This is a genomic window from Caulobacter sp. GW821-FHT09A05 (genome assembly GCF_059418465.1).
The window spans coordinates 1-43,490 of sequence record NZ_JBWKPX010000039.1 but is presented as its reverse complement, the minus strand read 5'-3'; the positions used below and the strand labels follow the sequence as shown (position 1 = coordinate 43,490).

Below are 43,490 nucleotides of genomic sequence, written 5' to 3'. Positions count from 1 at the left end.
GGGCCAAATCTGCTTCCACAGCGGCGACGAAGCCGACTTCATCGCCCGCCGGGAGACTTCTTCAACGGCCTGCTAGGGCAAGCCGCGCGATACGGGAATCGCGACCTTTGCGGAAAGCCGGCGTCCACTTTCTCGCACGCGCCCAAGCCAGGAGGTTTCCGGGATCCAGAAAGACTGGGCGGCCGCCCCGGCCTGGACAAGCGCTACGCGCTTTCCGGAACGACAAAGATTAGTGGATCCCCGCCCCTTCAGCCGGCGCAACGCCTGTCCCGGCGTGGAACATCCGCCCCTTCTCGGTGATCAGCACGGCCAGCAGGCCCGCGACGCCGAACCCCGCGAAGCCCAGGGTCAGGGGCACGGTCGTGCCGTCGAACAGCTGGCCGATCCAGAAGCCGAACAGCGCCCCGCCGATGGTGGTGATAAAGCCCTGCACCGAGGCCGCCGTGCCGGCCAGGTGGCCCAGCGGCTCCATGGCGATCGAGCCGAAGTTCGACATCACCAGGCCGAAGCAGAACATCATCCCGGCCTGCAGCAGCGAGAAGGTCCACAGGGTCTCATGACCGCTCAGGGCCACCAGGGCGTGAACCACCGCGAAGGCGATGTAGCCGAACAGCGCGACGTGCGAGACCAGCCGCATGCCCAGGCGCCCGACGATGCGGGAATTGAGCAACGACGAGACCGCGATCCCGCCGGCGATCCCGGCGAAGATCAGGGGGAACGACCGCCCCGCCCCGAGGACGTCGACGAACACCTGCTGGGCCGAGTTGAGAAAGCCGAACAGCCCGCCCAGAACCAGGGTGGCGGCCAGGGTGTAGCCGACCGCGATCCGGTTGGTCAGGCACTCCTTGAACGCCGCCAGCACCGGCGTGACCTCCAGGGGCACGCGGTCTTCCGGATGCAGGGTCTCAGGCAGCTTGATCCACGACCAGGCGATCACCGCCAGGCCGAAGATCGACAGGACCCCGAACACCCAGGGCCAGGGCGCGACCAGCAGGATGGCCTGGCCCACGGACGGGGCGATGATCGGCACGCCCAGGAAGACGATGAACGACAGCGACATCACCCGCGCCATCTGCCGGCCGCTGTAGCAGTCACGGACGATCGACACCGACAGCACCCGGGTGGCGGCGGCCCCGACCCCGCACAGGGCGCGGGCGACCAGCAGCATCTCGAACGAGGTGGCGAAGGCGCAGGCGGCGGCGAAGACCACGTAGAGCGACAGCCCCGCCAGCAGCACCGGTTTTCGGCCGTAGCGGTCCGCCAGCGGGCCGTAGGCGATCTGGGCCACGCCGAAGCCCAGCAGGTAGGCGGTCAGGATCCACTGGCGCTCGTTGGCGCTGGCCACGTTCAGGGCCTCGCCGATCTGCGGCATGGCCGGCAGCATCGAGTCGATGGCCAGGGCGTTGGTGGCCATCATCGCCGCGATCAGGGCGACGAACTGGCCAAAGCCCATGCCGGGATGGGGCCGAGCGGGGGCGGTGACGGAACTGGACGACATGGCGCTCTTCTTCACGGACCGGAACGCCGAAGCGCCGGCGGGCGCGAGACGCGTGGGCCGCGATATAGGGCAGGCTGGCCCGTCCACCAAACGAACCCTGACAGGCGGACCGTCAGGGCGCCATTTGGAACTGAATGCTCACCGTCTGGTCATCGCCGACCTTCGAAGCGCCCTCCTGGGACTGACCGACGCTGGCGATCCGCAGCAGGGGTTGCGAACCCGCTTGACCGGCTGGCGCGTTGCGCAGGGCCGCGAGATCGGGCTGGGCGGCGGTCAGGGCTTGGTGGAAGACCGCGGCTCGCTGCAGGGCCAGACTGGCCGCGCGCTGGCCCTCGGCGCTGGAGACGTCGAAATTGGTCTGGCTGACAACGTTGGCCACGGCCAACTTGGGCCCGCCGGATTCGCAGTTGGCGCCAGCCGACACGCCGTAGCCCAAGCAAGGCAGACGCCGCATCAGGATCTGGGCGACGTCGCCGGCAATCCGCTGGCCGTCAGGCGAAAGCGTGGCCGTACCCGCGACGAACAACTGATCGGCCCGGAAGTTGAGCGCACCACTCGATGGATCGCCAGCGACCGGCACATGGATGTCCCGCAGGTCGGCATCCAGCGACTGCATGAGCAACTTTTGGGCATCGGCCGCCGAAGCGGTCTGGGCCGAGGCCTTGGTCGGCGGCGAATAGGCGAAACAGCGGCGCTCGCCCGCCGCGCCCTGCCCGGTCTCCGACAAGATCGCCTCGGGCACGCACAGCACTTGCGCCTTGTAGTCGATCTCGAGGTCGGCGGTCTTGGGCTGGAGGTTCGCGGCGGTCTGCAGCAGGGCCGCCGTCTCCGGATGCTTGGCGGTGGTCAGCTTGGCGGTGGTCGAGCGAAACTCGAAGGCGAAATAGCTGAGCATGATGATGAAGATGAAGATCACCCCCACCATCATGTCGGTCATCGAGACGTAGTAGCTTTCACCCTCTTCGACATCGACCGTACGGCCACGCTTGCGTCGCATCAAGCCACGCCCCCGGGCGCCGCGACCTTGCCCGCCAGGACCGCTTCGATACGGCCCAGCATCGCCAGTTGCTCCAGCATTACCTTTTCCGGCGGCGCAAAGCGGACGCAAGCGTCCAACAGCGCGAAGAAGTGAGCTTCCTGGACTTCGATGAGGTGACGCCGGCGCCGCGCGGCCAAGCGCAGGATGATCGAAGCCAGGACCCCGGCGATCGAGGTCCAGAACTTGGTGGCGGCGATCGTCAGCAGGTTGATCAGGGCGCCCTGCATGGCTGCGCCGCCGCCGGTCATGGCCGAGGTCGCCTCGGTCAAGGCCGCGACAATGCCCATGAAGGTGATGACCAGGCCGATGGCGACCATGATGTTGGCCCACCATTCCAGCGTGCGGGCTGGGGTGTCGGCCAGGTCGAAGGCGTCGGCGGCGTGGACGGAGGCCGCCAGACGCCCGTCTTCAGTCGGCGTCAGCTGGCTGCGATAGTGAGCCCAGCCGAGTTCGAGCACAGGGTGGGCCACGCCGCTCAACCGCTTGTCGATCGCTTCGAAGGCTTCGGCGAACGCCTTCTGGCGGTCTCCTCGGAAGTCGTCCAGCAGGTCGGCGCGACGACGCAGGTCGTCCATCAGCGGCACGTATTCGAAATGGCCCGACTGGAAGATCAGCGCGACGGCGAAGATCAGGATGGCCGCCGCCATCATCAGCGCGGCGCCGGGCATGCCGAACACCGCGACCACGAACGACGTTATCGGATCGTGCATCTGAACCTTCGAATCAACTTTGAAGCCACAATACCTCAGGGTGAGGCGTGAATGGGGCGCGGCTTAGCCGTTGAAGGCGCGTATGGCGTCGATGATGCGCTGCTGATCGGCTTGCGGCAGATACGGATGCATCGGCAGGGCCAGCACCGTCTCGGCCTTGGCCTCGGTCACCGGCAGGCCGCCGGCGCCGCGTGGGAAGCCAGCATAAGGAGCCTGCACGTGCATCGGGACGGGATAATAGACCGCCGTCGGGATCCCTTGCGTCTTCAGGTGGGCGGCCAGGCCGTCGCGGTCCTGGTGCTCGATCACATACTGGGCCCAGACCGACACGCCGCCGTCGATGACCTTGGGCGTGGCGATCACCGCGCCCTTCAGGCCCTCGGCGTAGCGGTCGGCCACGATCTGGCGCAGGCCGATCTCTTCAGGGAAGAGGGCCAGCTTCTCGATCAGGATCGCCGCCTGGATCGTATCCAGCCGCGAATTCATGCCGATGCGGGTGTTCAGGTACTTGGTGTCATGGTCGAACGTGCGACCGACCAGGTCCGGCGCCACGGCCTTGCCGTGCACCCGGAAGCTGTCCATCAGGTCCCAAAGCTCCTGGTCGTTGGTCAGGACCGCGCCGCCGTCGCCGTAGCAGCCCAGGGGCTTGGCCGGGAAGAAGCTGGTGGTGGCCACGTCCGCCCAGTGCAGCGGATGCTTGCCGCCCAGGGTGCAGCCGAAGCCCTGGGCGCTGTCGGCGACCAGCTTCAGGCCCTCGCGGTCGCAAATGGCCTTGAGGGCCGGATAGTCGGCGGGCTGGCCGAACAGGTCAACGGCGATCACCACCTTGGGGACCAGCTTGCCATCGGCCTTCACCCCGGCGATGGCCGTTTCCAGCCTGACGGGGTCCAGGTTGAAGGTGTCGGGCAGCACGTCGACGAACACCGGCGTCGCCCCGACCCACGGCACGACTTCCGGCGTGGCCGCGAAGGTGAAGGACGGGCAGAACACCGCGTCGCCGGGGCCCACGCCCCAGGCCATCAGCGGCAGGGCGATGGCGTCGGTGCCATTGGCGCAGGACAGGGCCAGCTTGGCCTGGCCGAACGCCGCCAGCCTGGTCTCGAACTCGCGGACCTGCGGGCCCATGACATAGGCGCCGCTGTCGAGGACCGCGGCGATCGCGGCGTCGATTTTCCCGCGGATCCGACGCTGCTGCGCGGCGAGGTCGATGAAGGACATGCTCATGGACGGCGCTCTTAGAGGCGGGACGGCCCGGATTCGAGCCAATTGATGTAACCGACTGTTTCCGAACGACGAAGCGATACCGGCGGCGGAACGCGCCTGGGCATGGTTCGTTGACGGGTCTGCGTTGACGGTTCGGGGCGGGGGCGCCATCGAGAGTTCCATGCAGACCAAGCCCAGCCTGATCCCCGCCGACACGTCCCTGCCCTCCCTCGCCAACGTGAAGGCCGACGAGACCATGTTCGGCCATTTCCTAGACTGGCTGGGCAAGCTGGCGGTGAACCTGGTGGTCGCCACCCTGATCCTGGTCGTCACCTTCTGGGTGGCCGGCTGGCTGGCGGGGATGTCCCGGCGAGCCCTGGGCCGGATGCACCGCAACAATCCCGACCCGACCCTGGAGAGCTTCGTCTCGTCCCTGGTGCGCTACGCGATCGTCGCCGTCGGTCTGGTGGCGGTGCTGCAGCAGCTGGGCGTCCAGGCCACCTCGATCATCGCCGTGCTGGGCGCGGCCTCGCTGGCCATCGGCCTGGCCCTGCAGGGCGCGCTGTCGAACGTGGCCGCCGGGGTGATGATCCTGCTGTTTAGGCCCTACAAGGTGGGCGACGTGATCGAGACCTCGACCCGCAACGGCACGGTCAAGTCGCTGGACCTGCTGTTCACCGAGATCGCCACCCCCGACAACGTCAAGGTGATGATCCCCAACAGCAAGGTGTTCGGCGACGTCATCCTCAACTACTCGACCCACCGCCACCGCCGGGCGGATGTGGTGTTCAAGGTGCCGCTGAAGACCGACCTGGTGACGGTGCTGCAGAAGATGCGCGAACGGGCCGAGGGCGATCCGCGGGTGCGCAAGGACCCCGCGCCGATGATCGAGGTGGTCGACCTCAGCGAAGCCTTCGCCCAGGCCGCCATCCGCGTCTGGACCGCCAAGGAGGACTACGGCCCGGTCAAGACCGACCTGATGCTGGCCGCCCATCTGTGGGCCGAGGATCCCGCCCGCGTCCTGCCTCCGCCGCGCCCGTCGAAGGCCCCGGACCCCTCGCCAGCCATGCCCGGCGACGCCGAGCATCACCTGTTCAGGCTGCCCCACCCCCGCCTAGGGCCTCGGAAAGGTCGGCAATCAGGTCCTCGCAGTCCTCGATCCCCACCGACAGCCTGATCAAGGTGTCGGAGATGCCCAGGGCGGCGCGCTGATCGGCCGGGATCGAGGCGTGGGTCATGATGGCCGGATGCTCGATCAGGCTCTCGACCCCGCCCAGGCTTTCCGCCAGGGTGAACAGGCGCGTGCGCTCCAGCATCCGCCGGGCGGCGTTCACGTCGCCCTTGAGCTCGACCGAGATGATCCCGCCGAAGCCGCCCTGCATCTGGCGCCGAGCCAGGTCGTGCTGCGGATGGCTGGGCAAGCCGGGATAGATCACCCGGGCCACGTCCTTGCGGGTCGACAGCCACCTGGCGATGGTCAGGGCGCTGTCGCAGGCCCGCTGCATGCGCAGGGCCAGGGTCTTGACGCCGCGCAGGGCCAGGAAGCTGTCGAACGGCCCCAGCACCGCGCCGACGGCGTTCTGCAGGAACTTCAGCTTCTCGGCGATCTCGGCGTTGTCGCCGACCACCGCCACCCCCGCCACCACGTCGGAGTGGCCGTTCAGGTACTTGGTGGCCGAATGCATGACGATGTCGAAGCCCAGCTCCAGCGGCCGCTGGACGAACGGGCTGGCGAAGGTGTTGTCGGCCACCGTGATCAGGCCGCGCCTCTTGGCCAGGGCGGCGATGCCGGCCAGGTCCGCCAGCCGCAGCATCGGATTGGTCGGCGTCTCGACCCAGATCATCTTCGTGGCCGGCGTGATCGCCGCCTCGATGGCCGCCAGGTCGCCCATGTCGACGAAGCTGAAGGTCAGGCCCGCCGAGCGCTTGCGCACCTTGTCGAACAGCCGGAACGAGCCGCCGTAGAGATCGTCGCTGGCGATCACGTGGGCGCCGCTGTCGAGGATCTCCAGGATCGTCGAGGCCGCCGCCAGGCCCGAGGCGAAGGCGAAGCCGGCCGCGCCGCTCTCCAGGTCGGCGATGCAGCGCTCGAAGGCGAAGCGGGTGGGGTTGTGGCTGCGGCTGTACTCGAAGCCCTTGTGCTCGCCGGGACTGGACTGGACATAGGTCGAGGTCGCGTAGATCGGCACCATCACCGCCCCCGTCGTGGGATCGGGGAACTGGCCGCCGTGGATCGTGCGGGTGGCGAAGGCCAGGCGGTTCTTGCCGGGGATGTCGGTCATGGCGATTGGCCTTTCATGCGGTCACGGACCGTCAGGCGACGGCAGGGTGCTCAAAATTTCGGGTAGGTCCTGAGAGCCGTGCAGAATGCGCATGATCACAGGCGGCTGGTGTCGGGAATTATAGACCAGGACATAGGGAAAGCCGGACAGGGCCGCGAAGCGGTAGATCTCATGAGCGATGTCCGGGCGCGTGACGCCTGTTCGCGGGTATTCGTCCAACCGGATCAGGGCCGCCTTCAGCCGTTCTCTAAACTGATAGCTCGCCTTGCGACTGTCCCGGGCGATCCAGGACGCGGCCGCCAGCATGTCGCGGCGCGCCGTGGCGGACAGCGTGGCGGGCGGCATCTACTCGGCGGCGTGGGTTTCGGCGGCTTCGATAATGGCGTCGATATCCGCCATGACCTCGTCGAGCGTGAACACCTCGCCCCGTGCGACCTCGGCCTCCACCTCGCTCAGCATCGCCATAAAGCTTTGCTTGCGCGTTTCCTGGTCCTGCAGCAGGCGAAGACCGGAGCTCACGACCTCGCTGACGTCAGCATAGCGACCGTCAGCGACGCAGCTCTTAACAAACGTTTCCAGGCCAGGCGGCAGCTTGACTTCAAGGGTCATCCAACCTTCTCCGATCCCCGCCCTAGAATGAACTCGGCGGAACATTCCCGCAACATCTAAGCGCTCATCCGCAGGTGGTTAATCAGGTCCACCCGCGTGATCACCCCGACGAACTCGTCGCCGTCGCAGACCAGGGCCACTTCGTCGCGGTCGAACACTTCCGGCAGGGCGTCGACGCCTTGCGTCGACTGCAGCGTGTTGACCGCCCGGGTCATGGCCTTGGCCACCGGGGTCTTGAACTTCGGCCCGCGGTCGTCGTCCGCCCCTTCGACGGCGGCCAGGATGTCGCTCTCGTCGAGAATGCCGACCAGCTTGCCGTGATCGACCACCGGCAGCTGGCTGATGTCGCTGCTGCGCATCCGGTTGTAGGCGGTCAGCAGGGTGTCGTCCGGCCCGATGGCCACCACCCCGCCGTCGGCGTAGCGCTTGGCGATCAGGTCGCGCAGGTCTCCGTGCAGCTCGCGCTGGTCGAAGCCGTGGGCGGCCAGCCACATGTCGTTGAACATCTTGGTCAGGTACTTGGCGCCGGTGTCGCAGACCAGGGTCACGACCCGCTTCGGCTCGGTCTGGGCCTGGCAGTATCGCAGGGCCGCCGCCAGCAGGGTGCCCGAGGACGAACCGGCCAGGACGCCTTCCTTGCGCAGCAGCAGGCGGGCGGTGTCGACACTCTCGCGGTCGCTGATCGAATAGGCCGTCTTGACGAAGTCCATCTGGGCGTTGGCCGGGATGAAGTCCTCGCCGATGCCCTCGACGATCCACGAGCCGGCCTCGCCATAGGTTCCGGTCACCACGTAGTCGCAGAGGATCGATCCGACCGGGTCCGCCAGCACCATCTCGGTCTTCGGAGAATGCTTGGTCATGAACCGGCCGATGCCGGTCAGGGTGCCGCCCGAGCCGACGCCGACCACCACCGCATCGATGTCGCCGTCCATCTGCTCGAAGATCTCGGGCGCCGTCGTGGTCTCGTGGGCCAGCGGATTGGCCGGGTTCTCGAACTGGTTGACATAGATCGCGCCCGGGATCGACTGGGCCAGGGTCTGGGCCATGTCCTGGTAGTATTCCGGGTGGCCCTTGCCGACGTCGCTGCGGGTCAGGCGGACGTCCACGCCCATGGCCCGCAGGTGCAGGATCTTCTCGCGCGCCATCTTGTCGGGGACGACCAGGATCAGCTTGTAACCCTTCAGCGTCGCCACCTGGGCCAGGCCCAGGCCCGTATTGCCGGCGGTGGCTTCGATGATCACGCCGCCCGGCTTGAGGCTGCCGTCGGCCTCGGCCGCCTCGATCATCGAGCGGGCGACGCGGTCCTTGATCGAGCCGCCGGGGTTCTGGTTCTCCAGCTTCAGGAACAGACGGCACGGACCGGTGTCGAGGTTGCGAACCTCGATCATCGGCGTGCGGCCGATCAGATCGAGTGCGGAACCGACGACCGGAGGAAGGGCGGATTTGGGGTCGTTCATGGCGCAACTCGGCGACAGAGAGAAATGATCTCCCTATCTAGGCCCGTTTCACGAAAGCGCAAACATCGTTACGCGAGCTTGGCCGCAAGCGCTCGCGCCGCCTCAGGCCCCGCAGGCGGCGAGCCGGTCCATCCGCCATTCGCGGGCGAACTTGCGGCCTATCCCGGCGTCCTCGAACACCACCTTGCGGCGCTCGCCCTCGTGCTCCGGCGCCAGGACGGGCTCGTTGTGGATCATCACGAACGGAAAGCCGTTGCGCGACAGGAAGGCCTGGACGAATCCCGAAAAGCGCAGGGCTTCCTCGGCGGAGGCGATGCAGATCTCGACGGCGATGTCGGCGGCGTTCATGGGCGCGCTCCCGGATGGTTGCCAGGACCCTAACGCACGAACTCGCAAATGCGAACCCAGTTCGCAGCTGCACAATAAAACGACCCCGGATGAAACCGGGGCCGCGCGATAATCAGGCTGACCTGACCGATCTAGAGGATCGATTGCCCGGTTCCGGCCCAATCCTTCAGGAACTGCTCCAGGCCCTTGTCGGTCAGCGGGTGCTTGAAGAGGTCGCCGAACACGGCCGGCGGGATGGTGACCACGTCGGCGCCGACGATCGCCGCGTCCTTGACGTGGGCGACGTTGCGCACCGAGGCCGCCAGGATCTCGGTCTCGTAGCCGTAGTTGTCGTAGATCGCGCGGATGTCGCGGATCAGGTCCATGCCGTCGAAGCCATAGTCGTCCAGACGGCCGATGAACGGCGAGACGTAGGTCGCGCCGGCCTTGGCGGCCAGCAGGGCCTGGGTCGGCGAGAAGCACAGGGTGACGTTGGTCGAGATGCCCTCGCCGGCGAAGGCCGCGCAGGCGATCAGGCCGTCGCGGGTCAGCGGGATCTTGACGACCACGTTCGGCGCGATCGCCGCCAGCTTCTTGCCCTCGGCGACCATCGCCTCGTGGGTGGTGGCGGCGACCTCGGCGCTGATCGGGCCCGGAACCAGGTCGCAGATCTCGGCGATCACCTCGAGCATCGGGCGGCCGGCCTTGGCGATCAGGGTCGGGTTGGTGGTCACCCCGTCCACCAGGCCGGTGGAGGCCAGGTCGGCGATGACCTTGGTGTCGGTGCTGTCGAGGAAGATCTGCATGGGTCTGGGCTTTTTCTTTGGGGGTTCAGGCTCGTTTATCCGCCCAGGCCGCCCGCGCCAAGCCGGGAAAGTCCCCCGCCAGGCAATCCCGTCAGTCGGCGCCGGGAAACCGCGCGCCGAGGCTTTCGCGCAGGAAGGCCAGCAGGTCGCCGCCCGGGAACCGCAGCCCCTCGACGCCGGCCCGGCGCGCGGCCTCGACGTCCGAGCCCTTGTCGCCGACCAGCACGGCCTCCTCGGGCGCCAGCGACCAGTCGGCCAGGCCGCGCAGGATCATGCCCGGATTGGGCTTGCGGTCGGGATGGTCGGGATGGCGATAGCGCGGGTCGATCGCGTCTTCGTGGTGGGGCGCGACATAGAAGGCGTCGATCCGCCCGCCCACTGGAGCCAGGCCCGCCTGCAAGGCGGCGTGGAACAGGTCGACCTGGGCCTCGGTGAAGTAGCCGCGGGCCACGCCCGACTGGTTGGTGACCACCAGCACCTTGACGCCGGCGGCGTTCAGCGCCGCCACCGCCTCCCGGGCCCCCTCGATCCAGTCCAGCCGCTCGGGCTCGCAGACATAGCCGTGGTCGAGGTTCAGCACCCCGTCGCGATCGAAGAAGACGGCTTTCAGCGGCGCTTTTCCGGACATGCCCCGCCTTACGCCAGGCCTTGCGGCGCGACAAGACGGAGGCGGGCTTGGCGAACCGTGGCGGGACGGCCTAGAACGGCGAACCTCCGGAACCGCCCTTCACCGCCCCAAGGACCGCAGATGACCGACGACTTCGCCCGCCTTGTCCGCCTGCGCGACGATCTCAAGGCCTGGGCCCTGGAGCACGCCTTTCCGATCTGGTGGGACGTCGGCGCCGACAGGATCAACGGCGGCTTCTTCGAGAAGATCGCCCTGGACGGCACGCCGGTCGAGGCGCCGCGCCGGGCCCGTGTGCAGCCCCGGCAGATCTATTCCTACGCGGTGGCCGGCCTGCTGGGCTGGGACGGCCCCTGGAAGCAGGCGCTGGAGCACGGCCTGGACTTCTATCTGAGCAAGTATCGCCGCCCCGACGGCTTCATGCGCACCCTGGTGGCCAGCGACGGCTCGCCCCTGGACGACAAGGTCGACCTCTACGACCAGGCCTTCGGCCTGTTCGGCCTGGCCATGGCCAGCTCGGTCCTGCCCGAACGCGCCGACCTGCCGGCCCTGGCGACCGGCCTGCGCGATGCGCTCTACGCCACACTCAAGCACCCCGTGGCCGGCTTCGAGGAAAGCGTCCCGCGCACCCTGCCGCTGCTGTCCAACCCGCACATGCACCTGTTCGAGGCCAGCCTGGCCTGGGTCGAGACCGGCCTGGACCACGACGGCGGCTGGCGCGCCATGGCCGACGAGATCGCGCGGCTCGCCCTGGCCAAGTTCATCGATCCCAAGAGCGGCGGCCTGCGCGAATACTATGACGGCGACTGGAATCCCGCGCCCGGCGTGGACGGCCGGATCGTCGAGCCGGGGCACCAGTTCGAATGGGCCTGGCTGCTGCTGCGCTGGGGCCAGCTGGCCGGCCGCGACGATGCGACCACCGCCGCCCTGCGAATGATCGAAATCGGCCAGGGCCCCGGCGTCGACCCGGCCCGCGGCGTGGCGATCTTCGCCCTGCTGGACGACATGAGCGTGCACGACGACATCGCCCGCCTGTGGGCCCAGACCGAACAGATCAAGGCGGGCGTCCTGGCCGCCCAGGTGACCGGGGACCCCCGCTGGTGGACCACCGCCGCCAACGGCGCCGAGGCCCTGCTTAAATATTTCGACGTGCCGGTGAAGGGCCTGTGGCGCGACAAGCTGCGGGCCGACGGGACCTTCGTCGAGGAAGCCGCGCCCGCCAGCTCATTCTACCACATCGTCTGCGCGATCCTGGAGCTGGACCGGGCGGTGGCCGCCTGATCCCAGGCCTGCCGCGGGGCGGCGCCGCCAAGGGCGCCCACCGCGGCGCGTGAACGCAAGCCGGCGGGGCTCAGGCGCCTTTCAGGAGGTTCGCCCGCTCGAACTGAAGAACGCGCTCAAGCGTGTCGAACACGTTGATCCGGGGCGTCCAGCCGACTTCGCGCCGCAACTTCGAGGAGTCGCCGGCGTAGGCCGTGGGTCCGCCGGCGCGCAGGCGCTTGGCGTCCACCTCGACCTCGATCGTCGTCTGGGTCATTTCGAGCATGCGCTGGAGAAGGTCGCCGATCCGCAAGGACTTGCCGGAAGCGACATTGAACACCGAGCCCGGCTTGAGCCGCTCGCGGTTCTCCAAGATCAACATGTAGGCGTCGACGACGTCGTCGACGTCCAGGAAATCGCGCTCGTCGTCCAGGCTGCCGACCTCCATCACCGCCGGGCGGCGGCCGGCCTCGATCTCGGCGATCTGGCGCGCGAAGGCTGGAACGACGAAGGCGTTGGATTGCCCCGGGCCGATATGGTTGAACGGCCGGGCGATCAGGGTCTTGAGGCCGCTCTCGGCGCTCTGGCGCGCCAGGATGTCGCCCGCCGCCTTGCTGGCGGCATAGGCGTTTGTCGGTTGCAGCAGCGCGCGCTCATTGATCGGCTCGCCGCTGTCGAAGCTGAGCCCGTAGACCTCGGCCGTGCTGACGTGGAGAATCCAGGCGTCGGGACTGTGCGCCCGCACCGCCTCGACGATATTGAGCAGGCCGCCGAGATTGACGTCCCAGGCGCGGCGAGGGTCGCGTACGGCCGCCGTGACCGCCGAAACGCCTGCCAGGTTGACGATGATGGTCGGGCGGATTTCCGACACGACCTGCTCAACCTGCGCCGCGTCGGTCACGTCCAGGCAATAGGCTTCAGAGCCCGTCTCCCGGGGCTCGACCACGCGCCACGAAGGCTGCCGAGTCGCCAGGGCCTCGATCAGGCGACGGCCGACGAAGCCGGCCGCGCCCGTGATGAGGAGCCGCTGATGGCCGGTATCAGGCATGCTGCCCCTTGAGACGATCGATATCGGCCTCGACCATTTCAACGATCATCTGCTCCAGGGTGACTTCCGGCTCCCAGCCGAACGCCGCCTTGGCCTTGGCCGGATCGCCGAGCAGGACGTCCACCTCGGCCGGCCGGAAGAACTCCGGATCGATCACCAAGTGCTCGTTGATGTCCAGACCCACATGGCCGAAGGCGATTTCGCACATGTCGCGGACAGTGGTGGTCCGGCCGGTGGCGATCACGTAGTCGTCGGCGGTTTCCTGCTGCAGCATCAGCCACATCGCGCGCACGTAGTCGCGGGCGTGACCCCAATCGCGCTTGGCCTCGATATTGCCAAGGCGAAGTTCCTTGGTCAGACCCAGCTTGATGCCGGCGACGGTGTGGGTGACCTTGCGCGTGACGAACTCCAGTCCGCGCAGCGGGGATTCGTGATTGAACAGGATTCCCGAGCTGGCGTGGAGGTTGAAGCTCTCGCGATAGTTCACGGTGATCCAGTGGCCGTAGAGCTTGGCCACGGCATAGGGCGACCGCGGATAGAAGGGCGTCTTCTCCGACTGGATCGGATGCTGCACCAGGCCGTACATCTCGGACGACGAGGCCTGGTAGAAGCGCGCATCCGGCGCGGCCAGGCGCACGGCTTCCAGCATGTTTGTGACACCCAAGGCCGTCACTTGGCCGGTCAGCAGCGGCTGATCCCAGGACGTGCCGACGAACGATTGCGCCGCGAGGTTGTACACCTCGTCGGGCTTCACCTTCTCCACCACGCGGATGAGGCTCGAAAGGTCCAGGAGATCGGCGTCGAGAATCTTGACGTCGGTGACGCCCAGCCACTTCAGACGGCTGTCGTGGATGCCGCCGCTGCTGATGCGGCGAGCGATGGCGAAAACCTCGTAGCCCTTCTGGAGCAGCAGCTGGGCCAGATAGGCCCCATCCTGTCCGGTGATGCCGGTAATAAGCGCGCGAGGCAAAGTTCCCCCCTGGGGTTGAATTAGCTTTCAGAGAGCCCCGGAGAGCCACCCGCGCCCAATCGCCGAACACCCTGAACGGCGCATGGACGGGAGAGCTTCATTAGCGTTCCCGCGCCCTCGGTCAACATCGCTCGACCATTTCGCCTGCGCATTCCGACAAAAAGCCGCCGCCCCGGGGGCCTGCGGCCTTGACGGCCAGCAAGGAAACGGACGATTGCCATGTCGATGGAGCTCGATCGATTGTCGACAACAGGATTGGGGGAAGCCGTGGATCTTGTGGCAACAGCGCGCGCGACAAAGCGCCGAGTACAGGGCCTGTCCGCCACGATGGGCAATTTCGACGGGCTTGTCGGTCCTGGCATGGCAGGCTGGCGCGCGCGCCCGGCGGGCTCGGCAGGTCGGATCAGGCTGCACTTCGGACCGCATTTCATCGCCGGGAGCACCGCCCATACGGAACGTCAGGACGTGGCCGAGCTGGGCTCCGAACTCGGGTTCGCGATCCCCCTCAAGATCATCGAGGAAAAACTAAAGGCCCTGGACGCCCAAGGCCACAGCGAGCCCCAAGCCTTCCAGGTCTTCGCGGACGAGGACCGCCCCCTGCCCGGCCCGAAAGGCGCGATCGAACCCGCGAAGTTCATCGGCGCGGCCGCCACGGCCTGCGCGATCAATCTGCTTGGCGCCGCCTATCATCAGGAGGACGAAGCCTGATGAGGTTCGTCGAGGACATCTACGCCCCCTTTGATTCTGACTCCGCCGCCGCCGAAGTGCCGCTGATTGAGTATCAGGAATACGCCTTCCGCCGCTTCAAGCTCGACCGGCAGTTCAACACCAACGTCGACATCGATCGCTTCAAGGCCCTGACCTGGTACATCGAAGGCTACAGCGTCCTTCGCAAACCTCTGCAAACCCCGTTTTCGGCCGCCCAAGTGCGGTGGCTGTTGAACAGCAGCAGCGGCTACATGTCGGAACGGTCGCTGCCGCGGATCGTCGAGCTCTTCTGGCGGCGGTCGTTGATCAAGAGCCTCAATCCCTACGAAAGCGCCGACGCCTACGCGAAGCTGGCTTACTGGTGGTCGGCGGAAATGGTGATGACGCTGGGCCTCAAGACCATGGTGCCCGAGGCGTTCGTCATCGCCCTGCGCGCGCCGGCGGCGGGACAGACCCATGCGGTTCCGCTCTGCGAGTTCATGCAGCAGCACCTGAGCCATAGCGAAGGCGTGCCTTGGGTCGCGAGTTCTGAAGCCGAGCGCCTGGCCTGCTACATCAAGGTTCTCTCCGAGCCCGAAGGCCTGCATTATTCCTTGTTCTTCCCCGACGCCGTCATGAACCTGCTCACGCAGCTCGAGGCGCCGGAGGGCGACGTTTCAGGACTGTTCCATCTCGACCTGAAGACCATGATCCCCCGGGTGAGACGCCGGGCTGAAAAGGCGATGGCCCACCGCGCCCAGCACCGGAAGATCCGCAGCGGGAACATGGACATCTCGGCGGCCAAGCTTGAGGCCGGCTGGGAAGCGCTGGAAAGCACGCCCGCGCCGCGCGGCAAGGTCGCGCCCAAGGTCTATCCCGCGCCCGCCACCTCGATCCTACCCTTCCCCGTCCGGGTGATCGGCCCGATCAATTCCCAGTCCGGCCTCGGCCAGGCCACGCGGATGAGCATCGACGCGCTGCACAGGGTCGGCATTCGTCCCGAACTGCTCGACTTCTATCTCGACAACCCCGCGCCGCGGCGAATGTTCTGGCCCGACACGCCGATCACGGACGACAGCCCGTTCGCGATCAATATCCTGCACCTCAACGCCGAAAGCGTGCCCCTGGCGGCTGCCTACCTGAAGCCACACCTGTTCAAGAACGCGTACAATCTCGGCTATGTCTTCTGGGAATTGCCTCAGCCGGCCCGCTGCCACGAACTGGCGATGAAGACGTTGGACGAGATCTGGACGTCATCGGAGTTCAACCGCGACACCTATTCTGCGGTCACGGCCAAGCCGGTCACCAAGGTCGGCATGGCGGTCGAAGCCTTGCCCGAACTCGGGCGCGCCGACCGCGCCGCCGTGCGGCGACGCTACGGCCTGTCGCCGACCGCGACCGTCTTCATGGCCACGTTCGACGGCTTCTCGTTCATCAAGCGCAAGAACCCCACGGCCTCGCTGCGCGCCTTTCTGAGCGCGTTCGGCGACAAGGGCGAGGACGTCGCGATGGTGCTCAAGACACACAATCTCTCCAAGGTGCTCGGCGAGACCAACGTGCAGGCCCTGATCAACGAGATCGTGACCCTAGCGGAGTCCGATCCGCGCATCATCATCATCGACGAGACCCTACCCTTCAACGAGTTGCTCGAGCTGAAGTCGGCGGCCGACTGCTATGTCTCGCTTCATCGCAGCGAAGGCTGGGGATTCGGCCTGATCGAAGCGATGCAGTTGGGCCTGCCGGTGATCGCCACGAGCTTCTCGGGCAATCTGGAGTTCTGCACGCCCGAGACGTCGCTCAATGTTGACTTCCATCGCAGCTATCTTGAGCAGAACGACTATATCTTTGTGCGCCCGGGGGATTATTGGGCCGAGCCGGACGTGCCCATGGCGGCGCGGTTCATGCGGCAGGTGCATGAGGATCCCGAAGCGGCCAAGGCCTTGGGCCTTCGCGCGCGCGCCTTCGTCGAAGCGCAGTTCAGTTTGGGGGCGGTGGGCGAACGTTACCTCAAGCGGCTCAGCGCCATCGCGGCCTCGCGCTAGAGCGCGGCCGCGCGACATCGAATATCAGTTGAACCCCATCCGCCTCCCGGATGGTCATGCGCGGAGATCGCTTTGAGCCTCGAAATCTCGGACCTCATGATCGGCCAAGTCGGGTCGCTGCAGCTTTGCGCTCCAAACCAGTCTTTCATCGCCCACTATCTGCGAGCTCGCGCCGACTACGAGCCGCACGTCGCCAAGCACCTTTTCGGCGCGCTCAAGCCCGGCAGCGTGTTCGTCGATGTCGGCGCGAACGTCGGCTACTATTCCATTCGAGCCGCGGAGATCGTCGGTCCGACGGGGCGGATCATTTCGATCGAGCCGGACGGCCTGAACGCCCGCTGCCTGGTCAAGAGCCGGGCGCTCAATGGCCTGAACAACATGGAGATCTGGCCGGTCGCCGCGTCGGAAACGATGGCGCCAGAGGCCTTGCTGGTCGATGCAGCCTCCAACTCCGGCACGCGTGACCTGAGCCGCGTGATCGAGACGGACTACCAGATCACCCTGGGCCTGCCGCTCGACACCATCCTGGCTCGCCAGCCCCGCATCGACGTGATCAAGGCCGATATCGAGGGCCGCGAATACCGCGCGATGCGCGGCGGCGTCCGCACCCTGATGGAACACCGTCCGCTCGTGTTCTCGGAATTCAACCCCGACGCCATGCCGGGCGTGGCCAATAACACCGGTGCGCAGTTCCTCGAGTTCATGTTCGCGCTCGGATACAAGGTCAGCGTCATGCCTATCGACGAAAGCGCGCTGCAGGACTACGGCCGCGACATCGCCAGGGTGCTGGCGGCGGTCGACTCCGAAATGCTGGCCTCCCGGGGCATGCGCCACCTCGACCTGCTCTTCGAGCCTCACGACCAGGGCTGATCGTCAAGCCCCGGTCCCCGCGTCAGGCCGGGGCGGTCAGCAAGCCCAACCGGTCCAGGCCCAGCATCAGCAGGCCGATATGAGCCGCGTTGACGAACTGGCCGGACCGAACCATCTCCAGGCACTGGCTCACGCTTACGCGCAGCACCTCGATCTCTTCGCCGTGATCCAGGTTGCGCGCGCCCACATCGACCGCGCCTTCGGCGATGACTAGGTGCAGACGATTGCGAAACTTGGCCGGGTCCACCGAGAGCGGCGCCGCGAGGGTCACCTCGGTCGCCACGAAGCCGGTTTCCTCTCGCAGTTCACGCAAACCGGCGCTGGCGATGTCCGCGTCGACCCGGTCGACCATGCCGCCGGGGAGCTCGACCGCCATGTCGCCGAGACCGTGCCGATATTGGCGAACCAGGATGATTTCGCGCTCGGCCGTCACCGCCAGGACGTGCACGAAGTCCGGGTATTCGAGGATGTAGTAGGGCTTGACCTCGACGCCCGACGCCGTGACGCAGTCATCGGCTCGAACGCAGATCCACCGATCCTTGACGACGTATCGCGACGCCTTGACAGACCACATTCGGCAACCTCGAACAGACCGCGTCCTTGAAATCGATCCGGTCAAGATCGCCCCGCGAGAAGTTCGAGTAAATGCATGGCCTTTCGACGCTTTGCAATACCGTCAACCCGGTCGTCGCGGAACGTTGGCGAACGCTTTGAAAGGAACGCGGGCGGGCTTAACGAGGGTGGACAATCGACCAAGGGTGCAGCATGTAAACCCCTCGTCACGGCGACTTGGGGCCTTCTTTGGGCGACGTTGAGACGGACTGGGGTGGGGAGCGCAAGCGCGTAATGGCTTTTTTAAATTCAAGCGCCCGCTTTGAACTCGAAGGGAAGCGCGTGTGGGTCGCTGGCCATCGAGGGATGGTGGGTGCGGCGATGGTGCGTAAACTGAAGGCGCGCAATTGCGACGTGCTGACCGCCGGTCGCGGTGAACTGGACCTGCGCCGTCAAGCCGACGTAGAGGCCTGGGTCGCGGATCGCAAGCCCGAGGTGGTGGTGGTCGCCGCCGCGCGGGTCGGCGGCATCCTGGCCAACGAGACCTATCCGAAGGACTTCCTGTTCGACAACCTGGCCATCGAGCTGAACGTCATCGATTCCGCCTTCCGTTCGGGCGCGTCGAAACTGCTGTTCCTGGGGTCCAGCTGCATCTATCCGCGCATGGCCGAGCAGCCGATCGAGGAATCGTCGCTTCTGACGGGCCCCCTCGAGCCCACGAACCAATGGTACGCCGTCGCCAAGATCGCCGGGATCAAGCTGGCCCAGGCCTATCGGGCCCAGCACGGGGTCGACTACATCTCGGCCATGCCCACCAATCTCTACGGTCCAGGCGACAATTTCGACCTCAACTCCAGCCATGTCATGCCGGCCATGATCCGGAAGATGCACGAGGCCAAGGACGCCGGCCGCACCGAGGTGACCATCTGGGGCACGGGAACCCCGCGCCGGGAATTCCTGCATGTAGACGACTGCGCCGACGCCCTGATGTTCCTGTTGGAGAACTATTCGGGCCACGAGCATGTCAATGTCGGTTCGGGGACGGACATCGCCATCCAGGAACTCGCCGAAATGGTGGCGCAGGTGGTGGGTTTCTCGGGCGAGATCCGCAACGACCTGACCAAACCGGACGGCACCCCCCGCAAGCTGATGAGCAACCGACTCCTGGCCGAGATGGGCTGGTCGCCGTCGATCCCGTTGCGGCAAGGCGTGGAAGAAACCTACGACTGGTTCAAGGACGCGGAAACCGTCCGCATGACCGGTCCTTCCTCGGCCGCCTAACGTCACCGTTCAACTCATCGGCGTCCTCGTCTCGTCGCGCCCGGTGTGGATCTAGGAGTGAGTCCCGTGCTCGACGCCCTGAACCTCGGCCTCCGGGAGGTCATCCGTTCCAGCTTTCTCGCGCTGAGCGGCCGTTCTCCCGCCACTGAGGAAGAGGACCATTTCCTGACCGCCATCCTCGCTGGCAAGCCGTTTCAATCCGTCCTGACAGAGATCCTCAGCGCGCACGGCGGTGTGGCGCGGCCCGTTGGCGACGGCTCGCGCGAGGCGGTGGAAGAAACCGTCCGGCACATCTATCGGCTGGCCCTGCGCCGGTCGGCGAGCGCCGAGGAAATCGACATCTGGGCCGGGGCGGTCGCCATGGGCTCCGAGACCACCGCGGGCGTGGTCAACGCCATTGCGGACTCGGCCGAAGCCAGGCAGCTGGGCACGACCAGCGGCTTGCTGTCAGACCTTTCGGACGGCGACTTCGTCGCCCTGCTCTATCAGCTTGTGTTGCGACGCGGGGCGATGCCCGACGAGGTCGCCACTTGGGAACAGCGCCTGCGGGGCGGCAACATCACGCGCGAAGCGCTGGTGGTCGCACTCTTCAACGGCGTGGCGGGCGAGGCGCTCAGCAAGGGCGAACAGGCGAACAACGACCCGACCCGCTCGCACATTCTCGGATCGACCCGGACGGTCGGCATCGAGGACTGGGCCGAGCGCATGGCCGAGGTCGCGGCGGGCGCAGCCACGCCCGCCCCCAAACGAGATTTTCCGCGGTTCAACATCATCTCCAAGCCGGGCGTCCTCGTTTCGGCGATCGCCAGCCTCTACAACGGCAAGGCCTATCTCTCGCACTTCCTGGACAACATCACGTCCCAGACCATCTTTTCCGACTACTGCGAATTGATCATCATCGACGCCAACTCACCCCAAGGCGAGGGTGATGTCATCGAGAAGTACGTCGAGCGTTTCCCCAACATCATCTATCACCGCGCCCCGAACCGTGTTGGCATCTACGAAGCCTGGAACATGGGCGTGAACATGTCGCGCGGCAAATACATCACCAATACCAATCTCGACGATTGGCGGCGGCAGGATTCCCTGGAACTCCAGGCCGCCACCCTGGACAATGTCGCCTTCGCGGACGTCGTCTACCAAGACTTCTACTACGCCTTCGAGTTCGGACTTCCCTTCGAACAGGTGGCCCAGGCGGGCTTCGTCAGCACCCTGCCCGTCGTGAGCCCCTACAATCTCTGGCGCTTCAACTCACCGCACAACGCGCCGATGTGGCGCCGTAGCCTGCACGACGAGGTCGGGCTGTTCGACGCCACCTACAAATCGGCCGGCGACTACGATTTCTGGCTTCGCTGCGCCGCGGCGGGAAAGCTGTTCTTCAAGATCAACGACCCGCACGTGGTCTACTTCGTGAACCCCGAGGGCCTGTCCACCCGGGCCGACACCCGCGGCATCGAGGAAGCGCACCGAGCCTCGCGGACCCATGCCAAGCGAATCCTTTCCGCGGACCTGCTCAGCGCGCCCGAGGACTTCATCCAGAAGCTGCGCGCCCTGGCGGGCGACAACGTCATGAAGGGCGTCGAGCCCAACGGCCTGGATTGGCGCTACGCCGCGACCCAGAACGCCCTGCGCGAGGCCTCCATTCGCACCCGCAAAGCCGGACTGGCGATCGCGCCGCAGGAGAATCGCTCGTGAAGATCGTCGTCGATGGCGTCTTTTTCCAACTAACCCAATCCGGGATCGGTCGCGTCTGGGCCGCCGTCCTGCCGCGCCTGGCCGCGAAGGCCGGCATCGAAATCGTGCTGCTGGATCGTGGCGGAGCGCCGGACATCCCGGGCGTCAGCCGCGTCCCATTCCCGACCTACAGCTCCAAGTTCAACGCCCAGGACTCGCTGCTCCTAGAGCAGATGTGCCGCCAGCAGAAGGCGGACCTCTTCATTTCCACCTACTATACGACGCCGCTCAAGACCCCCTCGCTGCTCACACTCTACGACATGATTCCCGAACGCTTCGGCTTCGACATGGCGGCGCGCGACTGGCGTGAGAAGGAGCTGGCGATCGCACATGCCCGACGCCACCTCGTCATTTCCGAGCAGACCGGGCGCGACCTGGTGGAATACTATCCTGAACTGGACCCCGCCGCGATCGACCTGGCCTATTGCGGGGTGGACGACACGGTGTTCAAGCCGACGCCCGCCAAGGCCCAGGCGGAGTTTCGCGCCCGCCTCGGCCTGGAGCGAGACTATTTCCTGTTCGTCGGCTCGCGCGTCCAGCACAAGGGTTACAAGAACTCGCGCCTGTTTTTCGAGGTCCTCCCGAAGATCAAGAACCCCAACTTCGACGTGCTTTGCGTCGGCGGCGAACCGGAACTGGAGCCGTGGATCGAGGAGCTCGCCCCGGAAGGTTGCAATGTCAAACGGGTCGAATTGAGCGACGCGGACCTGGCGCTCGCCTACGGGGCCGCGAGCGCCCTGGTCTATCCGTCGCTGTACGAAGGTTTCGGCATGCCGGTCGCCGAGGCCATGGCCTGCCGATGCCCGGTCATCACCACCAACCTCGGTTCGATCGCCGAAGTCGCCGGATCGGCGTCCCACGTGATCACGGGCCGCTCCAAGACGGAGATGGCCAAGGCTCTGACCGCGGTACGGGATCCCGCCACGCGCCAGACGCTCCAGGACGCCGGCGAGAAGCAGGCCGCCAAGTTCCGCTGGAACGGGTTCGCCGACGTTCTGGCCACTGCCGCCAAGCAAGTCGTCGGCGACGCCAAGACCGGTCAGTTCGAGGCGTTCTACGACCTGTGGGCTAATTTAAGGCGAACCCAGGGCGGTCTCGATATTCAGTTCTAAGAAATCCCACCGCCGTCCAGATGTCGCCCGTCAGGCCCCAGGCGCATCTTCGCTCTGAAATGGTTCAACCAAAAAATAAACACCAAGGGCCGATATGCGGGCGGTGCTAGACGAACAAGTCGCAGACCGACCATTGTCCGCGGCTCTTATCCAGCCGCCTGCCACAACTAAAGGGGCGGCGTTCGCTCCAGTGCTGTTGCTTTAGAAGGGCGATTCTATGAGAATTATTTCCACGGCATGGATTCCCGGCTCCCTTCAAGAGTTCGAGGCTCACTGCGCCCTTCCCGTCCACGAAATGCTTGGCTACGGCCACGGCTCGACCCCGCTCAACATCTTCATCCTGGCCGGGATGGAGAAGCTCAGCGAGGATTTCATCGCCCGCCAGAGCCAGCTCGGCATCAAGTTTCACGACGCCACCGCCCTGACGGCTAAATATGTCGAGGCTTACGGCGGCCTGATCGGCCAGCTGACAGCCTCCCAAGGCGCCCTCTACGAGCTCTATTGCTACATCCGGTGGCTGGTGGTCGAGGAGATCCTCCAGGGCGAACCCTTCGTGCACGTGGATCTGGACCTGTTCTTCCAGAAACCCCTCGACGAAATCTCCAGGCTGTTCACCGGCGTGACGGGAACCTTCGGAAGTCCTTGCCTGACCGCCGTCTCCGACCTGTCCTGGTTGTCGGCCTACAAGGGCGCGCTGGACAGCCTGCTGACCGATCGCCCCGGCTTCCAGGCTAGCCTGGGCTACGGCGGCAACGAGTTCCGGTCTGACATTTCCAGCGACCAGGATCTGGTCCACGCGCTGGAGGTTCGCGACATGCTGCCTCGCATCGGCATCGACGAGCTCGCCGAATCCTACTCGATCTTCGTCAATCCGCTGTGGCCCTACATGAAGGCGAAGCCGGAAGCGGCGCGCCTTTTCGAGGTGGTCGATGGCGTCGACATGATCGGCAACAAGCCGGTGCTCTTCTGGCACCTGCAGAACAACGCCGCCGACTACCTGAGCCGGTTCGCGGTCCTGGAGAACTACAAGCAGAGCTGGCTTAGCGAATACCTGCCCTGCAAACTCGGACTGCCGTTCATCCAGCTCAATCCGACCGCCGAGAATTTCGCGTTCCAGGCGCTGCGCGACCATATCTGGCCGAAGATCGCCGAGCAGGTGACGGCGGGCCGCAGCGTACACGACCTTGGTTTCGAGAAGTTCTTTTCCCGCACCTGGGTGTCCGAATGGTTCATCGTCCAGAAGGGCGGCCGCGGTCTATTTTCGAGCGCCTACTGGTGGGAAGACGGCGTCTTCGCTTGAAGAGCCGACACCCCTGAACTCGGCTGATGAGCCCTCCGAGCGCCGTGTCATGAGGCAAGCTCGGTCGGCCCTGGCTTGACCGGAACCTTGCCTTGCAGGCCCAGGAAAGCCAGGGCGAGCAGTTCGGGGTTGAGGGCAGCGCGCGCCGGATTGTGCGCTCGCAGGTTCTTGACCAGCAAGTCGAAGTCCGCGCCGCAGTTCAATTCCTCCAGCCAAGTCGCCAGGACGCCGTTTGGCATGGGCTCGCCGACGATCGATTCGTAAAGCGGCCGCAGCAGGACGGGCCCGATCACTCGGTGGCCCGGCAACCGGTTCCGGAATTCCTGGGAATCCATCAGGGAGTCCAGGAAGCTCACGGGCGTCAGGTCGCCTGAGATGAGCCCTCGCAGATAGCCCTCGACATCGGTGTCGCTGGGCGTCCGACCCAGAACCGCCAGATAGCCGCTCGCGATAAGAGCCGCGCCATCGACCTTGTAGGGCGAGGAAACGCCAGCCAGCAACGCGCCCAGCACATCTGCGGGCGCCGCGCCAGATCGAAGCTGCGAGGCCAGGTTTGCGATCAGATGGCCTGGAGCGGTCCGCCCACCGGACGCCGCCTCGTAGAGGCTGTTGAGGAGCGCCGGCCCGAGCGTGGGATGCACCAGCAGCCGCGCCACCTGGCTCGCCGGGGTCCCGTCCGCAGCGTCGACGCCCGCCGGCAGATCGGACGGCGCCTTGCCCGAGCGGGCGGCGGCGACCTGGCCGTTGTCCTGCCGGCGGCGGAATTCCTCGGAGTTGACGAGTTCCTCCAGGAACCCGCGCGGCGACATCGTCAGCCCCCCCATGGCCGAGATGAAGCCCGCCGCCCCGGCCGCGTCGGCCGAACGACCGAGCAACGCCACATAGGCGCTCTCGACGAAATCCTCGATCGCCAACGGACGCTGGTCGCGGCTGTAGAGCAACTCGAACAGCAGAAACTGGAACGTCACGCCTGTGTCGAGCGCATGCGACCAGGCCGCGATCGCGGCCGGCGTCACGGGCTCGCCGAACAGCTGTTGATGTACCTGCGCGAGAAGTTGGCTCTCGGGCCGCGCCGCGCCCTGCTGGGCGCCCCGTCCAAGGACCTTGTTCACGACGTTGGCGATGCGCGGCATGGCGACCCTTGGACTAGTGGCGATGCTGAGATCGTATTGACGAGCTACCTCCGGCTGTCTAGGGCGTCGCGGCGAAATTCGGTCCTTGAAGCCGGTACGTCGATCGACACCCGCGAGGACGGACGCCCTCCGCGCGCCTGTCCGGACGCCGCCTTGACCGTCCCGTCTGCAGGCGTTCGCCACCCCTGCCCGCCGGCCATTGTCGGCAGCCGGACCGTTCGGCGTTCAGACTGAAGGGCGACTGGCGCCGCACCGGCGATCTCGGCCTGCTGGAGACGGACGGCGAGAACCTGCTCGCCCACGAGATCGAGGACGCGCTTTCCACGCTCGGCGACATCGACGCCCCCTCGGGGGACTGGGTCATGGTTCGCGCGTCTTCGACGCCCCCTGGGCGACACTGGTTGTCGTGCTGGCGCTCACGCCGCCGGCCAACTTGCAGGCGGAGGTTCGCGGAGCTGCCCAAGAACCGGGACTGAAGACCTAGAATTCGCCCCGCCGGAACACAGGGTCGAGGTCGCCGAGATCCTTGATCCAGGCGTCCAGCAAGGTCAGTTCGCGCGGATCCACCAACGCCATCTCGACCAGAATCCGGTAGCAGCGCACCAGATTGTCGCAGATCCGGGCCCGGCCCGATGGGAGATCCAGCGCCGCCAACGCGGTGACAATGCGCTCGTTGTTGAGGTAGCCCGAAATCTCGTCGGCGAAATCACGCATCAGGTCGTGTTCGTTGCGATCCTGGACAACGGTGGCCTGGTGGAACGTCATGGCCCAATCGTTGGCCGCGAGGATGCGCTGGGCGACGAAGCCGCGCCAGATGTCGGTCATGCGGAATGAGCAGTAGGACGGCAGATAGAGCAGCGGAAAGGCCTGCCGCCACCATGTCGTGTTCTGGCTGTTGAACGGACACCAGGTTGAACCGGCCAACAACACCGGGCCGCGCCGGTCGAAGTCGATCGGCAAGGGCAGGGTCAGCCGGTAGATGGCATCGACGTCCGGGTTCCGATTGGCCAGGCCCTGCTGGATCGGACAGTCGAGAACCCGCGTTTCGACCGTCGCCAGATCGGTCGGCGGACTCTGGACCAGGGTCAAGGGGAACCCGCGCGGCCAGACGTGATGGGCCGTGAAATAACGGTAGGCGTTGGTCCAGCCCGCGTCACGAACCACCGGGCCGGTCTGGCCGAGCGCGCGCGGGGACCAGAAATCGTCAAGCGGAATGTTGTCGTCGTCGGTCTCGATGATCACCGTGGCGCCGCGGCGGATCGCATGAAGATAGCCTAGGTTCTTGCGGGCGTAGTGGCCGGTGGGCGCGACGGCGGCCAGGGCGAAGCCCGTTTCGCCCTGGGCGGCAAGGTCCAGATAGTCTGCGCCGTCCTGGTGAAAGTCCGCAGGGCTCTTGGCGTCGCCGACGACCACGAAATGCGCGGACAGCCGGCCGGCGTCGCGGGCGATGTCGATCACCGCCGGCGTGGGCGCGTTAATGCTGGTGACGACGACGACGTATTGGTCTTGCATGCGCTCCCGCTCGCTCGAGGCGTGTCGCCTCGTCACGCTTCCGGAGATCCCGGCTTTCCATAGTAACGACTGCGAGGGTCGGACGCGGTGTAGTCCTCGTCCCAACGGCGCAAGCGGGCTTCCTGGGTGTAACCCTGGCCGACCCGGTCGACGGTGAATGAGATATCTCCACCCTCGACGTACAGGCTGGTGAAGCCGCGGTGGTAGTTGCGGAAATTCAGGTGGCGGGTCTGCCAGTTCGAGATCATGTACTCGTCGGGATCGTAGCCTTCCAGCACGTTCTGCCAGTGCGAGGTGGGCGCGCACCGGAAACAACTGTTGGCTCCGCCGAGGGCGTGGAGCTGGTTGTCCGTATCAGGATAGACGTGACCGTCCGGAAGCGCGCTGAACTTGTGCAGGTCGCGCCAGCAGTGCAGGCAGCCCGAGAACAGGCCGAACCTCAGACCGTTCGGTGCACGCGTCCCGTAGTACTGGCGCATCGCCGACACCAGGGCGTCCACCGCGCCCGGATGGAAGCCATGGTCGTCTTCCAGCATGCAGATATAGGTTGGGGCATAGAGGCTGAGCGCCGTCTTCAGGCACATGTTGCGAGCGGCGGCCATGGATATCGGCGAGGTGAGGATCAGGAACACGCCGTCGCCGTTGCATACCGACTGCAGATAGGACCACATCTCGTCGCGGTTCTTCTCGCTGGCGTCGTGCACGATCAGGGCCGCGCCTGATCGCCGGCATTCCTCCAGGACCGACGGCAGCGTCTTCTTGACCGTGTCGACGTCCTCGAACGTCGGAAAAATCACGACCATTTCCGCCTGACGCATCCCGTCCCCAATTCCTCTCTCGGCGTCGACGCTCGCCGTCGAAGCCAGGCCTTCCATCTCGGTCGGCGGGCTACAGGTAGCCGCGCGCGCGAAGCCAGTCGCCGTAGCGCTGGGTGATAGCCGCTCTGTCCTCGGCGGTCAGCTTCGAATTGTCGTCAGCTCGCCCGATATGCCCGGGGTGCAGCAGGGTCTCCCGATCGTAGCCGACCAACTCAGTGGGTTCGTCCCCGGGGGGGCGGACCTCGGCGACCGCCGCCGCGATCCGGTCCAGCTGCTCGGCGCCGAGCGGGAACCGCAGGGCCGTCGCGAGCTTCTCCAGCTCCACGCGCGGCGCGGTCATGATGTCCTCGTAGCGGGTCACGATCGCCGCCTTCGACGCCCATCCGGCCTGGCTCTGGATATAGTCGTCGAGCCATTCGAAGATTTTCTGCCGGCTCGGGTTCTTTTCCCAGCCCATCCTGAGGATGGAGTTCATGACGTCCGCCAGGTTTCTGTAGCTGGTCACAACGTAGGGAGAATCCGGAAACACCATGTCCTTCAAAGCATGGAGCTTGACGATGTGAAGTTCCGACGGATTTTCCTCGTCATAATCCGCGACCCAGGCGCCGTAGACGCTTGCATGGAGTTCCTTGGCCATCAGCCTCACGGCGTTATACTGCCACGTGCTGCCTGATCTGGAGGCTCCGGCGCAGAAGATACGCTTCTTGTACTGATGCTTACTCATATATCAGCCCTTAGCGCCGTTTAACTTGAACCCGAGACGTCCGGGGCGGGCGGATGACCCGCCCCGCCTTTGCAGACGATCTACTAGCTTGGCGTGGTCCGGATCAAGGCGAGCGGCGGCAAATCCCCCACCTGGCGTCCGCCCTAGCGGGACGGAATCGCCAACGTGTGCAGAGACTCGTCGTCCGCGCCGAACGCGGGATTGTGGAAGGCGTCTCGGCCGATCGATCCCCCCCAGCGCCGCAGGAAGTAGGCGTGTTCGAGCCCTCTCTGGCGCGCCAGGTCGCTCGACTGGTCCAGGGCGCGAACCGAAGCCGATTCCATGTGCAGCAGGGTGGCCCGGGGGTCAAAGACGACGGCGAAGCCGGCGCGGCGCGCGCGCAGACACAGGTCCACATCCTGCAGATAGGTCGCCAACTGCTCGTCGAAGCCGTTCAGGGCCTCGAAGCATTCGCGCCTGACCAGCATCGCAGCGCCGGTCACCGAGCTGACCTCGCGGGGCGCGCTGGCGTAGAACAGGTAATCCTGCTCGGGCAGGCGGGCGTGACGCAGGGTATGGCCGGCGATGCCCTTGAAGCCGAGATACATGCCGGCGTGCTGCACGCGTTCGTCCGGATAGAGCAGCAGCGGGCCCACAACGCCGACTTCGGGCTCCTCAACGTCGTCCAGCAACCGCGAAAGCCAGTCCGCCGTGATCGGCGCAATGTCGTCATTGAGGAATAGTAGCCGGTCCGAAGCGCACAGCCGGGCCCCGATGTTGCAGAAGCGGGAGAAGTTGAAGTTGGCGTCCTGGCGCACGATCCGGACCTTGGGGTCCAGGGCCAGTTCGGCGAGGAAATCCTTGGCGAAGGGGTTGGTCGTGTTGTTCGAGATCACGACCAGCTCGGCGACGCGCGGGTCATTGGCCAGATCGAGCGACCGCACCAACTGGCGCAGCAGATGTCCTTTGTCCTTTGTGCAGATCACGATGCCGACCGCGCGCGGGGACGGCGCGACGCGGCCCGATGCTGCGACCCGCAACGCGGCGCGCGCCTGTTCGACGGCGCCGGGGTCTAACGCGATCTCGGCCACCACCTCGAACACGTGCCGCCACCTGGCGCGGGCCGCAGAGAGCGGACGCGCGGCCAGCCAGGATTTCAGGAGGTCGTAGGGCGCGACCGTGTCGATCGGGCCCAGGGCGCGCAGGACGCCCGCCCGCATGGCGAACCGCGAGAAACAGTAGTCCACGTGACGCGCCATCAGCGGGTTGGCGCCGGGCAGGAACAGCGGATACGCGTGGTCCTCCTCGAACCGCACCATGTCGAAGGTGACGACCTCCGACCGCCCCTTCGCGATGACCGGCGCGACCGCCTCGGCCCAATCGGCCCGCAACTGGTCGCCGGCCTTCAGGAACAGCACCCAATCATCGGGCGTCGCCGCCTCGGTCCAGGCTTGGCTGCGACGCAGTTCCGGAGGCGGCGTGGCCTGGCCCTCGTACCAGACCCGCACGGGGCCGGCCGACGGGCCTCCCGACAAGGCGGCGAGGCTGCGCAAGGTCGTCGCCACTTCTCCCTCGCCGCCGCCCGCGATCACGACATGGAGCATCAGCGGCCGCTGGAGACGAGGTGGCGACAAAGCCTGGTCGCGGGTCTTGGCATGAGCGACCGCCGCCAGGCGCTGGCGCCAGTGCTCCAGGCTCATGCCGAAGGCCAGGTTCAGGTCGGTCTCTTCGAATCGTCCGTCGTCGAGCGTGGCCTCGGCATTCTGCAAACGCATCCTGCGCTCCATGGCCGACAGCTCGCGCTTCCGGTCGCTGGATGACATCAGGGCGTAGCGCACGGTCGGGCCCAGGCCCTTCTTGCGGACCATGGTCACCGCGAAGCGAGCCACGTTGTGCACGCCATGGCGGCCCAGCGCGCCCAGGCCCGCCGCGAAGGCCCGAGGCGCACGAGAGATCATCGATTTCATCCTCGTCCGTTCCCCGCGATCTTGCGTCGGAAGCTTGGCCAGCTGATGTCGAAGGCGTCCGCCTCGTCCATGTCCAGGGCGGCGCCTGGGTCGAGAAGTCCGCGGGCTTCGTCGTAGAGTTCACCCTGCAGTCGGCACCAAGGCCAGAGGACGTCGGGATCCACGCCGGCGTCACGCGCCAGAGCCAGAGCCTGAGGCATCAGCAGGGCGTGCCAGCGGGGGCGATGCTTGGTCCAGCTGTTGTGGGCGTTGCCGACGATACCGACCGGCTTGTGCCAATAGGCCGGGCTGGCCCCATAGGTCTCCAAGATCGTCTTGGTGCAGGGGATGCTTTCTTCGAGATTGACGAAGGGCTTGCCCTCGAAGCGGTGGTCGTAGGCCGCCAGCAGGACGTCCGACCGCCAGATATTGATGTAGATCGCCGTGAAGAGGTTGTCGTGTTGGGCGGCCACAACGTGGACCGGCTGCACGCCGCTTGCGATCGCATCCGGCGCCAGCGGGATCTGCTCGGCGATCAGGCCGGGCGGCGTGTCCATCTCCCGCAGCGCCTGGCGGTAGTAGACGGCGAAATTGACATAGGCGAGAGGCACGCCTCGGTTCTGCTTCAGCGCGGTGAGGATGGCGTCCACCTGTTCGGGAACGATGAAGTCGTCATCGCCGATCAGCCAGACATACTCCGCGCCGTCCAGCGTCGCGCATTCCCGCATGTTGCCCAGCATGCCGACATTGGCCGGGTTGACCACGATCCGCGGCTTTTCACGGACGAAGGCCTGTTGCAGGGCGACAGCGGTGCCGTCGGTCGAGGCGTTGTCGACCACGACAACCTCGACGTCCGGACGGCCGGCCACTTTGGAGAGCAGCCAGCGCAGATTCTCCACCACGAACGCCCGGCGGTTGTAGGTCGAGATGACGATGCGCAGGAAGCAGGGCCGCTCCAGCGCCTGCCCGGCGAGAGCCTGTCGCAGGGCGGCGTAGCGCGCCTCCACCGCCGCGACCGCCGCCAGCCGGCCGCGAAACCGGGAAAGGTCGCGCGCCTTGGATTGCGCCAGGTTGCGATCGCCCACCACCAGCCGATGCGGCAGGAGGCCGGGAACGCCGTCCGCGGCCGCGGCTTCGACGAACTGATCGCGCGCGGCGGCGGACGGAAACAGGATGACATCGGCGCCCGCCAGCGCCGCCAGGGCCTGGCCTTTCGGCGGCGTAGCCGGGGCTTCCACGAGGCTGGCGGTCCCGCCCGCCTCATCCGGAGCCGGCGCGCTGGTCAGCGTCCGAACGATCTGGTCGGCGTAGTCGCTCCAGGTTCTCAGACGCCGCCCGTCGATCTGGGCGCGCAGCTCCCGGCGCAGGCCGGGATTCTCGCCAAGTTCGATGATCGCGGCCTCCAGGGCCGCCTCGTCCCGCACATCGACCATCCGGCAGCCGCCGCCCGCGCCGACCTCCGCCATCGACCCGAAGTCGGCGCACAGGCAGGGGACGCCGGCGGCAAGACTTTCGACGATCGGCAGCCCGAACCCCTCGTCCTCGGAGACGAACGCCGTGAACGCCGCCTCACCCAGCTTCTGGGCGACCACCCAGTCGGGCGCGTAGTGGACGTAGGACACCGAGGGGTTGGCCTCGACCAGGGCGTTGAACGCCTTGGCCACGGCCGGGTGCAGCGAACCGACCACCATCACCTTCATCTCGCGCACGGCGGCGCTGGCCCGCTGGGCCTTGGCGAACGCTCGCAGGAACTCGACCTGTCGTTTGCGAGGCTCGACCGTCCCCACCATCAGGATCAGCCGCTTGTCGTCCTCCGGGCCGTCGACGTTCCGCGGATGCGCCGACGAAGCTTCCGCCAGAAGCGCCGGCTGGATCTGGCCGGCCGGGGCGGGCGCGCCGTGCGCGGCGTAGAAGGCGGTCAGCGCGTCCGCGCTGGTCTGCGAGATGGGCAGGATCAGGTCGGCGCGGCTGATCTCGACCAGATAGCGCAGATGCTTGGCGCGATCGCCCAGGTAGGCTGCGTGGGTCAAGGGGATCTGGTCGTAGAAAATCGACGCGACGCGGACGCCGTATTCTCGACACTGGGCCAGCACCTTGGCATAGGCCTCCAGCCGATCGGGTAGGTGGTATCCGACCTCCGGGTCCAGCAGCCAGGTGTTGGCCGGATCGGCAATGAGATCCCCGAACCTGAACGCCACCCGTCGCGCGGCGGGGTGAGGCCTCAGGGCCTCGGGCCATTCGCCGGGGCCAAACAGTTCGTCGAACTCTTCGTGGTCGACGTGCCGAAGGTGACCCTGCTGGTGGTCCCAGCGCACCAGCTCCAGCCGCCCCCGCCCGCCGAGGCCCTTCGCCAGTTCGATGGCGACGCGGTGAATGCCCGAGCGGGCCGAAGAGTCGATGGTTTCTCCGACCGAAAGAAGGATCGTCGGGGTTTTCAGCGGCGTTTCCAAGTGTGACCTTCTCTGCGCGTCGCGCGATGCGCCCGTTGGTATCGGCTCGCCGCCGCCGAAACAAGGCGAGGAGATCCGGATGAACCCTTGACTGGCGGCCGCGCTATCTTCCCGATGGCCGCATCGACGTCGCAGGGAGATCGAGCCGCGCCGGCGGCGCCAAAAGGGTAGGAGAAACCATGATGAACGAACCCGCTCGGGGCTCCGATATCAAGCCCGCCCCCCGTCACCAATGGCTTCGCGAGGAGCTGTGGTATGGGGTCATCGTCATAGTCGCCATCCTCGTCGCCTGGCTGATCGGCGCGAACTACCAGCCGAGCGACGTCTCGGGACCGCCGGTCGGCCAGGTGCCCGACGTCAAGCCACCGGCTCAACGCAGCTAAACCGCCGGCAGATGGCTTCGTTCAGAGCGCCTGAAAGGCTTGATCGAGCAGATGACGTTCAAGTCGCGGCAGGCCTTGCTTGTCGCAAAAATCGTTGGCGTAGACGACCAGGGCTTCGAAGTTGTCCTTCACGTAGGTCGTGAACCAGAAGGCGTTGGTGCCGTGCTGAAAGCGGGGAAAGGCGAAGGCCTTCAAGGTGATGTAGGAGTAGAGCTCCTGCTTCTCGTGCGCCGAGTTGTGGGTCTTGAAGGCGTTCAGGTGGTGCAGCGTGACATCGACGCTGCCCGCCGTGGCGTAGGCGCTGGCGCCGTCGTCCCAGATCTCCTCGTGGATGATGCCTTTCCACTCCACCGTGGGAAGGTTCAGGTGCAGCCGGCGATGGGTTTCGGTGGTGAACGGCGCTGAGGCCATGATTGCCCCGACGTCGTTCAGTCCCAGGCCGCCACCGGGCTGATAGTTCTTGCGCGTGATGTTGAACGTGCGAAACGACTCGGTGTCGAGCGACCGCAACGCCCGGATCTGGTCAGGCTCGACCAACTCGTCGGAGTCGACCGCCAGCATCCACTCCGAACGCGCGAACATGTTCCCATAGTTCCGCGGGTGGGCGAAACCGAACGCGAACAGGTTCTGCCGAGGATAACTGACCACCCGATCGGCCTCGGTCAGGATTTCATTGTAGATGTCGACGCTGCCATCGGTCGACCCCATGTCGACGACGATGATCTCGTCCACGCAAGCCTTCAGATTGCGCAGGCTCAGACGAAGCATCTCGGCTTCGTTATAGGCCAGCACCAGCGCACTTATGGATTTAATCACCGAAGTCTCCAACGGAGCCGCCTTAGGCGGGCACGCTCATGATGTCACCTTCGTAGGCCGAGATGATGTCTTCGGCCGGGCCGTAGGCGATCAGCTTGCCGGCCTTGAGATAGGCCGCGTGGGTGCAGAACTGACGGACGATCGCCAGCGAATGGCTGGCGATGACCAGGATCCGGGCCTTGTCCACGAACTTGCGGGTCCGCTCGGAAGCCTTGGTCACGAACTGGTTGTCACCCGCCGCCAACCACTCGTCCATGATCAGGATGTCGGGCCGGAACGCGGTGGCGACTGCGAAGGTCAGTCGTCCGTTCATGCCGGCCGAATAGGTGCTGACCGGGAGGTCGATGAACTGGCCAAGGTCGGCCGCGTCGATGATGTCGTCCATCGCCGCGGTGATGACCGCGCGCGGCAACCCCCGGTAGAATCCCAGCAAGTAGATATTCTCGCGGCCGGTCAGCTCGATGTCCAGGCCAAGGCTGGTGTTGAGGGCCGACGACACGTTGCCGGACACCGACACGCTGCCGCTGCTGGGCGAATAGACGCCCGACAGCACCTTCAGCAAGGTGGTCTTGCCGGCCCCGTTGGGACCGACCAGCGCGACCCGCTCACCGTCCTTGATCTGCAAGGTCAGGTTGGTGAGTGCGCGCACGACGACCGTATTGTCCGCCCGCGCGAACAGCGACCCGCCGACCGAAGTGGGCGTGAAACGCTTGCGCAGCGAACGGGCGTTCGCGCTGTAAACCGGTAGATCGACCGTGACGTTGTGAAGGGAAATCGACATCGACTAGATCCAATAGGCCAAATCGCGGCGGTAGCGCATGAACATCAGTACCGAAAGCGGCGCGCCGATCAGAAGCGTGATGGTGCAGAACTGGAAGCTCGCCAGCGGGATATGGCCGTCGAACAGCGGCCCGCGGATCAGTTCGATCATGTGATAGATCGGGTTGTAGGCCAGGAAGACCGAGCCCGGCCGCAGTTGCGACGGTTGCCAGATAATCGGCGTGACGAACAGGGCCAACTGCATAGCGTAGATGACGATCTGGGCTACGTCTCGGAAGCGCAGGCAGATCACCCCGATGCAGAGGCAGATCCAGTACATGTTGAGCAGGAACAGCACCAGGCCGGGAATGGCCATGAGCCCGACCCAGTGCACCGGGTACCCGTACAGCACGTAGGCGATGACCACGGGGATGACACAGTGCGCGGCAACCACCAGGTTACGCACGATGCAGCGCAGAACGAAGCTGGTGTAGGGAATGCGGATCGAGGAGATCAGGCCCGAACCGGCCTGGAACATCGTCGTCGACTCAGTGACCAGGGCCGACATCAGGTTCCACATCAGCAGGCTGATGGCGATGAAGGGAATAAAAGTGCCGGGATTTGTCTTCAGGATCTGCGCGTAGAGCAGACCGATACCCATGATAGTCACGCCAAGACCCAAGGTCAGCCAAAGCGGGCCTAGGGAAGATCGACGATACCGTTGTTGGATGTCTTGCAGACCAAGATAGATCCAGAGACGCCAGCGAAGGAACCCGTTTACAAAGTCCCAGACACCCGTTCTTCGGGAGTCACTGTAGATTGTTTCTGTCTTTTCAACCATCGAGGCCTACTTAACCTTGGGAAGTGGGGCACTATTAGCGGCAAACTTGGGGAAATCATGGCGCCTTCAATCCTGGCGCATTGCGGAGTGAGCCTTAGCGCAATTTGGGTGCGCCGGACAACAGGAACCAAGGCCCACAGGCCCCCTCTACTCGCCCGTCGCCTTGCCGTTCAGACTAGGTCGCGACGGCGGCGATCCTGGCCGCGGCGCCGCCGTCCGCCTCGGGAAACGACTCTACGACGGTGATAGAAAGGGTCGCCTCGCTCGTGGCTCGGATCGTCACGTCGCTGGACACCTGGCGGCAGACTCCCGGCGACCAGACCTCGTCGCCAGCCTGGATCGCGCCTTCCAGAACCTGAAGGGCGCCGGCGGGCAGAACCGGCGACGAACCGGCCTCGAGGCGCCAGATTTCAACCCGGTGACGCTCACCCTGCGAAACACACTGCCGGGTCGCGCCGGCGGCCTGGCTGGCGGAATGCTTGTGCGCTATCTCGCGGCCGCTGGCCTTGAGCATGTCGACCAGCGCCTTGACCGCCTGGGCGTCGTCGCGACGGCAGACGAGCACGGCGTCGGTTTCCGCGACGATCATCAGGTCTTCCACGCCTATCACGCCGACGAAAGGCCCATTGGAGCGAACCATGACCCCCTTGGAGTCGATGATGTGGACGTCGCCGCTGACGGCGTTGCCCTCGGAGTCGCGAACGGAGGCCTCCCAGATGGCGTCCCAGGCCCCGAGATCCGACCAGGTGAACGTGGCGGGGGCCACGGCGGCTCGGGTCGTGCGCTCCATCACCGCGTAGTCGAGCGATTTCTTGGTGGTTCGACCGAAGGCCTTGGGATCAAGAAGAAGCCTCACGCCCTTGCGCTCCGCGCCTTCGACGGCGGCGATCGCGCCCTCGCCGATCTCGGGTTCGAACAGGGCCAACTCGTCCAGCAGCGCCTTGGCCGAAAAGGCGAAGTTGCCGCTGTTCCAGTAATAGCCCTCCTCGACGTAGCGGAGGGCGGTAGGGGCGTCTGGCTTCTCGACAAAGGCCGCCACGGCGTAGACGCTTTCGGAAAGCCGGGCGCCAGGTTTTATGTAGCCAAAGCCCGTCGCCGGACCGGTCGGCTCGACGCCGAAGGTGACGATCAGCCCGCTCCGAGCCGCCTGGGTGGCCTTCAGCGCGGCTTCCCGGAACAGTTCCGGCTCGGCGATATGATGGTCGGCGGCCAGCATCAGCATGACGCCGTCCGGCTGCAGCCCCCGCACATAGGCGGCGGCGGCGGCGACGGCGGGGGCGGAGTCACGGGCTTCCGGCTCGATGATCACCGTGAGCTTCGCGCCCAGTTCCAGCGCCTGGCGCTCAACCAGCTCCGCCATCGCCTTACCGGTGACCACGACGATTTCGCTCGCGCCCGGCAGGTTCATTACCCGCAGGATAGTCTCCTGAAAGCTCGAATACTTGCCGATGAGCTTGAGAAACTGCTTCGGCCGGTCCGCACGTGAAGAAGGCCAGAGCCGGGTGCCCGAGCCACCACAGAGAATGACAGGAAAGATCGCAGACAAAACAGCCTCTGAGCGAGCGCGGAAATTAGGGTGCTCTACCATGGATACTCGTCGGCGCCAGTAACATTCAACTTCCTAAGGCGCATTGTGTTGGAGCTCGGTCAACCAGGCGTCGGCCGTGGCGTCCGACGGCATGCGCCAGTCGCCGCGCGGCGACAGGGCCCCGCCCGACGAGATCTTCGGGCCGTTGGGCATGGCCGAGCGCTTGAACTGGTTGGCGAAGAACCGCTTCAGGAACAGCTCCAGCCAGCGCTTGATCTCCGGCAGGTCATAGGCCCGCCTGGCCGCGTCGGGGATCCCGGCCGGCCAGGCGCCGGCGGCGGCGTCATGCCAGGCGCTCCAGGCCAGGAAGGCGATCTTCGACGGCGCCATGCCGTAGCGGGTCAGGTAGTAGAGGTTGAAATCCTGCAGGGCGTAGGGACCCACGAAGCTTTCGGTGGCCTGGACCTGTTCGCCCGGCACCAGCTCCGGCGAGATCTCGGTGGCCAGGATGTCTTCCAGCAGGTCGCTGGTCGCCGCGTCCACGTCGCCCGAGGCCGCCACGAAGCGGATCAGGTGCTGGATCAGCGTCTTGGGCACCCCGGAATTGGGGTTGTAGTGGCTCATCTGATCGCCGACCCCGTAGGTGCACCAGCCCAGGGCCAGTTCGGACAGGTCGCCGGTGCCCACCACCATGCCCCTGTGGTGGTTGGCCAGGCGGAACAGGTAGTCGGTGCGCAGGCCCGCCTGGACGTTCTCGAAGGTCACGTCATAGACCGGCTCGCCCTTGGCGAACGGGTGGCCGAGATCGGCCAGCATCTGCCGGGCGGCCGGGCGGATGTCGAGTTCCTCGGCGGTGACCCCCATGGCCGTCATCAGCTTCCAGGCGTTCGACTTGGTGCCCTCGGAGGTGGCGAAGCCCGGCAGGGTGTAGGCGCGGATATCGGAGCGCGGCCGGCCCAGCTGGTCCATGGCCTTGGCGGCGACGATCAGGGCGTGGGTCGAGTCCAGCCCGCCAGAGACCCCGATCACCAGGCTCTTGGAGCCCGTGGCCTCGACGCGGCGCGCCAGGCCCTGGACCTGGATGTTGTAGGCCTCATAGCAGTTCTCGGCCAGCTTCGTCGGGTCGGAAGGCGTGAACGGAAAACGCTCGATCGGGCGGACCAGGGCCAGGTCGCCGGCCGGCGGCGTGAAGTCGATCGGCACGATCCGGAACGGGGCTTCCGGCGGGTTCAGCGTCATGGAGTCGCCGAAGCTGCCGACCCGCATCCGCTCCTGCCGCAGCCGGGCGACATCGACGTCGGCCATGGCCATCACCGGCCCAGTCGAGAACCGCGGGCTCTGGGCCAGCAGGTTGCCCATCTCGTGGATGTCGACATGGCCGTCCCAGGCCAGGTCCGTCGAACTCTCGCCCGCCCCGGCCGCCGAATAGACATAGGCGGCGATGGCCCGCGCCGACTGGCTGGCGCACAGCAAGCGGCGGGTCTCGGACTTGCCGATGGTGATGTTGCTGGCCGACAGGTTCAGCAGGATCTCGGCCCCGGCCATGGCCTGGGCGGTGCTGGGCGGCGCGGGGGTCCAGACGTCCTCGCAGATCTCGATCCCGACCGTGAAGGCGGCGCCCCCAGGACCGGCGAGGTTGCGCAGCAGCACGTCCGTCCCGAACGGCACGGCTTGGCCGGCCAGGTCCAGGGTGCGGCCGACCACGCCCGAGCCGGGGGTGAACCAGCGGCGCTCGTAGAATTCGCGATAGTTGGGCAGGAAGCTCTTGGGGACCACCGCCCGCACCCGCCCGCCCTGGATGGCGACGGCCGTGTTGTAGAGCCGGCCGGCGTCGCGCAGCGGCGCGCCCACCACGAACAGCGGCGACAGGGACTTGCTCTCCTGGGCCAGGACGGCGATCGCCGCCTCGACGGTGTCGAGCAGGGCGTCCTGTTGCAGCAGGTCGTCGATCGTGTAGCCGGTCAGGCCCAGCTCGGGCAGAACCAGCACCGCGACGCCGCTTTCGTGGGCCTGGCGCACCAGGGCGAGCACGCTTCGGGCGTTGGCGGCCGGGTCGGCCAGCTTGACCTTGGGAACCGCGGTGGCGACCCGAACGAAGCCGTGGCGATAGGGCGAGAAGAACGACGGAGAACTCAAGAGACCCGGCCTTTCGAGGTTATGCTAAAAATGAGCATAAGTCGGCTTCCAGCTATAACGCCTGCGGACGTTGTTGCATAGCGCCCACGCGACGGCGCCGGTAGGGCCCGCGAGCCGGCTGGCGGGTTGACCCCAGGGGGTCATCGTGCGACTCGCGGCCTCGCGCAGCCCCGCCGAAACAAGAAAAACCCGGAACTCCCATGCCCGTTTCGCCCGTCAAGATGGCCGACGCGATCCGCGTCCTTTCCATGGACGCCGTCCACAAGGCCAAGTCCGGCCACCAGGGCATGCCGATGGGCATGGCCGACGTCGCCACGGTGCTGTGGGGCAAGTTCCTGAAGTTCGACGCCGCCAAGCCCGACTGGGCCGATCGCGACCGCTTCGTGCTGTCGGCCGGCCACGGCTCGATGCTGCTCTATTCCCTGCTGCACCTGACCGGCTTCAAGGCCGTGACGATGAAGGAGATCGAGAACTTCCGCCAGTGGGGCTCGCTGACCCCGGGCCACCCCGAAGTCCACCACACCCCGGGCGTGGAGACCACCACCGGTCCGCTGGGCCAGGGCCTGGCCACCGCCGTCGGCATGGCCATGGCCGAGGCGCATCTGGCCGCCCGGTTCGGCGCGGACGTCGTCGACCACCGCACCTGGGTGATCGCCGGCGACGGCTGCCTGATGGAAGGCGTCAGCCACGAGGCGATCAGCCTCGCCGGCCGCCTGAAGCTTTCCAAGCTGACCGTCCTGTTCGACGACAACAACACCACCATCGACGGCGAGGCCACCATCGCCGAGACCGGCGACCAGCTGGCCCGCTTCAAGGCCGCCGGCTGGGCGGTCAAGGCCGTCGACGGCCACGACCATGGCAAGATCGCCGCCGCCCTGCGCTGGGCGACCAAGCAGGACCGCCCGACCCTGATCGCCTGCAAGACCCTGATCTCCAAGGGCGCGGGGCCCAAGGAAGGCGACCCCCACAGCCACGGCTACACCCTGTTCGACGACCAGATCCGCGACGCGCGCCTGGCCATGGGCTGGGACGCCGCGCCATTCACCGTGCCCGACGACATCGCCAAGGCCTGGAAGGCCGTTGGCCGCCGCGGCGCCCGGGTGCGCAAGGCCTGGGAAGCGGTCGTCGCCGCCTCGCCCCTGGCCCAGGACTTCGCCCGCGCCATCAAGGGCGAGCTGCCGGCCGACGCCTTCAAGGCGCTGGACGCCCACATCGCCGAAGCGGCGCGCACCAAGCCGGGCAACGCCACCCGCGTCCATTCCGGCGCGGCCCTGGACCAGCTGATCCCGACGGTCATCGACATGGTCGGCGGCTCGGCCGACCTGACCGGCTCGAACAACACCTTCGTCAAGGGCATGAGGCCGTTCGACGCCCCCGACTACGCCGGCCGTTACGTGCACTACGGCGTGCGCGAGTTCGGCATGGCCGCGGCGATGAACGGCATGGCCCTGCACGGCGGCGTCATTCCCTATTCGGGCACCTTCCTGGCCTTCGCCGACTACAGCCGCCCGGCCATCCGCCTGGGGGCCCTGATGGGGGCCAAGGTCATCCACGTGATGACCCACGACTCCATCGGCCTGGGCGAGGACGGCCCCACCCACCAGCCGGTCGAGCACGTGGCCAGCTTGCGCGCCATTCCGAACCTGCTGGTCTTCCGCCCGGCCGACGCGGTCGAGACCGCCGAGTGCTGGAAGATCGCCCTGCAGCAGGCCGCCACCCCCTCGGTGATGTGCCTGTCGCGCCAGAAGGTCCCGGGCGTGCGCGACACCGCCGCCGAGAACCTGTCGGCCAAGGGCGCCTACGAGCTGCTGGCCGCCGAGGGCGGCGCGGCGGCGGTGACGATCTTCGCCTCGGGCACGGAAGTCTCGGTCGCCGTGGCGGCCCGCGACATCCTGCAGGGCCAGGGCAAGCCGACCCGCGTCGTCTCGACCCCGTGCTGGGAGCTGTTCGAGCAGCAGGACGCCGCCTACAAGGCCTCGGTGATCGGCGACGCGCCGGTCCGCGTCGCCGTCGAGGCCGCCGTCCGCATGGGCTGGGACCGCTTCATCGGCGTGGACGGCAAGTTCGTCGGCATGACGGGCTTCGGCGCCTCGGCGCCCTACGAGCGCCTGTACAAGGAATTCGGCATCACGGCAGAGGCCGTGGCGGTGGCGGCCAGCGCATGAGCCAGCTCCTCGACATCACCACCATCCGCGCCGCCGCCGCGCGCCTCGCCGGCCAGATCGAGCGGACGCCCTGCCGCTATTCCCGGACCTTGTCGAAGATCACCGGCGCCGAGGTGTGGGTGAAGTTCGAGAACCTGCAATTCACCGCCGCCTACAAGGAGCGCGGCGCGCTGAACAAGCTGATGCTGCTGTCGAACACCGAGAAGGCTCGCGGCGTCATCGCCGCCAGCGCCGGCAACCACGCCCAGGGGCTGGCCTATCACGGCGCCCGCCTGGGCGTGCCGGTGACCATCGTCATGCCTAAGACCACCCCGTTCATCAAGGTCCAGCACACCCGCGATTTCGGCGCCACGGTGGTCATCGAGGGCGAGACCTATGACGACGCTTCCGCCCACGCCCGCAAGCTGCAGGCCGAGCAGGACCTGACCTTCGTCCACCCGTTCGACGACTACGACATCATGGCCGGCCAGGGCACGATCGCCCTGGAGATGCTGGAGGACGCGCCGGACCTGGAGGTCCTGCCCGTGCCGATCGGCGGCGGCGGACTGATCAGCGGCGTGGCCACCGCGGCTAAGGCGGTCAAGCCCGACATCCATATCATCGGCTGCGAGCCGGCCATGTATCCCTCGTTCACCGCCAAGATGCGCGGCGTCGCCGCCCACTGCGGCGGCCAGACCATCGCCGAGGGCGTGGCGGTCAAGCAGGTCGGCGAGCTGACCTACAGCGTCGCCCGGCCGCTGATCGACGACGTGCTGCTGCTGGAGGAGCCGCACATCGAGCAGGCCGTGGCGCTCTACTGCAATGTCGAGAAGACCATCGCCGAGGGCGCCGGCGCGGCCTCCCTGGCGGCCTTGCTGGCCTATCCCGAACGGTTCCGCGGCAAGAAGTGCGGCCTGATCCTGTGCGGCGGCAACATCGACACCCGCCTGCTGGCCTCGGTCCTGACCCGCGAGCTGGTCCGCGCCCAGCGCCTGGTGTCCCTGCGCATCGTCGGCGACGACCGCCCGGGCCTGCTGTCCACCGTGGCCAATGTCATCGGCACGATGGGCGCCAACATCATCGAGGTGAACCACAACCGCCTGGCCCTGGACGTGCCGGCCAAGGGCGCGGAGTTCGACATCACCATCGAGACCCGCGACGCCCAGCACACCCAGGACGTCATGAACGCCCTGCGCGAGAAGGGCTACCCGCCGCGCGCGGTGTGACGACACTGACGGGGACAGGCGCATGCGCCTGTCCCCGTCCCGTCTCGACTACAGCAGGCCCTTGATCATCTCACGCGCCGCCTCGGCCAGGTCCGGCCGCTTCAGCGCCAGGGCCACATTGGCCCGCAGCAGGCCGATCTTGTCGCCGCAGTCATAGGTCTCGCCCTCGTACTCCAGGGCGTGGAAGTCCTGGCTTTCCAGCAGGGTCAGCATCGAGTCGGTCAGCTGGATCTCGCCGCCGGCGCCCTTGCCCTGCTTTTCCAGCAGGTCGAAGATCTCCGGCTGCAGGATGTAGCGGCCCGAGATGAACAGGTTCGAGGGCTCGGTCCCCTTCGGCGGCTTCTCGACCATGCCGGTCATGCGGTTCAGGCGGCCGTCCTGGCCGTCCAGCGCCACGATGCCGTACTGGTGGGCCATGCCCGCCGGCGCGGGCTCGACCACGACGATGTTGCCGCCCTTCTGGTCGTAGGCCTCGATGGCCTGGGCCAGGGCGGGCTTGGAGGCCGACATCACCATGTCGGGCAGCATCACCGCGAACGGCTCGTCGCCGACGATGTCGCGGGCGCACCACACCGCGTGGCCCAGGCCCAGCGGGGCCATCTGGCGCACGAAGCTCATCTCGCCCGGCCGGGGCAGCTCGCCCAGCAGTTCCTCGAGGATGGCGGTCTTGCCCTTCGCGGCCAGGGCGGCTTCCAGCTCGACCTGGTGGTCGAAATAGTCCTCGATCGCGCCCTTGTTGCGGCCGGTGACGAAGACAAAATGCTCGATGCCCGCGGCGCGGCCTTCCTCGACGATGTACGACAGGATCGGCCTGTCGACGACGTTGAGCAGTTCTTTCGGGGTGGTCTTGGTGCCGGGCAGGACCCGGGTGCCGAAGCCCGCGACGGGAAGGACGGCTTTGCGGACGGGTTTCATGAAGGCCTCGTGAGCGGTCACTGGTGGGGACGGTTTCTAGGGCGCGCCGCGATCGGGCGCCACCACTGTTCTGTGACTGTCCGCGCCAAACCCGGGCCAAACCCTGGACTGCCGAAAATCGGCGCGCGGCCGCGCGCGAATTGGTCTAGCACGGACGAATGTTTGTCGGAGCCCGTCGTTCCATGGTCCGCCCCCTCGGTTTCGCCCTCGTCGCCGTCCTCGCCGCAGCCCTGACCCTGTCGGCCTGCGGTCCCAGCAAGAAGCAGCAGGAAAGCCTGGCCGCCGCCCAGGCGTTCCTGGCCCAGAACGCCAGGCAGCCCGGCGTTGTCACCCTGGCCGACGGCCTGCAGTACAAGGTCGTCCGCTCGGGCCCCGCCAGCGGGGCCAAGCCGGCGCCCACCGACGAGGTCAAGGTCAACTACGAGGGCAAGCTGGTCGACGGCACGGTGTTCGACAGCTCCTACGAGCGCGGCACGCCCGCCTCGTTCCCGCTGCAGGGCCTGGTGGCGGCCTGGAAGGAGGCCCTGGTCATGATGCGGCCGGGGGATGAGTGGATCCTCTATGTCCCGCCGGAACTGGGCTACGGCGCCCAGGACAAGGACGTGATCCCCGGCAACAGCGTGATGATCTTCCGCATCGAGCTGATCGACGTCCTGCCCTCGAAGATCCAGGCCCCCAAGCAACGCCCGGCGGCCTAGCAGGCCGTTGAAGAAGTCTCCCGGCGGGCGATGAAGTCGGCTTCGTCGCCGCTGTGGAAGCAGATTTGGC

Annotated in this window: 39 protein-coding genes; 13 read left to right on the top strand and 26 right to left on the bottom strand. The window is 66.5% G+C overall.

Going from position 1 to position 43,490, the window contains the following annotated elements:
• Window positions 1-229 precede the first annotated feature (229 nt).
• The 4 genes from AC07NX_RS23960 to AC07NX_RS23945 all read right to left on the bottom strand — a co-directional run bounded on the left by AC07NX_RS23960 (window position 230) and on the right by AC07NX_RS23945 (window position 4,471).
• The gene (locus AC07NX_RS23960) at window positions 230-1,453 is read right to left on the bottom strand and encodes a multidrug effflux MFS transporter (RefSeq protein ID WP_494645355.1); all 1,224 of its coding nucleotides are present in this window, start codon (window positions 1,451-1,453) and stop codon (window positions 230-232) included.
• Between the two features lie 157 nt (window positions 1,454-1,610).
• Entirely contained in the window at window positions 1,611-2,495 is an 885-nt protein-coding gene (locus AC07NX_RS23955) for a hypothetical protein (protein WP_494645351.1), read from the bottom strand.
• Window positions 2,495-3,247: a hypothetical protein gene (locus AC07NX_RS23950; RefSeq protein WP_494645349.1), complete on the bottom strand. Its 753-nt coding sequence runs from the start codon at window positions 3,245-3,247 to the stop codon at window positions 2,495-2,497. Before AC07NX_RS23950 ends, AC07NX_RS23955 begins: the two co-directional genes overlap by 1 nt.
• Window positions 3,248-3,310: 63 nt before the next feature.
• A complete protein-coding gene (locus AC07NX_RS23945; RefSeq protein ID WP_494645347.1) occupies window positions 3,311-4,471 on the bottom strand; it encodes a DegT/DnrJ/EryC1/StrS family aminotransferase in 1,161 nt (386 codons plus the stop codon).
• 160 nt (window positions 4,472-4,631) lie between these two features.
• Here AC07NX_RS23945 and AC07NX_RS23940 point away from each other — a divergent pair, with 160 nt between their 5' ends.
• Window positions 4,632-5,627 carry a mechanosensitive ion channel family protein gene (locus AC07NX_RS23940; RefSeq protein WP_494645345.1) on the top strand — a complete coding sequence of 332 codons (996 nt, stop codon included), beginning with the start codon at window positions 4,632-4,634 and terminating at the stop codon, window positions 5,625-5,627.
• On the opposite strand, the gene AC07NX_RS23935 is transcribed toward AC07NX_RS23940, so the two are convergent.
• The 7 genes from AC07NX_RS23935 to AC07NX_RS23905 all read right to left on the bottom strand — a co-directional run bounded on the left by AC07NX_RS23935 (window position 5,545) and on the right by AC07NX_RS23905 (window position 10,559).
• The gene (locus tag AC07NX_RS23935) at window positions 5,545-6,732 is read right to left on the bottom strand and encodes a trans-sulfuration enzyme family protein (RefSeq protein WP_494645343.1); all 1,188 of its coding nucleotides are present in this window, start codon (window positions 6,730-6,732) and stop codon (window positions 5,545-5,547) included. The two genes, AC07NX_RS23940 and AC07NX_RS23935, sit on opposite strands and share 83 nt — an antisense overlap.
• 21 nt (window positions 6,733-6,753) lie before the next feature.
• Window positions 6,754-7,077 (bottom strand): type II toxin-antitoxin system RelE/ParE family toxin, encoded by a 324-nt coding sequence (locus tag AC07NX_RS23930; RefSeq protein WP_494645341.1) that lies wholly within the window; start codon window positions 7,075-7,077, stop codon window positions 6,754-6,756.
• Complete coding sequence (locus tag AC07NX_RS23925) at window positions 7,078-7,341, bottom strand: type II toxin-antitoxin system ParD family antitoxin (RefSeq protein WP_494645339.1); 264 nt, start codon at window positions 7,339-7,341, stop codon at window positions 7,078-7,080. It lies immediately after the preceding gene.
• A gap of 56 nt (window positions 7,342-7,397) precedes the next feature.
• Window positions 7,398-8,798, bottom strand: coding sequence for a pyridoxal-phosphate dependent enzyme (locus AC07NX_RS23920; RefSeq protein ID WP_494645337.1), 1,401 nt, complete (start codon window positions 8,796-8,798; stop codon window positions 7,398-7,400).
• A 102-nt stretch (window positions 8,799-8,900) separates the two neighbouring features.
• Window positions 8,901-9,146: a hypothetical protein gene (locus tag AC07NX_RS23915; protein ID WP_494645335.1), complete on the bottom strand. Its 246-nt coding sequence runs from the start codon at window positions 9,144-9,146 to the stop codon at window positions 8,901-8,903.
• A 131-nt stretch (window positions 9,147-9,277) separates the two neighbouring features.
• The gene (gene fsa, locus AC07NX_RS23910; RefSeq protein ID WP_056754923.1) at window positions 9,278-9,931 is read right to left on the bottom strand and encodes a fructose-6-phosphate aldolase; all 654 of its coding nucleotides are present in this window, start codon (window positions 9,929-9,931) and stop codon (window positions 9,278-9,280) included.
• 91 nt (window positions 9,932-10,022) lie between these two features.
• Window positions 10,023-10,559, bottom strand: coding sequence for a D-glycero-alpha-D-manno-heptose-1,7-bisphosphate 7-phosphatase (locus AC07NX_RS23905; protein WP_494645333.1), 537 nt, complete (start codon window positions 10,557-10,559; stop codon window positions 10,023-10,025).
• A 120-nt stretch (window positions 10,560-10,679) separates the two neighbouring features.
• Between AC07NX_RS23905 and AC07NX_RS23900 the strand changes: the two genes are divergently transcribed.
• Window positions 10,680-11,837: an AGE family epimerase/isomerase gene (locus AC07NX_RS23900; protein ID WP_494645331.1), complete on the top strand. Its 1,158-nt coding sequence runs from the start codon at window positions 10,680-10,682 to the stop codon at window positions 11,835-11,837.
• A 70-nt stretch (window positions 11,838-11,907) separates the two neighbouring features.
• On the opposite strand, the gene AC07NX_RS23895 is transcribed toward AC07NX_RS23900, so the two are convergent.
• Both AC07NX_RS23895 and AC07NX_RS23890 read right to left on the bottom strand, forming a co-directional pair.
• A complete protein-coding gene (locus AC07NX_RS23895; protein ID WP_494645329.1) occupies window positions 11,908-12,864 on the bottom strand; it encodes a GDP-mannose 4,6-dehydratase in 957 nt (318 codons plus the stop codon).
• Complete coding sequence (locus AC07NX_RS23890; protein ID WP_494645327.1) at window positions 12,857-13,834, bottom strand: GDP-mannose 4,6-dehydratase; 978 nt, start codon at window positions 13,832-13,834, stop codon at window positions 12,857-12,859. The genes AC07NX_RS23895 and AC07NX_RS23890 overlap by 8 nt, the downstream gene beginning before the upstream one ends.
• Window positions 13,835-14,053: 219 nt before the next feature.
• On the opposite strand from AC07NX_RS23890, the gene AC07NX_RS23885 reads away from it, so the two are divergent.
• From AC07NX_RS23885 to AC07NX_RS23875, 3 genes are all read left to right on the top strand, one after another.
• Window positions 14,054-14,542 (top strand): hypothetical protein, encoded by a 489-nt coding sequence (locus AC07NX_RS23885; RefSeq protein WP_494645325.1) that lies wholly within the window; start codon window positions 14,054-14,056, stop codon window positions 14,540-14,542.
• A complete protein-coding gene (locus AC07NX_RS23880) occupies window positions 14,542-16,563 on the top strand; it encodes a glycosyltransferase (RefSeq protein ID WP_494645323.1) in 2,022 nt (673 codons plus the stop codon). The genes AC07NX_RS23885 and AC07NX_RS23880 overlap by 1 nt, the downstream gene beginning before the upstream one ends.
• Before the next feature lie 72 nt (window positions 16,564-16,635).
• Entirely contained in the window at window positions 16,636-17,433 is a 798-nt protein-coding gene (locus AC07NX_RS23875) for an FkbM family methyltransferase (protein ID WP_494645321.1), read from the top strand.
• Between the two features lie 22 nt (window positions 17,434-17,455).
• On the opposite strand, the gene AC07NX_RS23870 is transcribed toward AC07NX_RS23875, so the two are convergent.
• On the bottom strand, window positions 17,456-18,007 hold the full coding sequence (locus tag AC07NX_RS23870) for an NUDIX hydrolase (protein ID WP_494645319.1): 552 nt from the start codon (window positions 18,005-18,007) through the stop codon (window positions 17,456-17,458).
• Window positions 18,008-18,279: 272 nt separating this feature from the next.
• Here AC07NX_RS23870 and fcl point away from each other — a divergent pair, with 272 nt between their 5' ends.
• The 4 genes from fcl (at window position 18,280) to AC07NX_RS23850 (ending at window position 23,412) form a co-directional block, all read left to right on the top strand.
• The gene (gene fcl, locus AC07NX_RS23865) at window positions 18,280-19,266 is read left to right on the top strand and encodes a GDP-L-fucose synthase (protein WP_494645317.1); all 987 of its coding nucleotides are present in this window, start codon (window positions 18,280-18,282) and stop codon (window positions 19,264-19,266) included.
• A gap of 66 nt (window positions 19,267-19,332) precedes the next feature.
• A complete protein-coding gene (locus AC07NX_RS23860; protein ID WP_494645315.1) occupies window positions 19,333-20,961 on the top strand; it encodes a glycosyltransferase in 1,629 nt (542 codons plus the stop codon).
• Window positions 20,958-22,112: a glycosyltransferase family 4 protein gene (locus tag AC07NX_RS23855; RefSeq protein ID WP_494645313.1), complete on the top strand. Its 1,155-nt coding sequence runs from the start codon at window positions 20,958-20,960 to the stop codon at window positions 22,110-22,112. The genes AC07NX_RS23860 and AC07NX_RS23855 overlap by 4 nt, the downstream gene beginning before the upstream one ends.
• 295 nt (window positions 22,113-22,407) lie before the next feature.
• Window positions 22,408-23,412, top strand: coding sequence for a hypothetical protein (locus AC07NX_RS23850; protein ID WP_494645311.1), 1,005 nt, complete (start codon window positions 22,408-22,410; stop codon window positions 23,410-23,412).
• A 47-nt stretch (window positions 23,413-23,459) separates the two neighbouring features.
• Here AC07NX_RS23850 and AC07NX_RS23845 read toward each other — a convergent pair whose 3' ends face one another.
• The 6 genes from AC07NX_RS23845 to AC07NX_RS23820 all read right to left on the bottom strand — a co-directional run bounded on the left by AC07NX_RS23845 (window position 23,460) and on the right by AC07NX_RS23820 (window position 31,974).
• Complete coding sequence (locus AC07NX_RS23845) at window positions 23,460-24,545, bottom strand: hypothetical protein (protein WP_494645310.1); 1,086 nt, start codon at window positions 24,543-24,545, stop codon at window positions 23,460-23,462.
• Window positions 24,546-25,025: 480 nt separating this feature from the next.
• Window positions 25,026-26,003, bottom strand: coding sequence for an STELLO glycosyltransferase family protein (locus AC07NX_RS23840; RefSeq protein ID WP_494645308.1), 978 nt, complete (start codon window positions 26,001-26,003; stop codon window positions 25,026-25,028).
• 86 nt (window positions 26,004-26,089) lie between these two features.
• On the bottom strand, window positions 26,090-26,854 hold the full coding sequence (locus AC07NX_RS23835) for a glycosyltransferase family 2 protein (RefSeq protein ID WP_494645306.1): 765 nt from the start codon (window positions 26,852-26,854) through the stop codon (window positions 26,090-26,092).
• A gap of 91 nt (window positions 26,855-26,945) precedes the next feature.
• Complete coding sequence (locus tag AC07NX_RS23830) at window positions 26,946-27,512, bottom strand: hypothetical protein (RefSeq protein ID WP_494645304.1); 567 nt, start codon at window positions 27,510-27,512, stop codon at window positions 26,946-26,948.
• Between the two features lie 230 nt (window positions 27,513-27,742).
• The gene (locus AC07NX_RS23825) at window positions 27,743-29,536 is read right to left on the bottom strand and encodes a glycosyltransferase family 2 protein (RefSeq protein WP_494645302.1); all 1,794 of its coding nucleotides are present in this window, start codon (window positions 29,534-29,536) and stop codon (window positions 27,743-27,745) included.
• A 5-nt stretch (window positions 29,537-29,541) separates the two neighbouring features.
• The gene (locus AC07NX_RS23820) at window positions 29,542-31,974 is read right to left on the bottom strand and encodes a glycosyltransferase (RefSeq protein WP_494645300.1); all 2,433 of its coding nucleotides are present in this window, start codon (window positions 31,972-31,974) and stop codon (window positions 29,542-29,544) included.
• A gap of 182 nt (window positions 31,975-32,156) precedes the next feature.
• Here AC07NX_RS23820 and AC07NX_RS23815 point away from each other — a divergent pair, with 182 nt between their 5' ends.
• Window positions 32,157-32,357 carry a hypothetical protein gene (locus AC07NX_RS23815; RefSeq protein ID WP_494645298.1) on the top strand — a complete coding sequence of 67 codons (201 nt, stop codon included), beginning with the start codon at window positions 32,157-32,159 and terminating at the stop codon, window positions 32,355-32,357.
• Window positions 32,358-32,378: 21 nt separating this feature from the next.
• On the opposite strand, the gene AC07NX_RS23810 is transcribed toward AC07NX_RS23815, so the two are convergent.
• From AC07NX_RS23810 to AC07NX_RS23790, 5 genes are all read right to left on the bottom strand, one after another.
• The gene (locus AC07NX_RS23810; protein WP_494645296.1) at window positions 32,379-33,149 is read right to left on the bottom strand and encodes a glycosyltransferase; all 771 of its coding nucleotides are present in this window, start codon (window positions 33,147-33,149) and stop codon (window positions 32,379-32,381) included.
• 46 nt (window positions 33,150-33,195) lie between these two features.
• Complete coding sequence (locus AC07NX_RS23805) at window positions 33,196-33,954, bottom strand: ABC transporter ATP-binding protein (protein ID WP_494645294.1); 759 nt, start codon at window positions 33,952-33,954, stop codon at window positions 33,196-33,198.
• Between the two features lie 3 nt (window positions 33,955-33,957).
• Window positions 33,958-34,773, bottom strand: a complete 816-nt coding sequence (locus AC07NX_RS23800) for an ABC transporter permease (protein WP_494645292.1) — start codon at window positions 34,771-34,773, stop codon at window positions 33,958-33,960.
• Window positions 34,774-34,948: 175 nt separating this feature from the next.
• The gene (locus tag AC07NX_RS23795) at window positions 34,949-36,319 is read right to left on the bottom strand and encodes a mannose-1-phosphate guanylyltransferase/mannose-6-phosphate isomerase (RefSeq protein ID WP_494645353.1); all 1,371 of its coding nucleotides are present in this window, start codon (window positions 36,317-36,319) and stop codon (window positions 34,949-34,951) included.
• Between the two features lie 75 nt (window positions 36,320-36,394).
• Window positions 36,395-38,437, bottom strand: coding sequence for an NAD(+) synthase (locus tag AC07NX_RS23790; RefSeq protein ID WP_494645290.1), 2,043 nt, complete (start codon window positions 38,435-38,437; stop codon window positions 36,395-36,397).
• A 200-nt stretch (window positions 38,438-38,637) separates the two neighbouring features.
• On the opposite strand from AC07NX_RS23790, the gene tkt reads away from it, so the two are divergent.
• Both tkt and AC07NX_RS23780 read left to right on the top strand, forming a co-directional pair.
• The gene (tkt, locus tag AC07NX_RS23785; RefSeq protein ID WP_494645288.1) at window positions 38,638-40,602 is read left to right on the top strand and encodes a transketolase; all 1,965 of its coding nucleotides are present in this window, start codon (window positions 38,638-38,640) and stop codon (window positions 40,600-40,602) included.
• Window positions 40,599-41,807, top strand: coding sequence for a threonine ammonia-lyase (locus tag AC07NX_RS23780; RefSeq protein ID WP_494645287.1), 1,209 nt, complete (start codon window positions 40,599-40,601; stop codon window positions 41,805-41,807). Before tkt ends, AC07NX_RS23780 begins: the two co-directional genes overlap by 4 nt.
• Before the next feature lie 48 nt (window positions 41,808-41,855).
• Here the strand turns inward: AC07NX_RS23780 and AC07NX_RS23775 are convergent, their stop codons facing one another.
• Complete coding sequence (locus AC07NX_RS23775) at window positions 41,856-42,722, bottom strand: UTP--glucose-1-phosphate uridylyltransferase (protein ID WP_494645285.1); 867 nt, start codon at window positions 42,720-42,722, stop codon at window positions 41,856-41,858.
• A gap of 182 nt (window positions 42,723-42,904) precedes the next feature.
• Between AC07NX_RS23775 and bamJ the strand changes: the two genes are divergently transcribed.
• A complete protein-coding gene (bamJ, locus tag AC07NX_RS23770; RefSeq protein WP_494645284.1) occupies window positions 42,905-43,420 on the top strand; it encodes a BamJ family beta-barrel-assembly machinery protein in 516 nt (171 codons plus the stop codon).
• Window positions 43,421-43,490: the final 70 nt, after the last annotated feature.

What these genes read in the sequence shown, in the direction of transcription:
- AC07NX_RS23805 (WP_494645294.1), bottom strand. Translation starts at nt 33,954, where the DNA reads ATGTCGATTTCCCTTCACAACGTCACGGTCGATCTACCGGTTTACAGC.
- AC07NX_RS23895 (WP_494645329.1), bottom strand. Translation starts at nt 12,864, where the DNA reads ATGCCTGATACCGGCCATCAGCGGCTCCTCATCACGGGCGCGGCCGGC.
- AC07NX_RS23830 (WP_494645304.1), bottom strand. Translation starts at nt 27,512, where the DNA reads ATGGCCAAGGAACTCCATGCAAGCGTCTACGGCGCCTGGGTCGCGGAT.
- AC07NX_RS23950 (WP_494645349.1), bottom strand. Translation starts at nt 3,247, where the DNA reads ATGCACGATCCGATAACGTCGTTCGTGGTCGCGGTGTTCGGCATGCCC.
- AC07NX_RS23935 (WP_494645343.1), bottom strand. Translation starts at nt 6,732, where the DNA reads ATGACCGACATCCCCGGCAAGAACCGCCTGGCCTTCGCCACCCGCACG.
- AC07NX_RS23825 (WP_494645302.1), bottom strand. Translation starts at nt 29,536, where the DNA reads ATGATCTCTCGTGCGCCTCGGGCCTTCGCGGCGGGCCTGGGCGCGCTG.
- AC07NX_RS23880 (WP_494645323.1), top strand. Translation starts at nt 14,542, where the DNA reads ATGAGGTTCGTCGAGGACATCTACGCCCCCTTTGATTCTGACTCCGCC.
- AC07NX_RS23885 (WP_494645325.1), top strand. Translation starts at nt 14,054, where the DNA reads ATGTCGATGGAGCTCGATCGATTGTCGACAACAGGATTGGGGGAAGCC.
- bamJ (WP_494645284.1), top strand. Translation starts at nt 42,905, where the DNA reads ATGGTCCGCCCCCTCGGTTTCGCCCTCGTCGCCGTCCTCGCCGCAGCC.
- AC07NX_RS23775 (WP_494645285.1), bottom strand. Translation starts at nt 42,722, where the DNA reads ATGAAACCCGTCCGCAAAGCCGTCCTTCCCGTCGCGGGCTTCGGCACC.
- AC07NX_RS23925 (WP_494645339.1), bottom strand. Translation starts at nt 7,341, where the DNA reads ATGACCCTTGAAGTCAAGCTGCCGCCTGGCCTGGAAACGTTTGTTAAG.
- AC07NX_RS23920 (WP_494645337.1), bottom strand. Translation starts at nt 8,798, where the DNA reads ATGAACGACCCCAAATCCGCCCTTCCTCCGGTCGTCGGTTCCGCACTC.
- AC07NX_RS23850 (WP_494645311.1), top strand. Translation starts at nt 22,408, where the DNA reads ATGCTTGGCTACGGCCACGGCTCGACCCCGCTCAACATCTTCATCCTG.
- AC07NX_RS23800 (WP_494645292.1), bottom strand. Translation starts at nt 34,773, where the DNA reads ATGGTTGAAAAGACAGAAACAATCTACAGTGACTCCCGAAGAACGGGT.
- fsa (WP_056754923.1), bottom strand. Translation starts at nt 9,931, where the DNA reads ATGCAGATCTTCCTCGACAGCACCGACACCAAGGTCATCGCCGACCTG.
- AC07NX_RS23960 (WP_494645355.1), bottom strand. Translation starts at nt 1,453, where the DNA reads ATGGGCTTTGGCCAGTTCGTCGCCCTGATCGCGGCGATGATGGCCACC.
- AC07NX_RS23845 (WP_494645310.1), bottom strand. Translation starts at nt 24,545, where the DNA reads ATGCCGCGCATCGCCAACGTCGTGAACAAGGTCCTTGGACGGGGCGCC.
- AC07NX_RS23945 (WP_494645347.1), bottom strand. Translation starts at nt 4,471, where the DNA reads ATGAGCATGTCCTTCATCGACCTCGCCGCGCAGCAGCGTCGGATCCGC.
- AC07NX_RS23955 (WP_494645351.1), bottom strand. Translation starts at nt 2,495, where the DNA reads ATGCGACGCAAGCGTGGCCGTACGGTCGATGTCGAAGAGGGTGAAAGC.
- AC07NX_RS23930 (WP_494645341.1), bottom strand. Translation starts at nt 7,077, where the DNA reads ATGCCGCCCGCCACGCTGTCCGCCACGGCGCGCCGCGACATGCTGGCG.
- AC07NX_RS23815 (WP_494645298.1), top strand. Translation starts at nt 32,157, where the DNA reads ATGAACGAACCCGCTCGGGGCTCCGATATCAAGCCCGCCCCCCGTCAC.
- fcl (WP_494645317.1), top strand. Translation starts at nt 18,280, where the DNA reads ATGGCTTTTTTAAATTCAAGCGCCCGCTTTGAACTCGAAGGGAAGCGC.
- AC07NX_RS23940 (WP_494645345.1), top strand. Translation starts at nt 4,632, where the DNA reads ATGCAGACCAAGCCCAGCCTGATCCCCGCCGACACGTCCCTGCCCTCC.
- AC07NX_RS23780 (WP_494645287.1), top strand. Translation starts at nt 40,599, where the DNA reads ATGAGCCAGCTCCTCGACATCACCACCATCCGCGCCGCCGCCGCGCGC.
- AC07NX_RS23915 (WP_494645335.1), bottom strand. Translation starts at nt 9,146, where the DNA reads ATGAACGCCGCCGACATCGCCGTCGAGATCTGCATCGCCTCCGCCGAG.
- AC07NX_RS23900 (WP_494645331.1), top strand. Translation starts at nt 10,680, where the DNA reads ATGACCGACGACTTCGCCCGCCTTGTCCGCCTGCGCGACGATCTCAAG.
- AC07NX_RS23905 (WP_494645333.1), bottom strand. Translation starts at nt 10,559, where the DNA reads ATGTCCGGAAAAGCGCCGCTGAAAGCCGTCTTCTTCGATCGCGACGGG.
- tkt (WP_494645288.1), top strand. Translation starts at nt 38,638, where the DNA reads ATGCCCGTTTCGCCCGTCAAGATGGCCGACGCGATCCGCGTCCTTTCC.
- AC07NX_RS23870 (WP_494645319.1), bottom strand. Translation starts at nt 18,007, where the DNA reads ATGTGGTCTGTCAAGGCGTCGCGATACGTCGTCAAGGATCGGTGGATC.